The 57069-nt window shown below is 62.2% G+C and carries 54 protein-coding genes and 2 pseudogenes (2 of these 56 only partly in view); 23 read left to right on the top strand and 33 right to left on the bottom strand.

Translation table 11 applies throughout. The features are described from left to right. The 6 genes in view from AC1DSF_RS09895 to AC1DSF_RS09870 are tightly spaced (at most 17 nt apart) and all read right to left on the bottom strand, a layout consistent with a single transcriptional unit that may run on beyond the window. On the bottom strand, positions 1 to 566 hold the 5' portion of the coding sequence (locus AC1DSF_RS09895; protein ID WP_478124567.1) for an FAD-dependent oxidoreductase. The gene continues 655 nt to the left of window position 1, outside the view; only the first 566 of its 1221 coding nucleotides appear in the window; it begins with the start codon at positions 564 to 566; its stop codon lies off the left edge, out of view. After that, the gene (locus AC1DSF_RS09890) at positions 563 to 1075 is read right to left on the bottom strand and encodes a (2Fe-2S)-binding protein (protein WP_478124566.1); all 513 of its coding nucleotides are present in this window, start codon (positions 1073 to 1075) and stop codon (positions 563 to 565) included. The genes AC1DSF_RS09895 and AC1DSF_RS09890 overlap by 4 nt, the downstream gene beginning before the upstream one ends. After that, positions 1072 to 1935 (bottom strand): FAD binding domain-containing protein, encoded by an 864-nt coding sequence (locus tag AC1DSF_RS09885; RefSeq protein WP_478124565.1) that lies wholly within the window; start codon positions 1933 to 1935, stop codon positions 1072 to 1074. The genes AC1DSF_RS09890 and AC1DSF_RS09885 overlap by 4 nt, the downstream gene beginning before the upstream one ends. Next, positions 1935 to 2774 carry a CoxG family protein gene (locus tag AC1DSF_RS09880; RefSeq protein WP_478182762.1) on the bottom strand — a complete coding sequence of 280 codons (840 nt, stop codon included), beginning with the start codon at positions 2772 to 2774 and terminating at the stop codon, positions 1935 to 1937. Before AC1DSF_RS09880 ends, AC1DSF_RS09885 begins: the two co-directional genes overlap by 1 nt. 10 nt (positions 2775 to 2784) lie before the next feature. Next, positions 2785 to 5085: a xanthine dehydrogenase family protein molybdopterin-binding subunit gene (locus tag AC1DSF_RS09875; protein WP_478124563.1), complete on the bottom strand. Its 2301-nt coding sequence runs from the start codon at positions 5083 to 5085 to the stop codon at positions 2785 to 2787. A 17-nt stretch (positions 5086 to 5102) separates the two neighbouring features. Continuing rightward, positions 5103 to 6077, bottom strand: coding sequence for a Bug family tripartite tricarboxylate transporter substrate binding protein (locus tag AC1DSF_RS09870; protein WP_478124562.1), 975 nt, complete (start codon positions 6075 to 6077; stop codon positions 5103 to 5105). Between the two features lie 343 nt (positions 6078 to 6420). Between AC1DSF_RS09870 and AC1DSF_RS09865 the strand changes: the two genes are divergently transcribed. Beyond that, complete coding sequence (locus AC1DSF_RS09865) at positions 6421 to 7203, top strand: IclR family transcriptional regulator (RefSeq protein ID WP_478124561.1); 783 nt, start codon at positions 6421 to 6423, stop codon at positions 7201 to 7203. Between the two features lie 478 nt (positions 7204 to 7681). On the opposite strand, the gene AC1DSF_RS09860 is transcribed toward AC1DSF_RS09865, so the two are convergent. The 13 genes and pseudogenes from AC1DSF_RS09860 to AC1DSF_RS09800 form a co-directional block, all read right to left on the bottom strand. Beyond that, positions 7682 to 9340, bottom strand: a complete 1659-nt coding sequence (locus tag AC1DSF_RS09860; RefSeq protein WP_478124560.1) for a long-chain-fatty-acid--CoA ligase — start codon at positions 9338 to 9340, stop codon at positions 7682 to 7684. 27 nt (positions 9341 to 9367) lie between these two features. Next, positions 9368 to 10354 (bottom strand): Bug family tripartite tricarboxylate transporter substrate binding protein, encoded by a 987-nt coding sequence (locus tag AC1DSF_RS09855; RefSeq protein WP_478124559.1) that lies wholly within the window; start codon positions 10352 to 10354, stop codon positions 9368 to 9370. A gap of 51 nt (positions 10355 to 10405) precedes the next feature. Continuing rightward, the gene (locus tag AC1DSF_RS09850; protein WP_478124558.1) at positions 10406 to 11572 is read right to left on the bottom strand and encodes an acyl-CoA dehydrogenase family protein; all 1167 of its coding nucleotides are present in this window, start codon (positions 11570 to 11572) and stop codon (positions 10406 to 10408) included. An 11-nt stretch (positions 11573 to 11583) separates the two neighbouring features. Further along, the gene (locus AC1DSF_RS09845; protein WP_478124557.1) at positions 11584 to 12780 is read right to left on the bottom strand and encodes an acyl-CoA dehydrogenase family protein; all 1197 of its coding nucleotides are present in this window, start codon (positions 12778 to 12780) and stop codon (positions 11584 to 11586) included. Positions 12781 to 12896: 116 nt separating this feature from the next. Then, a complete protein-coding gene (locus tag AC1DSF_RS09840) occupies positions 12897 to 13814 on the bottom strand; it encodes an SDR family NAD(P)-dependent oxidoreductase (RefSeq protein WP_478182761.1) in 918 nt (305 codons plus the stop codon). A gap of 14 nt (positions 13815 to 13828) precedes the next feature. Beyond that, positions 13829 to 14701, bottom strand: coding sequence for a MaoC/PaaZ C-terminal domain-containing protein (locus AC1DSF_RS09835; protein WP_478143823.1), 873 nt, complete (start codon positions 14699 to 14701; stop codon positions 13829 to 13831). Next, entirely contained in the window at positions 14698 to 15108 is a 411-nt protein-coding gene (locus tag AC1DSF_RS09830; protein WP_478143822.1) for a Zn-ribbon domain-containing OB-fold protein, read from the bottom strand. Before AC1DSF_RS09830 ends, AC1DSF_RS09835 begins: the two co-directional genes overlap by 4 nt. A gap of 4 nt (positions 15109 to 15112) precedes the next feature. Continuing rightward, positions 15113 to 16276 carry a thiolase domain-containing protein gene (locus AC1DSF_RS09825; RefSeq protein ID WP_478124706.1) on the bottom strand — a complete coding sequence of 388 codons (1164 nt, stop codon included), beginning with the start codon at positions 16274 to 16276 and terminating at the stop codon, positions 15113 to 15115. A 1236-nt stretch (positions 16277 to 17512) separates the two neighbouring features. Continuing rightward, the gene (locus AC1DSF_RS09820; RefSeq protein WP_478124554.1) at positions 17513 to 18565 is read right to left on the bottom strand and encodes a 2,5-dihydroxypyridine 5,6-dioxygenase NicX family protein; all 1053 of its coding nucleotides are present in this window, start codon (positions 18563 to 18565) and stop codon (positions 17513 to 17515) included. 9 nt (positions 18566 to 18574) lie between these two features. Then, on the bottom strand, positions 18575 to 19429 hold the full coding sequence (locus AC1DSF_RS09815) for an alpha/beta fold hydrolase (protein ID WP_478124553.1): 855 nt from the start codon (positions 19427 to 19429) through the stop codon (positions 18575 to 18577). A gap of 698 nt (positions 19430 to 20127) precedes the next feature. Next, on the bottom strand, positions 20128 to 21468 hold the full coding sequence (locus AC1DSF_RS09810) for a type II toxin-antitoxin system HipA family toxin (protein WP_478124552.1): 1341 nt from the start codon (positions 21466 to 21468) through the stop codon (positions 20128 to 20130). 3 nt (positions 21469 to 21471) lie between these two features. Then, positions 21472 to 21777, bottom strand: coding sequence for a helix-turn-helix domain-containing protein (locus AC1DSF_RS09805; protein ID WP_478124551.1), 306 nt, complete (start codon positions 21775 to 21777; stop codon positions 21472 to 21474). A gap of 596 nt (positions 21778 to 22373) precedes the next feature. Then, positions 22374 to 22559: pseudogene (locus AC1DSF_RS09800) on the bottom strand (hypothetical protein); the annotation flags it as partial. A gap of 59 nt (positions 22560 to 22618) precedes the next feature. Between AC1DSF_RS09800 and AC1DSF_RS09795 the strand changes: the two are divergent. Next, a complete protein-coding gene (locus AC1DSF_RS09795; protein WP_478124550.1) occupies positions 22619 to 23083 on the top strand; it encodes an NAD(P)-binding domain-containing protein in 465 nt (154 codons plus the stop codon). Between the two features lie 523 nt (positions 23084 to 23606). Here the strand turns inward: AC1DSF_RS09795 and AC1DSF_RS09790 are convergent. The 3 genes from AC1DSF_RS09790 to AC1DSF_RS09780 form a co-directional block, all read right to left on the bottom strand. After that, positions 23607 to 24005 (bottom strand): nuclear transport factor 2 family protein, encoded by a 399-nt coding sequence (locus AC1DSF_RS09790; protein WP_478124549.1) that lies wholly within the window; start codon positions 24003 to 24005, stop codon positions 23607 to 23609. A 139-nt stretch (positions 24006 to 24144) separates the two neighbouring features. Continuing rightward, on the bottom strand, positions 24145 to 24774 hold the full coding sequence (locus tag AC1DSF_RS09785; protein ID WP_478124548.1) for a class I SAM-dependent methyltransferase: 630 nt from the start codon (positions 24772 to 24774) through the stop codon (positions 24145 to 24147). A 91-nt stretch (positions 24775 to 24865) separates the two neighbouring features. Beyond that, positions 24866 to 25618, bottom strand: coding sequence for an SDR family NAD(P)-dependent oxidoreductase (locus tag AC1DSF_RS09780; protein ID WP_478182760.1), 753 nt, complete (start codon positions 25616 to 25618; stop codon positions 24866 to 24868). A 38-nt stretch (positions 25619 to 25656) separates the two neighbouring features. On the opposite strand from AC1DSF_RS09780, the gene AC1DSF_RS09775 reads away from it, so the two are divergent. Next, complete coding sequence (locus AC1DSF_RS09775; RefSeq protein WP_478182759.1) at positions 25657 to 26364, top strand: TetR/AcrR family transcriptional regulator; 708 nt, start codon at positions 25657 to 25659, stop codon at positions 26362 to 26364. A 280-nt stretch (positions 26365 to 26644) separates the two neighbouring features. Here the strand turns inward: AC1DSF_RS09775 and AC1DSF_RS09770 are convergent, their stop codons facing one another. Together AC1DSF_RS09770 and AC1DSF_RS09765 are read right to left on the bottom strand one after the other, a co-directional pair. Beyond that, a complete protein-coding gene (locus AC1DSF_RS09770; protein WP_478124545.1) occupies positions 26645 to 26770 on the bottom strand; it encodes a hypothetical protein in 126 nt (41 codons plus the stop codon). Between the two features lie 22 nt (positions 26771 to 26792). Beyond that, a pseudogene (locus tag AC1DSF_RS09765) lies at positions 26793 to 26885 on the bottom strand (NADP oxidoreductase coenzyme); the annotation flags it as partial. Positions 26886 to 27284: 399 nt separating this feature from the next. On the opposite strand from AC1DSF_RS09765, the gene AC1DSF_RS09760 reads away from it, so the two are divergent. The 8 genes from AC1DSF_RS09760 (at position 27285) to AC1DSF_RS09725 (ending at position 34785) form a co-directional block, all read left to right on the top strand. After that, entirely contained in the window at positions 27285 to 28496 is a 1212-nt protein-coding gene (locus tag AC1DSF_RS09760) for an MFS transporter (protein WP_478143817.1), read from the top strand. Further along, positions 28493 to 29404, top strand: coding sequence for a dihydroorotate dehydrogenase electron transfer subunit (locus AC1DSF_RS09755; RefSeq protein WP_478124543.1), 912 nt, complete (start codon positions 28493 to 28495; stop codon positions 29402 to 29404). Before AC1DSF_RS09760 ends, AC1DSF_RS09755 begins: the two co-directional genes overlap by 4 nt. Further along, positions 29397 to 30347 (top strand): dihydroorotate dehydrogenase, encoded by a 951-nt coding sequence (locus AC1DSF_RS09750; RefSeq protein ID WP_478124542.1) that lies wholly within the window; start codon positions 29397 to 29399, stop codon positions 30345 to 30347. Before AC1DSF_RS09755 ends, AC1DSF_RS09750 begins: the two co-directional genes overlap by 8 nt. 8 nt (positions 30348 to 30355) lie before the next feature. Further along, on the top strand, positions 30356 to 31627 hold the full coding sequence (locus AC1DSF_RS09745) for a hydantoinase/carbamoylase family amidase (protein WP_478182758.1): 1272 nt from the start codon (positions 30356 to 30358) through the stop codon (positions 31625 to 31627). 10 nt (positions 31628 to 31637) lie between these two features. Next, positions 31638 to 32705: a dihydroorotase gene (pyrC, locus tag AC1DSF_RS09740; RefSeq protein ID WP_478143816.1), complete on the top strand. Its 1068-nt coding sequence runs from the start codon at positions 31638 to 31640 to the stop codon at positions 32703 to 32705. A 136-nt stretch (positions 32706 to 32841) separates the two neighbouring features. After that, a complete protein-coding gene (locus AC1DSF_RS09735; RefSeq protein ID WP_478124540.1) occupies positions 32842 to 33747 on the top strand; it encodes a helix-turn-helix transcriptional regulator in 906 nt (301 codons plus the stop codon). Beyond that, on the top strand, positions 33701 to 34462 hold the full coding sequence (locus AC1DSF_RS09730) for an orotate phosphoribosyltransferase (RefSeq protein WP_478143815.1): 762 nt from the start codon (positions 33701 to 33703) through the stop codon (positions 34460 to 34462). Before AC1DSF_RS09735 ends, AC1DSF_RS09730 begins: the two co-directional genes overlap by 47 nt. Continuing rightward, positions 34459 to 34785, top strand: a complete 327-nt coding sequence (locus AC1DSF_RS09725) for a hypothetical protein (RefSeq protein WP_478124538.1) — start codon at positions 34459 to 34461, stop codon at positions 34783 to 34785. The genes AC1DSF_RS09730 and AC1DSF_RS09725 overlap by 4 nt, the downstream gene beginning before the upstream one ends. 101 nt (positions 34786 to 34886) lie before the next feature. Here AC1DSF_RS09725 and AC1DSF_RS09720 read toward each other — a convergent pair whose 3' ends face one another. After that, positions 34887 to 35837 carry a PDR/VanB family oxidoreductase gene (locus tag AC1DSF_RS09720; protein WP_478143814.1) on the bottom strand — a complete coding sequence of 317 codons (951 nt, stop codon included), beginning with the start codon at positions 35835 to 35837 and terminating at the stop codon, positions 34887 to 34889. A gap of 30 nt (positions 35838 to 35867) precedes the next feature. Then, positions 35868 to 38318, bottom strand: a complete 2451-nt coding sequence (locus AC1DSF_RS09715; protein WP_478182757.1) for a molybdopterin-containing oxidoreductase family protein — start codon at positions 38316 to 38318, stop codon at positions 35868 to 35870. Between AC1DSF_RS09715 and AC1DSF_RS09710 the strand changes: the two genes are divergently transcribed. Next, positions 38310 to 38975, top strand: a complete 666-nt coding sequence (locus tag AC1DSF_RS09710) for a GntR family transcriptional regulator (protein ID WP_478182756.1) — start codon at positions 38310 to 38312, stop codon at positions 38973 to 38975. The genes AC1DSF_RS09715 and AC1DSF_RS09710 overlap by 9 nt on opposite strands. A 35-nt stretch (positions 38976 to 39010) precedes the next feature. Next, on the top strand, positions 39011 to 39376 hold the full coding sequence (locus AC1DSF_RS09705; protein WP_478182755.1) for a hypothetical protein: 366 nt from the start codon (positions 39011 to 39013) through the stop codon (positions 39374 to 39376). Positions 39377 to 39678: 302 nt separating this feature from the next. Here the strand turns inward: AC1DSF_RS09705 and AC1DSF_RS09700 are convergent, their stop codons facing one another. Both AC1DSF_RS09700 and AC1DSF_RS09695 read right to left on the bottom strand, forming a co-directional pair. Then, a complete protein-coding gene (locus AC1DSF_RS09700; RefSeq protein WP_478182754.1) occupies positions 39679 to 40524 on the bottom strand; it encodes a transporter substrate-binding domain-containing protein in 846 nt (281 codons plus the stop codon). 123 nt (positions 40525 to 40647) lie between these two features. Next, entirely contained in the window at positions 40648 to 41601 is a 954-nt protein-coding gene (locus tag AC1DSF_RS09695) for a LysR substrate-binding domain-containing protein (protein WP_478143809.1), read from the bottom strand. A 109-nt stretch (positions 41602 to 41710) separates the two neighbouring features. Here AC1DSF_RS09695 and metC point away from each other — a divergent pair, with 109 nt between their 5' ends. From metC to AC1DSF_RS09645, 10 genes are all read left to right on the top strand, one after another. Next, positions 41711 to 42868 carry a cystathionine beta-lyase gene (gene metC / locus AC1DSF_RS09690; protein ID WP_478124532.1) on the top strand — a complete coding sequence of 386 codons (1158 nt, stop codon included), beginning with the start codon at positions 41711 to 41713 and terminating at the stop codon, positions 42866 to 42868. Positions 42869 to 42878: 10 nt separating this feature from the next. Continuing rightward, positions 42879 to 43529: an amino acid ABC transporter permease gene (locus AC1DSF_RS09685; RefSeq protein ID WP_478124531.1), complete on the top strand. Its 651-nt coding sequence runs from the start codon at positions 42879 to 42881 to the stop codon at positions 43527 to 43529. Further along, positions 43526 to 44305, top strand: coding sequence for an amino acid ABC transporter ATP-binding protein (locus tag AC1DSF_RS09680; protein WP_478182753.1), 780 nt, complete (start codon positions 43526 to 43528; stop codon positions 44303 to 44305). The genes AC1DSF_RS09685 and AC1DSF_RS09680 overlap by 4 nt, the downstream gene beginning before the upstream one ends. 350 nt (positions 44306 to 44655) lie before the next feature. Beyond that, positions 44656 to 45573: an MBL fold metallo-hydrolase gene (locus AC1DSF_RS09675; RefSeq protein WP_478124529.1), complete on the top strand. Its 918-nt coding sequence runs from the start codon at positions 44656 to 44658 to the stop codon at positions 45571 to 45573. Between the two features lie 124 nt (positions 45574 to 45697). After that, on the top strand, positions 45698 to 46177 hold the full coding sequence (locus tag AC1DSF_RS09670; protein ID WP_478124528.1) for a carboxymuconolactone decarboxylase family protein: 480 nt from the start codon (positions 45698 to 45700) through the stop codon (positions 46175 to 46177). 38 nt (positions 46178 to 46215) lie between these two features. Beyond that, positions 46216 to 46608, top strand: coding sequence for a hypothetical protein (locus AC1DSF_RS09665; protein ID WP_478124527.1), 393 nt, complete (start codon positions 46216 to 46218; stop codon positions 46606 to 46608). Then, on the top strand, positions 46595 to 47344 hold the full coding sequence (locus AC1DSF_RS09660; protein ID WP_478124526.1) for a gluconate 2-dehydrogenase subunit 3 family protein: 750 nt from the start codon (positions 46595 to 46597) through the stop codon (positions 47342 to 47344). The genes AC1DSF_RS09665 and AC1DSF_RS09660 overlap by 14 nt, the downstream gene beginning before the upstream one ends. A 12-nt stretch (positions 47345 to 47356) precedes the next feature. Next, on the top strand, positions 47357 to 49117 hold the full coding sequence (locus tag AC1DSF_RS09655) for a GMC family oxidoreductase (protein ID WP_478182752.1): 1761 nt from the start codon (positions 47357 to 47359) through the stop codon (positions 49115 to 49117). 10 nt (positions 49118 to 49127) lie between these two features. After that, positions 49128 to 49484: a c-type cytochrome gene (locus AC1DSF_RS09650; RefSeq protein WP_478182751.1), complete on the top strand. Its 357-nt coding sequence runs from the start codon at positions 49128 to 49130 to the stop codon at positions 49482 to 49484. 190 nt (positions 49485 to 49674) lie between these two features. Then, complete coding sequence (locus tag AC1DSF_RS09645; RefSeq protein ID WP_478182750.1) at positions 49675 to 52398, top strand: ATP-binding protein; 2724 nt, start codon at positions 49675 to 49677, stop codon at positions 52396 to 52398. On the opposite strand, the gene AC1DSF_RS09640 is transcribed toward AC1DSF_RS09645, so the two are convergent. The 5 genes from AC1DSF_RS09640 to AC1DSF_RS09620 all read right to left on the bottom strand — a co-directional run. Next, on the bottom strand, positions 52395 to 55097 hold the full coding sequence (locus AC1DSF_RS09640; RefSeq protein ID WP_478182749.1) for an ATP-binding protein: 2703 nt from the start codon (positions 55095 to 55097) through the stop codon (positions 52395 to 52397). The two genes, AC1DSF_RS09645 and AC1DSF_RS09640, sit on opposite strands and share 4 nt — an antisense overlap. Further along, a complete protein-coding gene (locus AC1DSF_RS09635) occupies positions 55090 to 55269 on the bottom strand; it encodes a hypothetical protein (RefSeq protein ID WP_478182748.1) in 180 nt (59 codons plus the stop codon). The genes AC1DSF_RS09640 and AC1DSF_RS09635 overlap by 8 nt, the downstream gene beginning before the upstream one ends. A 156-nt stretch (positions 55270 to 55425) precedes the next feature. Then, on the bottom strand, positions 55426 to 56244 hold the full coding sequence (locus tag AC1DSF_RS09630) for an alpha/beta fold hydrolase (protein WP_478182747.1): 819 nt from the start codon (positions 56242 to 56244) through the stop codon (positions 55426 to 55428). Positions 56245 to 56296: 52 nt separating this feature from the next. Further along, positions 56297 to 56596, bottom strand: a complete 300-nt coding sequence (locus AC1DSF_RS09625) for a hypothetical protein (RefSeq protein WP_478182746.1) — start codon at positions 56594 to 56596, stop codon at positions 56297 to 56299. 162 nt (positions 56597 to 56758) lie between these two features. Beyond that, positions 56759 to 57069, bottom strand: partial view of a sensor histidine kinase gene (locus AC1DSF_RS09620; RefSeq protein ID WP_478182745.1) — the 3' portion only. The gene runs 463 nt beyond the window's last position; only the last 311 of its 774 coding nucleotides appear in the window; its start codon lies beyond the right edge, outside the window; the stop codon is at positions 56759 to 56761.

Genomic DNA, 57069 nt, shown 5'->3' with positions numbered 1-57069 from the left:
ACCGCACCGGTATACCGTGCGGGGGCCGGGCCGAACTGCGATTGGCGCACGCGAGAATGTGCGCCGTCGCAACCGACCACGACATCGCCTTCAGCGAAGGTCTCGTTGTCGAACAGCAGTCGTGCGCGATCTCCGATCGTCTCGGCACCCAAGGTGCGAGCGCCGAAATGGACCGCATCCGGCTTGATTTTGATCACGGCCTCGTAGAGGATGCGCTGGAGTTCGCCGCGCAGCACCTGGATCAGGGTGTGGTCGACCTTGGAATCCGTGACGTCCCGGTTGTATACAGAGTGTTCTTCTCCCGTCTTCCAGAAGCGGATGACGCGGTCCTCGGGAGAGAGGTTGATGGCCTCAAGAGCTTCCTTCAATCCCAAGTCCGCCATGACGCGGCTGCCGTTGGCCGAGATCCAAAGCCCTGCCCCAACTTCTCGAAGTTCCGGAGATTGTTCGTAGATGTCGACGTCGCATCCCTTTTGCAGAAGCGCGATGGCGAGTGTCAGCCCACCCATGCCAGCGCCGGCAATCAGTACATGTGGCTTGTCGGCCTTTTGTTTATCTTGAGTCATTTTCTCTCCGGTTCAAAGCTCAGTGGGTTCTGCACGAGGTCCTTGATGGCCTCGAGGATCTTTACGTATCCCGTACATCGACAAATGTTGCCGCGCAGGAAATGGCGAATGGTTTCTTCCGAGGGGTTTTCGTGCAGCGACAGCATGGACTTCACCGCCAGGATCATTCCAGGGGTGCAGAAACCGCATTGCAGTGCGCCATGGGCGATGAACGCGCGCTGGACAGGATCCAATCGTCCTTCGTATGCCAGTCCCTCGATCGTGGTGACGTGTCGCTTGTGGACATCGGCGCACAGCGTCGTGCAGCTTGAGACAGGCATGCCGTCGACCAGCACCGTGCAGGCACCGCAGACCTGTACATCGCAAGAGCGTTTCGTGCCAGTCATCCGGAAGCGTTCTCTCAACACGTCGATTAGGAGCTCCCGCGGCTCGATCTCGATGGACCGCTCCGTATCGTTGAGCGATATGTCCACCCGAAGAAGCGGGAAAGTTTGCGTTGTTTGGCTCATTTCAAGCATCCCTCAAGAGCCCGCCGGGCGAGGACGGTGACCAAGTGCTTCTTGTACTCAGCGCTGCCGTGGAGGTCGTCATGCGCGTCTATCTGCTCGGCCTCGGCGCTGATGACAGGCTCCAAAGCTCCCCATACCGCCTCGAAGGAAGCATCGGGGGGCAAGCGTGCGGCCTCTTCCTGCGCTTGTGACAATGGCGCAGGCACAGCCACGATAGCGCCGACCCAAAGACGCAGCCGCTGGGGACCCGTGGGCGACCATACGGCAGCCACGCCCACCGCGGGACGCTCCGTATGGCCGAAGGGTCGATAGGCGGACCTGTCGCCTGGCAACTGACGAGGCACATCAATAGAGACAAGCAGCTCGTCGTCTTTCCGCGCCGTCGCGAATTCGCCGACGTGGAACTCGCGCGAAGCAACGGTGCGCTGAGCAGTTGCACTGGCCAGGACGATCCTGGCATCCAGCGCGCACAACATCGTGGGCGCATCGGCATGGGGTTCCGCGAAGCAAAGTACGCCGCCAAGGGTCCCGGCGACACGCACCCTGATGTTGGCCACATGCTCGCTGAGGTGGGCATAGCCGGGAAGCAACTGCTGAACCAGCGGATCGTTGGCAATCACATGGTGCGTCGACAGCGATCCGATGCTGAGCGTGCCGTCATCGAGAAGGCGAATGCTGCGCAGTTCTTCGACCTGCTTGATATCGATGACATGGTCGTACTGCAGCACGCGCGCCTTCAGGGCGACGAGCAGCTCCGTGCCTCCGGCATGAAACGTCGCGGCATCTCCGAATTGAGCCTTCATCGCCAGAGCTTCGCGCAGGCTTGAAGGCCGATGCAGCGTAAAGCGCGCTGGACGCATCAGTCAGCTCTCCGCCCAAGCCCGGCGGCGACGCCCAGCATCGGCGCCACGAACCACCATCCCGGCGATTGATGGAAGGCGGTCGTCGCCGCATACGCGACCACACAGGCAACCGCGACGCTGACGCCGACGCGCGGCCACTGAAGTACCAGATCGACACCGTGCGAAGACCGGGGCACCGGCACATGCTGCTGAGACGAATAGGCGTGTTGCGGATATGAAGCGAGAGGCGCTTGAACGGCAGCGGAGGGGGCCGGGGTCGGAACCGATGCAACCGATGCAACCGAGCAGCGGGGTTGCGCCGGTGCGGCGGCAGCCGGATTGGCGATCGAGATCTGAGCAACGGGCGCCGCGGCACCATCGGAGGAATTGGGCTCCGAGAAACCCGCCAGCTCATTGCGCAGCCGCCTTTCGAATTCGCCGAAGAGCTCTTCCGAGCGCTTCTTCACGACCGGGTAGCCCAGCGATGCGAGTCGGCCGGCAACCTGCATTTCCGCATCGATTCCCAGCGTGCACTCAACCTTGTCATCGCCGCGCTTCTCATCGAGGTTGACCTTCATGCGAACATCGATGGTCGTTCCCGTGAACTTGTCGCGCCCCATGGCACTGAGCTCCACGTGGCGCTCCAGCGTGTAAGAGCCCAGCACGATGTTGGTCGGGATCTCCAGTTTGAACGGGCCGATCTTCTGCTTCATCAGCGCCGAGAACTGCTTGAGCGGCTCGACCTCAGTCACGTTCTCGCAGCCCGGAATCAGGCCGGCGACGCGCTGGACGTCGAAGAAGATGGCCCAGAGCTGGGCGGCCGATGCCGGGAGGGTGGCGTCAATCCTGAAATCCATGCTGTCCTCTTCAGTTGTTTTGCGCAGCCTTGACTGCTTTCAGCGCTCGCCAGACCCGCTCGGGCGTCAACGGCAGGTCCTTGATTCGTACTCCCCAGCCTTGGAAGAGTGCATTCGCGACGGCCGGAGCGACCGGCAGGATTGCGCCTTCTCCACCACCGCGGGCGCCAAAGGGGCCGGGGCCGTCAAGGCTTTCGATCAATACGGTTCCAACATGGACCGGCACGTCTTCCATGGTCGGCACCCTGTAGTCGAACAAGGTGCCATTCACCACCTGGCCGTCCTCGTAGATGTATTCCTCGAAGAGGGTATGACCCAAGCCCATCACCATGGCACCTTCGTCCTGGCCCTCTGCGGCCTTGGGATTCATGACATAGCCCAAGTCCGCAGCGCCCCCGACCCGGACAATGCGGACGGCTCCAGTGCTCTCGTCGACCTCGATTTCACATGCGCCGGCACCGGTTTCCCAGAACAGGGGGGCGAGCTTGAACGCGCCGTTCTTCGTCTCCGAGTTCACCCGGCCGACCCCGAAAAACTCGCCAGCGCTCATGCCGTTGAAGCGGCTCAACAGTTCAAGGATGGAGATCGACCCGGCGGGCCCTTCGATGCGGCCTTCTTCCAGTTGGTAGTCCGAAGGCAAACCACCGAGCACAGTGGCAGCCGTCTCGCCAATCTGGCGCAGGATGTCTTCGCAGGCCATCTGTACGGCCAGCCCGATGATCACCGTCGATCGGCTGGCGCCGGTCCCCCAATCGTATGGCGCGAGCAAGGTGTCCGGTTCCGACACTGAAATCATGCGCAGTGGCTGGCGCAGCATCTTCTGCGCGACGATCCGCAGCACGCCTCGATTGCCTTGACCGATTTCGACCGAGTTGGCCGATACATTGATTGAGCCGTCCGCCCGCAGGCGAACGGTGGCCCCGCCAATGGGCATGATGCCGGGATCGCTCACGCCTACCGCAACACCCCGGCCGCGACGTTGTGCGCCGGTCATCTCGGGAAGCGCCTCCAGAGCGCCCACGGCCTGGCGCAGGGAATTGCGCATGTCCACGTCCAGGGGTCGCAGATCCGGCTTGATGGTCTGTCCCTTGTCTGCCATGTTGAACATGCGGAACTCAATGGGATCCACGCCCAACGCATCGGCCATGATGTCCATCTGTGACTCTGTCGCCCAGACGGCTTGCGGCCCACCAATGGATCGGAAGGCCGCGCCCGGTACCGTGTTGGTGTAGACGCCGTACGACTCCAGCCGAAGGTTTGGAATGTGATACGGGCCGATGGCACGAATGGCTGCCTTGATGGCGATCGCTGGCCCAGTATCGGCAAAGGCTCCGCCGTTCAGCACGGCCTTGATGGATTTCGCCGTGATCCGACCGGTTTCGTCGACTGCGGTCTTGAGCGTGATTTCGGCATCGAGGCGTCGGCAGGTCAGCATCGATTCGGAAATGGACAGGCAAACGCGCACGGGTGCCCGAGCCTTCCAGGACAATGCCGCCACCAGCGGATCGATCTTGACCGATGCCTTTCCTCCAAAGCCTCCGCCGATGTAGGGCGAATGCACACGCACGCATGCCAGAGGAATGCCGAGTGTCTCCGAGCACACCCGGGCGATCGCGGTCGGCGTTTGACCGCCACTCCAGATCTCCAGTGCATGCGGCTTCCAATTCGCGATGCTGACATGAGGCTCCATCGCGAAATGGAACACCATCGGAAAGGTGAAGGTGTCTTCGAAGATGCGGGCCGCCGCGGCATAGGCCTGGTCCACATCCCCGCTGGTGTACTTCCAGTGCTGGAAGATGTTTGTCCCCTCTACGGGGCTGGCCTCGCCTCGAAAATAGAAATCCTTCAGCTTGTCCATCTCTTCATGGACAAGTTCGGCGCCTTCGGCCATCGCCTCGCGGGCGGTTGTCACGAAAGGCAGCGGCTCGTACTCGACGACGATGGCATCCACAGCCTCTTCCGCTGTGACCTCATCGATGGCCGCAACCGCTGCGACCGGATCGCCGACATACCGCACTTTTTCTATAGCAATCACCTCGCGATCGCGCAGGTAGAGTCCCCACCGGTTGGCACTCCCGGGGAGGTTTCTCATGTCGGCCCCGGTAAGGACGGCAACCACACCCGGCATGGCCAGCGCAGCGCTCGTGTCGATGCTGCGGATGCGAGCGTGGGGCACCGTGCTGCGCAAGATCTTCCCTTGCAGCATGCCGGGCACCTCGACGTCGCTGGCGAAGATCGCCGCGCCCGTGACTTTCTGGAGATAGTCGGCACGAGGCTCCTGATGGAGCGGAAGGTTCGGATGGGAATGCATACCGAGTAGGAGGGAGGTTACTCGTCCAGGGTGATGTGCGACTGGGAGATCACAGCAGCCCAGGTCTTGGTTTCTGCCGCTTGCCGCTTCGCGACATCCTCGGGCGAGCTGGACGTGGGCTCTACACCGACCGCGTACATCCGTTCCTTCACCTCTGCGGAGTTCATGGTCTTGGCGATTTGCGGAACCATCTTGGCGATGACGCTCTTTGGAACTCCGGAGGGCGCATAGAGAGCGAACCACGTCACGGCCTCGAAGCCGGGGAGCACGGTCTCCGAGAGGGTCGGGATATTGGGCATTGCCTGCGCACGCTTGGCCGTCGTCACTGCCAGCGCCTTAAGCCTGCCAGCCTTGATTTGCGACAGCACCGCCGGGCCTTGTTCGATCGCCATCACGACCCGGCCAGCGATGAGGTCCACCACCATAGGACTGCTGCCCTTGTACTGAACCGGCAGCAGATCGACGCCGGCGCGCTGCTTGAAGAGTTCCATGAACACATGCTGGGACGTCCCCTTGCCAGCCGAACCGTAGGCGTACTCGCCCGGTTTTGCCTTGAGGTAGGCAATGAGTTCCTGAATGGTGTTCACCGGCAGCGAGGCCGGCACGACAACATAGGAGGGATTGAATCCCAGCATAGAGACCGGCTCGACATGGCTGGCGACTTCCTTCATGCGCGGCAAGAGCTGCGGCAGGATGGAGAACATCGACGACGCGCCGATGAGCAGCGTTTGGCCGTCCGCCGGCTGCCGTGAGACGTATTCGGCGCCAATGAGTCCAGAGGCGCCAGCCCTGTTGTCGACGATGGTGGGCTGCCCAAACTCGGCGAGTCCGTTCGCCACCGAGCGGGCATAGAGATCGGTTGCACCGCCCGGCGGGTACGGCGCAACGATCGTGATGGCTTTGCTGGGGTAGGTCTGCGCTTGTACAGAGATCGCAAGCACAGCCAGTGCGACCCCGCAGCACGCCGCAAGTACCTTTTTCGTCGTGAACATAAAGAAACTCCTACAAATGGGTCTCGCGAGCGGGCGTCTCTTCCGTTGCGTACAGCAGAATACGATATCGCCCTAGGGAATCTAATTCTGTTCTGCGCCACGCTATGATGTCAAGCGGAATTTGAGCGGCATTTGTAATGTGGGAGCCTGGCAATTCGTTCGCCTTGCCTTTTTGCACGCATGTTCAGCGACCCTCAGAAGCGAACGACGGCCCGCCGCCAGATAGCGCTGCACCGCCCCACTCGTTTGTGGAGCCAGCAGAGGTGGCCTAGGCCACTTGTTCATCGGATTGGCTTACATAGATCCGTGATGTCGAAGAAACCTCAATTGGACGGAGCAACTGATGAAAGCTGAGAGAGAAGACGAGCAAAAGGTCGGAGGCGTTGCCGCCGTCGAAAGAGCTTTCGCGATCCTCCGTGCTTTCCGCGCAGGCGACACTTCGCTCAACCTGAGTGAGCTAGCGCAGCGCACTGGGATGTACAAAAGCACCATCCTGCGAACAATGACCTCGCTGATCCGCGAGCATTGCATCGTTCGCCTCGATGACGGCACCTATCAATTGGGCTCGATGCTTCTGCATTGGGGGGGACTCTATCAAGCGGCCCTGCGGCTCGACGACCACGTGCCCGCTATCCTGAGACGATTGGTTCAGGAAACAGGCGAAGGCGCTTCCTTCTTCACTCGTGAGGACAATCTGAGGGTGTGCCTGTTTCGAGTTGACTCGCCGAAATCGGTACGCGATCACATCCGCACCGGTGACCTTCTGCCCTTGGATAAAGGTGCCGCCGGCAGAGTGCTGCACAGCTTCGACCGCGCACTGACTCCTCCGGCAAATTTCCCCGAGCAGCCGCTCATCGTGACCATTGGCGAGCGAGAGCCGGACATTGGCGCGATTGCCGCGCCGGTCTTCGGTCCCATGGGCAGTCTGCGCGGCGCCCTGGCTATTTCTGGCCCGTCGGCACGTTTCTCCTCAGAGTTCATACCTGGCATGTCGCTGGCGGTGCTCAAGGCTGCCTCCGATTTGACCCGGCGCCTCGGTGGCGACACTGCAGTGTTCGAAACCGCATCTGCAAATTCCGACTTCGCTTCAACGGTTCCATCGTCGGCATCCGCGAGAGCGACCTAGCATCGCCCGTCAGCTCGCATCGCGTGCTCCATGGCGTGGCTTCGCAAGAGGAGCAGCGACAACACACCGTTGCCGAAGCCATGCGCCTCTGTAGAGGCGGACCGCGTACGAAGTTCTGCCATAGAAAGGTCGAGAGCCTGTTTGTCTCGGCCAAGGTGGCCCGCGTTGTCGTTCGTATTGTTCGCGACTACGCACAGACCGCGGCGCCATCCATGAATCATGGCCGATGCCGGCCGGCTTTCATGCATGCCAGATCGTGCCTTCGACACTGGATGCAATTGGCTTGAGCTTCTTTGGCGGGAGATTCCAGGGGTCGAGGTCAGCGGCTATTCGGTGGATATCTCCGATGCTTCCCGACGCGCCCCCGTGCCGTGCCCGGCCAAGCCCCATCGACTATGCGAGGACCAGCCGACTACCGAAGTCGATCCCCACGTCCTGGTCGGTGGACGCGGCTGGCCAGTGCGAGACAGGGAGCTGCTTACGGCGCTTCTGAGATCGCGCGGTCTTTGGCTCGTTCAGCTTCCTGCAACTGCCGCCATGCGATCTTGCCTGTGGCTAGTCTCGGAAGCTCCTCAACAAACTCCACCAACCGAGGATATTTGTAGGCAGCCATTTTTGCTTTGGACCATTCAATGACATCTGCAGCAGATACGCGTCCTCTCGCAGCCTCATGCAGCACGATCACAGCTTTCACCGTCTCTCCGCGATAAGGGTCGCTGGCGGCGATCACGCATGCTTCTCTCACGTCCGGATGCTCATGCAAGAGTGCCTCGATTTCTGTAGGCCACACCTTGTAGCCGGCCGCATTGACCATGCGCTTGAGCCGATCCACCATGAAGAAGTAGCCGTCCTGGTCCATGTAGCCCAGATCTCCGGTACGAAAGAACTTTCTTTCGTCCAAGTCGATAAATGCATCGCGGGTAGCGGTTTCGTTGTTCCAGTAACCTTTGAACGTCTTGTCGCTGGAGACAACGATTTCGCCTACCTCGCCTTGTGGCAACTCCCGCAGATTCTCGGGATCCACGATCCGCACATCGGTATTGAACAGCGGGACGCCCAAACACCGCCGCTTGAAATGCACGGCAGGGTTGCCCGTGAAAGGCATGCCCTCGGACAATCCATAGCCTTCAAGAAAGTCGAGTCCGATCAACGCCTTGATGCGCTCGCCCACCGCTTCAGGCATCCCTGCGCCTCCGCCCCCCAAGCGCCGCAGCGATCGCAGGTCATAACTGTCCAGGTGAGGGCTGGCCAAGAAGTCAATCAACATGGTCGGCATCATGTTCCAGTGCGTCACCTTGCAGCGGGCAATCAGTTCAGCCGCGGCATCCCGATCCCATCGCTGGAGCAGGACCAGCGTCCCCCCAACATAGATCGGGGTGTTCATCATGTTCTGCATCCCGGTGATGTGGAAGAAAGGGAGCGCCGCCAGCACGACAGTTTCCGATTGCATCCCCATCCAGTGGGCCACCGAATTGGTGCTTGCCATCATCGAGCGGTGCGTATGCATGCAACCCTTGGGACTGCCAGTGGTTCCCGAGCTGTAGAGAATCACCGCCACCTGCTCGAAGTCCTGCGCAGCAGGGCTTGCGGTCGTATGCCCGGCCGCCATGGCCGATTCGAAGTCGTGGACCGATGGAACCGAACGTGCGGACACCCGTTCCATAGGGCTACCCGCCAGAGGTCGCCCGTTTGCGACGACGACTGCCGCAAGCTCCGTGGCCCCATCCATGGCCAAGAGTTCGTCCAGGTCTTCGCTGCCACAGAACGCGACAAGCGCTTGGCTGTCTGCTCGGTAGTGCCCTAGCTCCCCACGCTTGTTCATCGGGTTAACAGGTACCACCACGGCACCAACCCGCAGGATTGCGTAGTACGCGATGACAAACTCCCGGCAGTTCTGCATATACAACATGACGCGGTCCGCTCCTTGGACTTTCAGACCCCGCTCCAGGAACCCGGCCATCCGATCCACCTGATCGAGTAGCTCACAGTAGGTGAGGGAACCACGCGCATCTATCAGGACAGCCTTTTCAGGAAAACGGACTGCCGACACGAACAGGTTGAAGTAAAGAGTGGTGGCCGGCGTCGTCAGCTGGTGCGGAAGGTGTTGAGGCCAGTTACGGATTTGCTGCGATTTCATCGTTCTAGTTCAGTCCATCAATAACATTCAGTCGAGCGTGATGTTGAATGCGGAGATCGCCTTCGCCCAGGCCTGCCGATCGCGATTTACTCGTTTGCCGAAGGCATCATCATCGGTGCCGGTTGGCTCTTGCCCAGTGGGCAATATGCGCGCCGAGATCTCGGGACGTTGCACGATCTTGACGATGAGCTGGGACAGTTGCGCAACGATCGCCTTGGGCGTGCCGGCAGGGGCAAAGACTCCGCACCATCCGCTCGCATTCATCTCGGGGAAACCTGCCTCGATGAACGTGGGAACGTTTGGCATCAGCACTGAACGCACCGGGTTTGCTATCGCAAGAATGCGGATCTTGTTGGCATCCGCGTACTGCTTGTAGGTACCCACGGCACCCCATCCCGAGGTCAGGTTGCCAGACAGGACGTCCTGCAGGGCGGGGACCTCCCCAGCATAGGGGACGTGGACCAACTGGATGTCCGCTTGCTGGCTAAACTGCTCTGCCCAAATATGCGCCGAGGTGCCCTTTCCGTATGAGCCATAGCTCAACTTTCCGGGCTGCGCCTTCGCCAGCGCAATAAATGACTTCAGATCGGTAGCAGGGACGCTGCTGTTCACGCCGAAAGCCACCGGCGTGTTCGACACCTCCGCCACTGGAGCAAGATCGCTGAGTCGGTAAGAAGAATTTTTGCGCAACAGATCAGCCTGCAGAACGCCAGTGTGCGTGACGAGCAAGGTGTATCCATCATGTGCCGAATGCGAGACCGCTGAAGCCGCAATCATTCCGCTCGCACCGGTCTTGTTTTCGACGATGACCGGCTGCTTCAACTCCTTGGAAAGCTCTTCACCGAGAATCCGCGCGACAGTGTCAATGCTTCCTCCCGGATTGGTAGGCACGATCAATTTGATCGGCCTGCTGGGGAAGGCGGTCTGGGCGGCGGCCAGCGTGCCTGCCGACGCCACGGCGGCGGCAAGCAGGAAATTCCGGCACGTTGAGAAGAACTGAACGCGACACTTCATGATGATGACTCCATTGATGCATCTGACAAGGAAACCAGTGGGCAGAGAAGTTCAACCCGGTGATGGCGAGGGCAGAGCGTTTTCGTCGAGGAATTCAGGCTGCGCGGCGAACCGGGCCAGGTGGTGATCGGTGTCGCCGAGCATCAGCTCAATCACAGTGAGCCGCTTCACATAGTGGGAGACAGGGAACTCGTCAGTGAGCCCCATCCCACCATGCAATTGCACGGCTTGTTGCGCGATGAACCTCATGGCTTGGCCTGCGCGAGCCTTGGCCGCCGACGTGATCCGCCGACGCTCCTGCGGACCTACCCCCGCGGAGAGCTTGGCCGCCGCAAGCGTGGAGATGGCGCGCGCCTGAGCAAGGTGGATCGCCATGTCGACCATCCGATGCTGCAAGCTTTGGAAGCTGCCGATCGGTACACCGAACTGCTGGCGCTCCTTCAGATAGGCCAATGTCGCGGCGTTCAGGGCATCCATAGCGCCGACGGCTTCACCGCAGAGCAACACGATGCCGTAGTCCGTCGCCGCCTCAAGGAGATCCCAGCCGCGACCTTCGGAACACAATAGAGACGATATGGGCAACCGAACATCATTCAGTTCGACGTCGGCCGCGCGCAGGCCATCGATCGTCCGGTAGTCGCGCACAACGACACCTGGCGCATTAGCAGGTAGCAAGAAGAGGGATATGCCTCCCGTCTCCCGGCGGCCCCCAGAACTACGGGCGGATACGATGAGATGTTCCGCCTGCCCGCCATGCATCACGACCGTCTTGGTGCCGTCAAGCAGATGGCCACCGTCGATCACTCTCCCCGTCGTCGCGACGTCGAACAGGTCGTGCCGGGATTGCCGCTCCCCCAGCGCACAGGCCAGCTTGATGCGACCTGCAGCGACCTCCTCCATCAGCGCGGTGTGGCGACCGGAGAGCTTGAGAAACTCGGCGCCCATCGCCGATGAAAAGCAGGGCTCGACCAGCAGACCGCGCCCTAGCTGCTCCATCACAATGAACATGTCCAACACGCTGCCGTCGAGCCCGCCAAGAGACTCGGGCAACGCCAGCGCCGTCACTCCAAGTTCGGCCAGGGCGGTCCACGCCTTCTCCGAGACACCAGTCTCTGAGTGAATGATGGCCTTTCGTTGCTCGAAGCTGTAGTCCTTTTCGATCCAGCGGCGCAAACTGTCGGCGAACTGTTGCTGTTCCTGTGTGTAATTGAAGTTCATGATTCGATCCCTTACAGGCCCAGTACGAGCTTGGCGATGACGTTTTTCTGGATTTCGTTGGATCCGCCGTAGATCGCGATCTTTCGGTAATTGAGATACAGCGACGCCAAAGGCGCTGCGTCGTCGTTCTGCGTCACGCTGTGCGCGCGGTCGCCAATGAGGAACGCGGGATCGAAGGGAGCACCATAGGGGCCAACGGCTTCCAGCATCAGCTCGGTGATTGCCAGCTGAATCTCGCTTCCTTTGATCTTCAGCATCGATGCTTCGGGGCCTGGTGATCTGCCGTGGCTTTCCCGGGAGATTGTTGTCTGCACCAGCATCTCAAGTGCCATCAACTCGATCTCAAGGGACGCCACCTTTGCGGCAAACACGGGGTCGCTCAGTAACGGCTTATCGTTCTTGTGCTGCTTCTGCGCCAGTCGCTTGAGCAGACGCATTTCTCTCTTGGAGCGCCCGACGGCCGCGATGTTTGTGCGCTCGTGACCCAGCAGATACTTCGCGTAGGTCCAGCCCCGGTTCTCCTCGCCGATCAGGTTCGCAACCGGAACCGCGACGTTGTCGAAGAACACTTCGTTCACCTCATGCTCTTCGTCGAGCATGATGATGGGCCGCACAGTGATGCCCGGTGTTTTCATGTCGATCAGCAGGAAGGAGATGCCTTCTTGCTTCCGCGCCTTTGCATCGGTGCGCACCAGGCAGAAGATCATGTTGGCGTGTTGCGCCCACGTCGTCCAGGTTTTCTGACCGTTCAGGATGTAGTGATCGCCGACCCGATCTGCGCGCATCTTCAGCGCAGCCAGGTCGGAGCCTGCGCCGGGCTCCGAATAGCCCTGACACCACCAGTCGTCGCAGTTCAGGATGCGCGGCAGGTAGTGGCGCTTCTGCGCCTCGTTGGCGAAGGCCATGATGACGGGTGCCACCATGTTGACGCCGAAGGGCATGACGATTGGTGCGCCCGCGGCGGCACACGCTTCTTCCCAGATATGACGCTGGACTGCGGACCAGCCTGTTCCCCCGTACTCGACCGGCCAGTTGGTCCCAACCCATCCCTGCGCGGCCAGGATCTTGTGCCAGCGTACGAAGTCTTCGCGGTTCAACCGCTTGTGGTGGAGCACCTTGGCCCGCAGGTCTTCGGGCACGCTCTCCTGCAACCAAGCGACCACGGTGTCGCGGAACTCCAGGTCCCCCGCGCTGTAGTTCAGATCCACATTTGCTCCTTATGCGTTGATTCAAAGTGAGGAACCGTCGCGATCGCTCACGCTTCTGCGGCGCAGCGGCACTGCCGGCCGCTGCGAGCGGTCTGAGTGGGTGCGAGGACTTTGCGTTAGATGGGCGGCCAGTTGAAGACGTCCGCTGTTTCCTCGAGGGGCGTCAAAGCGTGGCGCATGGCGGGCAGTGCGTGTTCGGCGATGCTCTCGGGCGTCCAACCATCCGACTGATGTACAGATTTGGCCGGGCGCGGCTGGCTCATGAGCATGATTTCATTCGCGCGCACAGCGAAAACCTGGCCATTGACATCTGCACCCAGATCACTCGCGAGGAACACGGCCAAGGGTGCGACCTTGGCTGGCGTCATCAACTGCTGCTTGCGCTCGGCAGCAAGCCGCTGGGCTTCGGTCGTGATCGGAACAGATGCCACCATGCGCCCCCAAGCAAACGGAGCAATGCAGTTGGAGCGGACCCCGGATCGCTGCATGTCGAGGGCAATGGAGCGCGAGAGACCCACGATGCCCAATTTGGCGGCCGCGTAGTTGGCCTGCGCCCGGTTGCCGACGAGTCCCGAGGTGGAGGTCATGTGGACAAAGGACCCGCTCCCCTGCTCCTTGAAGAATGCGGCCGCAGCACTGCTTGTGTAGAAAGAGCCGTAGAGATGCACCTTCACTACCGCGTCCCACTCTTGTTCGCTCATTTTGTGGAAGAAGCGATCGCGCAGGATTCCCGCATTGTTGACCACGCAATCTATCCGACCGAAAGTGTCGACCGCTTGCTGGATCAGCCGGCGAGCTCCGCCCTGCATGGCGATGGAATCTGTGTTGGCGCTGGCCTCCCCCCCGGCTGCTTGGATTTCTGCGACCACCCCGCCTGCCGGCCCCGGATCGCCGCCCTCGCCACTGAGCGATGCGCCGATGTCGTTGACCACGACTCGAGCGCCGGCCTGTGCCAACTGCAGTGCGATGTCTCGCCCGATGCCGCCGCCCGCGCCCGTGACCACGGCAACCTTGCCATCCATGAATTTGCTCATTGCTTCACTTTCATTTATTGAAAACGCGCTCGGGCGTGGCTGATCACGACAGCGTCGCGCGCGGCGACATGGCCCTCAAGCGCTACATGTGTGCCTTCGTCCCACATCCGGAACTCGACTTCCTCGCCTGGGTAGAGCGGCGCGGAAAAACGGGCATCCAAGCCGTGCAACTTTTGCGCGTCGCCTGAAGCGAAGGCCCGAATGACTGCAACGGCCGCCAAGCCATAGGTAGCCAGGCCGTGAAGAATCGGCCGGGGGAAGCCAGCGCGGCGCGCAACTTCCAAATCAATATGAAGCCGGTTGGCGTCTCCACAGAGACGATAGAGCAATGCTGCTTCTTTCCGTACCGAGTACCGCACGCGCTGATCGGCCTCCCGTGTTGGAGCTGCAGCGAGCGGGGGCAAGGGCTCATCGTCAAGAATCAGGTCGGCCGCCCCGCTTGCCGAGAAGCCCCCGTCGCCTCGGCAAAAGAAAAGCTGCCACGCCTGCCCATAGCGCTCTCCCTGCTCGGACTGCAAGGTCTTGCGCACGGTGATCAGCGCGCCTTTTCCTTCGCCCTTGTCGACGATGCGGCAGACGCGAGACACGCCGACGACACGGCCGTGCGGAGGCAACGCACGCTCCAGCGCGATTCGCTGCTCCCCGTGGACCAGGCGCGCGGCATCAATCTCCATCGACCTTTCGTCACGAGCCCAGAAGCCGGGCGACGCAATTACGGCCGCAATGGACGGCACAACCACCTGGTCGGCCTCGTCCACCAGTCGCAACTGGTACCTATCGAGCGGGTCGGATACTGCACCAATTGCCAAAGCATAGAGCGCCGACTCGCGCAAGGAGTAGTCGTGAATGACTGTTCGGCTCCAGGCCATCACGGCTTCGACGTTCACGCTTTCGCTCCCGCATCATCCAGCACGAAGACAGGCACTCTGACACTCCCTGCGCGACCAAATGCGACTCGCACGGCCTCGCCAACGGACAGTGCTGCAGGCGCCGCGTCCACAATGTTGGACAACATGCGTACGCCCTCTTCCAGCTGGATGAAAGCGAGAACCTGCCGGTCGGAGGCTGCTCCGCTCACTGTGTAGGAGTAGATTCGCCCGCGGCCGCTCGCGTCGACCCAGTCGACTTGGGCCGAGAAGCAATGTGGGCAACTACGGCGGGGGTAGTAGTGGCGCTTTCCGCAGTCTCGGCATTGGCCGAATAGCAAACGCCCTTGTGCGGCCGCGGCGAAGAACGCCTCGTTTTCTGGATTCGTAGCGGGAGCGGGCCATTCGCGGTCGTCTGAAAGAAACATCTGGTTAACTCCGTCCGAGAATGAGCGTGGCGCTTCCATGACGCGCCCCCAAATTGCCGCCAGTGCCTTGGGCGAGAGCGATCTCGCAATTGGGAACTTGGACCTTTGGATGCGCCTCGCCACGCAACTGGCGCACGGCTTCGATCACCTTGGTGATGCCGCCGCGGTTGGCAGGATGGTTGTTGCACAGGCCGCCGCCATCTGTGTTGAAGGGCAGCCTGCCGACGCCGGAGATGAGACCGCCGTCCTGCACGAAACGGCCGCCCTCACCCTTGCGGCAGAACCCAAGATCTTCCAGCTGGAGCAAAACTGTGATCGTGAAGCTGTCGTAGATGGAGGCGTACTGGATATCGGCCGGTTTGACGCCCGCTTCAGCAAAGGCTTGCGAACCCGAATGCGCCGCCCCCGTAACCAGCAGGTCCTCCCAGCCGCCATAGACACCGCGCACAGACTCTCCCGCGCCCAGCACAGTGACCACTGGGCGCTTGAGACTTCTCGCAATCTCTGGCCGAGTGACCACGAGCGCGCCGCCGCCATCACTCACAACACAGCAATCGAGACGATGAAGCGGGTCTGCGACGAGGGGTGAGTTGACCACGTCCTCGACGGTGACGAGCTGGCGAAGCATCGCGTTCGGATTGTGCTGAGCGTGCGTGGCAGCCGCGACTTTGATCCAGGCCAACTGCTCTGGCGTCGTGCCGTAGACATGCATGTGGCGGCGCGCAGCAAGGGCGTAGCCGGTGAGCGTGTTCATGCCGAAGGGCTGCTCGAACGCCACATCTGGCGATGTAGCACCGTATTCGCGCGGCTTCGCCGTCGACGGATCAGTGCGCGGCTTGCCGGCCAGCGTGATCAGCGCGACATTGCACTTGCCCGCCGCAATGGCCTGGGCCGCGTGCGCGACGTGGATGAGATACGAGGAGCCTCCGGTCTCCGTCGTGTCCAGATGCTTCACGTCCAGCCCCATGTAGTCCAGCATGGACAGAGGTCCCAACCCTGGAGCATCACCGGCGCAAAAGTAGGCGTCGACGTCCTTGATCGAAAGCCCCGCGTCGGCGAGTGCTCCGCGAGCGCACTCCGCGTGCAACTGGGCAACCGAGTGATGCTCGGCTTTGCGCAGTGGATGTTCGAACGCGCCCGCAATGCAGGCTTTTCCCTTCATGGTCATGAAGACGCGCTTTCCGTTGGGCGTCGAAGTTCGCGCTGGCAGCATCTGCGTTTCATTTGTTAATTCCCTCAGACAGAACGGTGTTGTGCGTACAGGAACGATTTTGGGGCGCAATTTCGGAAAGCGCAATAGCCCTGATCAATTTCCTAACGCCGCGGCTCCGACGACCGCTCTGCATCGAGCGCGACCCACAGCCTGCGCAACCGCCGTCTACCAGAGCGAAATCCCCTCTTCGCGGTCCAGCCGCCATGCCACTCCAATCCAGGCGGGCCAGAGCCCGGCGGCGCAAATCGGTCGGTCCTTTCCCGCCGTGGAGCCAGCCTTGCCGCAGTTCCTTCCATCCTTCAATGGCGATTGAAATGAGCAGTGCGCGAGCTTTGGAAGGGCTCCCTTCGACCGCCGAGGAACTGGGCACTGCGGCATCCCCATCTGGCTGTGCCCGCGCCTCGTCTGCACCAGCGTCCGCACGTTGCGGCTTACGCGTGCCCGGATTACGGATGGCGGTGATGTGGGGGAACAGCTCGACGCTCCGGTGCTCGGGGCGTAGAGGAGGTGATCACGGCCGTGCGAACTCCCACGGGCCTGCAATTGCACCGCAAGCTCATGTCCCTAGCGCGACCGCGCGACTCTCTGCGTCTCGTGGTGAATGCCGACGACTGAAGGGCCTCGATGCAGAGCAGTCACAAAGTGAGCCTGTGGCTCATCGATGGCTTCGCTGAGAGCTCGCACAACCCGAGTGCTTCGCTTGCGCTTTCGCAAGCACAGCGAGAAGTGCGATCCAGAACAGGCAGGTCATTTTGGAGAACATGCTGGACTCCAAACGGAGGCCATCGAAGCCGAGCTGGGCCGCTTCTCTCCCCACCAGCCCGACGCCGCGGAACACGCAGCAACGGCCGCACCCTGCCGCCGGCGCGCCTGCAGCGCGCCGATGTCCACCACCGAACCGAGTCGATCACCTGCGCGTACGGCAAGAAGCCCAGGCGCATTGACCAGGACGTGGCCGACAGGCCCGACGATGTTCCCACGTGCCTACCGTCCGAACGTTCGCCCAGAGTCAAGTGTCGAGCATGCACCCCCTCAGCGATCGACCGGCTGAATCGACGATGGCCGAGGTCCCTCAAGCAGCTCGACTCACCTTGCTCTGGACCATTTCTTTCGCGGACGCAACGGGCATCTCACGGGGAACGTGGGCGCCATTCCTTCGGATGCGATGGAATGCGCTGCAGGTTGCGCCGCTCACGCATCCGAGGACGCGATGTCGACGCGCATTGCCGGGTGAATAACATCACCGTTCTTCAGAATCTGCACATCATCCAGCCAGAGGTTGCAGTTACGCATTGGCAGGTCCAGGTGGCACGCAGTGTCGTTCGTACCGCCGAGCTCCAGGTTCGGCCCGAGCGAGAAGAGCACGTTGCCGTAGAAGGACAGCGCATTCATGACATGCTCGCTCGTGAGTTGGCGCGTCACCGAAAATTGATACCAGCGGGCTTTTTCATTGAGACCCCAACCGATGTGAGAAATGGCGTAGGCCCGAGGATCGCAGAAGCTGTCGATATAACTGCGAATGAGCTCGGCATCTAGTCCCTCGCCGATTATTTCGACCACATAGCCCTTCTCGACACGCAGCACCACTGGCGACTGGACATACTGTTTAAAGGCGCAAAGGATGTCACCGGGCTGCATCACGACCACACCATCGACACCGCCGTCGTTGCCTTGAGTGAAGGAGAAACCCGATGGGAAATGGTCCCAGCGCCCGGCCTCGGCAGTGAATCCGTACTCCGAGATGACCGGATACTGGCCGAGCTTGTAGACGATGTCGGTCCCGGCATCCGAAGTGAAGCGCAGTTGCTTTGCCGACTCCAACAATCCCTTCGCGTACTCAACGCGGCGCCGAAGATCCTCGGTGGGGAACATCTGCTTCAACACATGGAAGGGTTCCATCACCCGCAAGATGCGTACACCCGCGGCTTGGATCTCTGCCTGCTCACGCGAGAACAGCAGGCCGACCATATCGATGACCATGCTCGCGGATTTCAGCGTGGTCATTGCGAGCGCATTGCCCACCAAAGGGTGCCGTCCTTGCACACCGACCGCGTTTTGCCGACCGCGGCGCAGGTTCATGTTGAACGTGGTGGCCCCAAGGTGGGCAGCGGCCGCCATGAAAGCATGAGCGTGCTCCTGCCATTCGTCATCGGCAGTGAGTACCACGACGCTCTCTCCCTGCTTCACTCGACAGAGCTCCAGCTCGCGAGTGAACAGATCGAGCATTTCGACATCAAGTTTCAATTGCTTCTCCTAATCCGATTGATATTGGCGGCGCAGCGCGGTACTCAGCAGGTCGCTGAATCCAGCAAAGTCCTCTGCTTGCAGCTGATGTCCCGCGCCTGCTAGACGGAGCGCCTCTAGATCAGGGCGCAGATGACGCATCTCCTCAATGTCCGCATCAGAAACCACGCCGCCCTCGCCTGCGCATATCAAGGAGACTGGGCATGCACTCGCTGCAAGGTCTGCAAACATGTCCTGAGAGTGGAAGTCCTCGTAGGCTGCATAGACCGCTCGCTCATCGCAAGTCGACAGCCATTCCGCGCGCAAACTTTGTAGATCCTCTGGCCACGGAGCGGCAGTGCTCCTGCGCAACGCCTCGGCCGCTTCCCCGCGTTGGGCTGCGTGTAATAGACCAAGGGTCCGGGCGATGGGAACAGGGTAGCTTCTTCGACCGGGCCCGCTGGTGGGCGGGTCCACGAGCACAAGGCCATGCACGAGTTCTCGATCTTGTACCGATACCCGCAGCGCTATCCGAGCGCCCATCGAATGCCCAATCAGGATCGTAGGCCCCAACTCTGTCTGGCGAATAAAAGCTGCAACGTCATGCGCGCACGTGGTCAGTCCGTAGTCGAGATGCGGTCCGGCCTCGGACAGTCCACGACCTCGGACATCCAGCACGAAACAGTCATGGCGGCTCATGAGCCATCTGCCGACGTGACTCCAGAGGATTGCAGGGCTCACGATGCCGGGCACGATGAGCACGCGGGGACCAACACCCGGGAAATGCAGGTAGTGCTGCCGTATGCCATTGGCACGGACGTTTGTTCCTCTTCCAAAGTTCAAGTTTTCTCCATTGCTCGCAGCCCCGGAAAAGCGGAGGTTCATTCTGCCCTAAGGAATCTTATTCCGTCAAGCAAAACAGACAGCAAGGTGCGCGCGACAGAGACTCCAAGCCGCGGCGAACTTGCGCTTTGCTTGCGAACTCGCTGCGTCGGGTGCAGCCCAGCTTCCGCTAAGGACGAAATACACGCGTATTGGATTTACCCAGCGGCTGCGCCGCATCGTCGACCAAGGCGTTGGGTGGCCTGGCGCTTGAAGGGATCACGGCTGCAGAGGTTGCGCGGGAATCACCGGCAGCCTGAAGGGACGACCACTCTGCGCGGCGGACGCTTTCGTAACTGGAAAGCACGCGCGCGGTAAGTGGCAGGATTCGGCGCACAATCATCAGGCACCGCACTCATAGTCAGCAAGTCTGAGCGGTAGCCAGAGAGCATGGATGTTCCAGGACAGCTTGCGGGATCTCAAGTGCCAGCTCCGCTCGCATGGCCGGTGTGGTCGTGTGTTCGTCCTGATCCACGGAGAAGTCATCTCCGCCAAGCAGGCCGATTAGCCTGAACCGGGCTTGCCTTTGCGGTGTCGACAGCAACGGCTGCCAGTCATTCCAGCAAGGCTTCATTCCCTCAACAATGGCGTAGGCCCGCATCTCAGCGTCAGCGTTCCCCCCGGGCTTGACGGACTATCCCCGGGGGGCTCTCTTCCTCCCACTGAACGGAGTTCCTGGGAGCTTCGTTTTTCTTTGGATGCTAACTCGGCGGCATCGCCTCCAACGCCTTCGCTGACCGTGCGAGGCCGGCGAAGATGCCTTCGGAGACGGCCGCCGGAAAACCCTCTGGCACGCGCGCGCCGACGCGCTCAATGACGCGCGGGGTTGCCGCCAAAACCCGCTGAATCAGGCTCTCGGCATCCTGCCCAAAGTGGCATCTCTGGGCTGTTGCATTGAAGTGCCGACGCTGGATATCCTTGAAACGGTAGTGCTTGTTCTTTCCCAAAACAGCCATCGCGAGCTTGGCTTCATGTCTGGAGAACTGGCTCGGCCCGTTGCCCTCTACCGGCCATATGGACATGACATCGTAGATTGGCGTGAGGCGGTAGCGGCCCTCTGGTAGTAACGCTATGCTGAAATTCTTCGCGTGGCCGTCAGGAGCGCCCAGCATCCAGAAAAGCAGTTGAACGGTGAGTAGCGTGCCCAGGTCCTCATGTGCCTGCACAGACTGGCGCAGCACGTTGGCCAGGTCAATCATCCCCGGACCGCCATCAGCCTCGTACTTCAAGTGCGAGGGTTTTCCAAGTGCCTGGCAAAAGTCCTCCTGGAGAAGGCGTAGCCACCATTTGCCAGAAGAATGCATTCTGCGGTCGAAGCGTTCGACCGCGAGCACCTTTTGACTTCCGAAGTGCAGCACAGCCGACCGGGGTACCGGGATTCCGTACTCTTCGAGGATAGCCAGACATAGCCACTCGTTCTCGACGGACGTGCTGAAGTCTGCCTTGCGGTGCCCCACCAGACCTAGTGGCAGTTTCAGGATGTGAGTGGTTGGCGTGGCGCCGCGAGGCAGGAGCCACTGGCCTTCGTGCCAGAGAAGAGCCGTTTTTTCCTGTGCACCAGCCAGAGAGATGCGCAGCTCGTCGTCTGCGCCCATGCCAAGTCCGAAGCCACCCGGTGCGACCGTCTGCTGGAGGAGGCGTTCAACATCTGCTTCGTTCATGGGCAAGCCGTCGATGCGCTCGGCGCCGGCCGGCGCGGCGTCCTCCCCCAGCAACTGGATGGCGCCCACGCAGTCTCGCCCAACAGCCTGCAGGAGGTCGAATGTCCCGGCTGTCTCCGTTTGGAAGCGCTGAGCGAGACGCTGCCGGATGGCGATGCTGTCGGGCAAGAGGTTGTCAAAGTAGTTCTGGACCAACGCGCCTTTGTGAGCAATGCCCCGGACGAGGGGCAAGGACAGCGACAGCGGTCGCCCAGACGCGGACTCCAGCCATCTTTCGTCGTAGCGCAGTTCGTCCGCCCCGCGCCCAGGGACGCGCCAAGTGCCGACTCGTTCGCCATTGGCCCACACGGAAAGTGCCTGTGAGTGTGCTTTGCGGCCCATTTGTCACCACTCCGGCTTTTGGTCCGGAAGGTGGCCGCCCCGGACGATGGCGCCCTGACCAGCGGAATCGAGCGTTTGCGTAGCGGATGCCACCGCTGCACTTGGCTTGGCGCCAACCACGACTTCCAAGCCGAGAACTGCGAAAATATCCAGTAGCTGGCCAAGGCTCACAGAGCCCGGGTTCAACTCCATGTGCGACATTCGGCTCTGGCTGATGCCCACGCGCTCGGCGAGTTTTTTTTGCGAGAGCCCCGCGGCTTTTCGAGCAGCTTTGAGGAGTGGTCCCAGCTGCGAAGGGATCGAAAGCACTTGTCTCATCGGACTACCCGTGTGGATGATAATCACAGTTTAACTATGTGAAGGGTATTCGGCGTAATACCCATAAAACAGATAATCTGCAGATTACTCACCACGTCGCTAGTTTTCCGGGACTCCGCAGAGGTGGTCCATCGCTTCTCCTCGGCGGCTTTGTACCGTTCAGTTTGCGCATTGGCCCTGAACTAGCAGCACTGCTCTCGCAACCGCCTTGCCCTATCCCTCATTGCTCTGGCAGTACCGCAGCTCGCAAGCCTTCGATCATGCGATTGCGTCCGGAAAGAAAGGCGTCGAAACGCTGCCTCCCCATTAATCCCTGGATCATTTCCGTCGGGATAGTGATAGTGCACCAACCACACCACTAAACCTCATGATCACCCGGTCCGACTCATAGCAGACCGATCCGACGACCCGACCGACCAGCAACGGCCTCTGCGGCTACGCAGCGGGAGTTTCTGTTCGGACGGCGCATGTCGATTTCCGACTTCGGCCAGATCTGGTTATCGGCGAAGGTCTGCTAGGGGCATTGCCATCAAGGCATCTGCCGGCGGGCCCGTGCGGTTCTGAAGGCCGGTGGTATGCGGACATCGTCAACGCAAAGCCTGTCGGCGAGATGTCGTGCAATCAAGGACAACCAACGTACCCGCGGCAATGTTCTCCTCGACCATGTGCAAAGGTATCCCGCCCCACTCCACGCAGTCCTTGACCGGAGCGGTCAAAGAGCACAACCCGATATGGTCCTCGAGACTGGCAACCCGACCGCTTACCGCCGACTGGACGCGGTTGAGCTTGCGAGCCGCAGCCGAGAAGCTTCGCGCGCATCAGGATTGCCGTGATGATTTCCAATACGCGCGGCCCTGCTTCCCTCAATGAGCTTGTGAATGAGCTGGCGCCTGCAGTGACTGCTGCCAGCCTCCAGGACGCCCTGGAGGCCGACATCATCCTTCTGCCCGTGCAATTCGCAGCACATGCACAGATCGCGAAGGCCAGGAAGGACTGGAAGGGCAAGACCGTCGTTGATGTCACGAACTTCCGCGAAACGGACCTCACACCGCTTGGTGGGTTGCAATCAAGTGATTTCGTGGCTATGGGCCTTCCCGGTGCGAGAGTGTCAAGACGTTCAATCAGCTCCCGGCAGCTCTCCTCGCGAGCAATCCGGTCGAGGGCGGCGGACGGCGGACGGCGAGTGATGTTTGTGGCTGGGAACCATGACGAGGCGAACACAGAGGTTGCATCTTTGATCGCGTCGCGGAAGCCTGCTGCGGTTCCGCGGTCCGCTCGTTCTGCAGAACCTCATTGAGCTCGGCGGCTGAGCGGGCTCGATCGTTGTCCATCCTTCGTGGGACTACAGAAAGACTCAATTCGGAGGATAGGCCTGGGCAAGCAACGATCCGAACCACGGGCCGGCCAAAGACAGATTCGCTTCAACTTGAGGCGAGTACCGCGCACGAGCCGCGCTGCCTTCTCCCGTGGCATATGCGTTGAACATGAAATGGACCGTCTGTGGGCTCCGCAGCTGCCAGGAAGGTCTGGAGCACCTTGACCCGTCAGGCCTCCGAACGATCTGCGGACCGAGAGCACGCCAGTTTGGGCGCCCACGCCCGAATTTTCGCAAACGCCCGCGGGCTCCTCTTTTTAAGTCCCTGGGAAGCATTTCACTGCCGTGCCGCCGCAGAGCTGGTCGACGGTGCGGCGGGTGGCCGCTTGCGGGCGCCGCTACTTGATGCAGGAACTTCCGTTTGGAATCGAGAGCTGAGGTCCGCGTTAGACCGGACTCGACGAAAGCTGCTTCGCGACTTCTCTGAGATTCGTCGTTCGTTGCATCAAGTTGGTCCGGAAGCCCGCGCCATGGCGAGCGTGTCGATGTATTCGCGGATTTTCGTCACCTTGCCGTTTTGAACGGTGATGGCGAAGACGAAGTGGTCCTCGAACGTCCTGTTCGTGGCTTTGACCTTCCCGCGGCTGAAGCCGATCATCAGAACCCGGTCGCCTTGCGCAACGAACTCGGGGGGCTCGGGAAACGAAGTCGTCAACTCGGAAGACTTGTGCAGCAAGTCGATAAGTCCCGCGTGCCCGCGGTGCGTGCCGGCCAGCGGCCAGTCCGCGCCCGGAATGATCCACTCGATGCCATCGTCCGACAAGGTTCGCAGACCCCGCTGGTCGCCGCGGCCAACAGCCGCAAAGAAGTCCTTGACAGTCCGTACATTCGCTTGTGTGCTCATCGAGATTTCTCCATTTACATTGCAGCGCATCGTGTCCGACCAATAGGACACGATTGAAAAAAACCGAGACTGGAGCAAGGGACGAAACGCTTCTTGAGGTTCGCGTCGTTCGAGTCGCTCCCGTCGCCGCGGGTACCTGTCAGCGCTTCACGAACCGATAGGCAAAGCGATCCGTCTCGCCCTTGATCGAAGGATCGAACACCTTGATCGAGTGCCGATCGTCACTTCTGGCGAGCAGGTTGCTTTCCGCGTCCAATACGAAGCCGGCCGCCTCCACCTCCTCGCGAACGGATGCAGGCGCGATCCGATGCAGCGACTGGGCGTCGCTCGTGCCCAGCCCGGCGGCGGCGTGGTCCACGATGACGTAGTAGCCACCGGGCTTCAGCCGCTCGTAGACCGCTCGATTGAAGTGGGCCGCCGTCGCGCCCCTGGCCTGCATCAGCGCAGTGTGAAGATCGTGATAGAACAGATGCATCCAAAGAACATCCGCTTGTTGCGTGACCTTGGGCATCGCCACAAGGTCCGCCGAGACGGCTTCCACGTTCTCTCGGCCCGGCTCCGTCGCAAGCGTTCGCATGCGGCTGACCGGATCGTTCTTGAAGTGGGCGACTTCGGCGGGCACGAAACTGAAGATCCGTCCTGCGGGTCCGACGATCTCGGAGAAGAGACGAGTCCAATCGCCATCGCCTGGGTAAACGTCAATGACGATGGAGCCCGCACCGACTCGCGCGAACTGGATCAACTCTGAGAGTTTGGCTTGGTCGTACATCGGAATCTCCTTTGCGGTTGGCATACGACGAGCGCGCGGGCGTGCGAGGGGGCGGTCCACGGCGGGTCCACCGTTGATCTGCACTCTCGTATTAGACCTGCGCCATGCCTCCATCGACGGCAAGATCCACACCGGTGATGTAGGAACTCTCATCAGAGGCGAGGAACGCAACTGCAGCCGCGATTTCCTCGGGGACGCCTCTACGACCCATCGGGATCTGCGCGGTGAACTGTGCGACCGCCTGCTCTGCCTGCTCAGCGGTAAGGCCCGTTGTCGTCGCCAAGGCCGGAGTATCGATGGCTCCGGGGCTCACACAATTCACGCGGATGTGGCGGTCCTTCAATTCCAAAGTCCAACCGCGCGAGAAGTTGCGCACAGCCGCCTTGCTCGCAGCGTAAGCAGTAAATCCTGGAAGGCCTAGCGCGTTTGAGACCGACGAGTTGAGGATTATCGAACCGCCGTCTTTGAAGAGGGGAAGTGCCTTCTGCACCGTAAAGAACAGCCCCTTCACATTCACGTCAAAGGTCTGGTCAAAATGCGCCTCAGTAGCTACTGCGAGCGGCGCGATTGTCCCCGCGCCTGCGTTCGCGAAGAGGACGTCGATGTGGCCGTGTTTTTCTTTCACGACGGCATAGAGCCGGTCCAGATCTTCCAAGCGCGACACGTCGCCCACCACCGTCGTAACGTTTCTCTTGATGGAGGCGGCAGCCTCCACCAGTTCTTTCTCTCGTCGCCCAGTGATCACAACGTGTGCACCTTCTTCAACGAAGCGCTTGGCTGTGGCCAAGCCAATCCCGCTGCTCCCGCCCGTGACGACTGCAACCTTACCTTCAAGTTTTTTCATGATCTTCAACCTTTCATTTGTGGTGTGACGCAACGCCGTTGCTCCGTTTGGCACGAGGGGCTGTATCATTTGGTTCACTGATCCAGATCAAGATTCATAGCATCCGAATCAGTGATCCAAATATACGGATCGATGATCCGTTTGTCAAGGAACCTATGCGAGCCGACGCCCAAAAGAATCGAACCCATCTCCTTGCGGTCGCGCTAGACGTCGTCGCCGAACAGGGTGTCAATGCGTCCATGCGCGATATCGCGCGCCGTGCCGATGTCGGTTTGGCCACACTGCTTCGTCATTTCCCGACGCGCGAGGCCTTGTTCGAAGCCTTGCTGTGCACGCATCTGGACGAGTTGACACAAAAGGCGCTCGAGCTCGAAAAGTTGAATGCGCCCGGCGAAGCGCTCGTCTCTTGGTTTGACGAATGGATGGGGTTCGCTCAGCGCTATCGAGGCGTTGTCGCCATGATGGCGGCCGCCCACACAAACCCGGAGTCCGCTCTTTATGCTGCTTGCGCCGCGGTGCACTCAGCGAGCGAGCGCCTGTTGCTTCGCGCTCAGGCCACCGGGGAGGCGCGCACCGATATGAACGGGGACGACCTGTTCGGACTGATGTCGGCGCTCGGTTGGCTTGTCGACCTGCCGGCATTCGCGAGGCGGGCCGATCATCTCTCCCACATCGTCGCAAGCGCCATCCTGCCGAATCTGCCGGGTCACGGTGTCGCAAAGCGACGTGCCAAGCCCGAGCCGTAAGGCTTCGCTGTCCGGCCCCGACGCGTCGGTCCGCGCCGCTCGCGTCATGGCCTGCGTGTCGATGTACTCGCGGATCGTGGCCAGTTTGCCGCCCCGAACCGTGATGGCGAGTACCCAGCGGTCCTCGAATGGCTTGTTCGTGGCCTTGATCTTTCCCGTCGCGACACCGATGACCAGAACACGATCGCTGTGCAAGGAATTCCGGAGGCGTGGGGTAGTTCATCTCCACTTCATCGGACGCCTTCCGAAGCACGTCCGCGATTGCCGCATGTCCGCAGTACTAGCGTCCTCGCCCGGGATGATCCACTCGATGTCGTCGGCGACCAGCCCGCGGAGCCTGCTTGTCGCCGAGGCCGATGGTGGCGAAGAAGTCCTTTACGACCTTGACGTTGTTCCGGGTGCTCATGTCGTCTTCTCCGTCAGGCTCATCAGTCGACGAGGTCCTTGAAGATCAGGCGGCCCCAGCTGTTTCCCCGTGCCTGCACGAGCAGTCCATCTTCGGAAGGCCCGCCAAGCTGGATCTATCCGCGCAGGCGTGAACGCCGTCCACGACATGCCGCCTGCGCACCACGCGCACCGGAAAAACCCTCATCCATGGTCGCGAAAAAGCAGAGAGAATTTGATCTCATTTTTGATTCTCGTATCATTTTTATTAACTTCAAATAGGCACCACGCAAGGAGCAACGAGCGCCTCTGACTGACGAGTCCCGACGATGGACCCGAGACGAAGGAACAATCCACCGATCGAGTCATAGTTGATTCCCACTTGAACAATCTCATTTTTGATCCTAGTATCACCCTCCGCAACGGCGGCCTCTTGCGGCCCGCTGCCCTCTTCGTTCATCAATCTGCCGACGCCAACCGTTTCGCGTCGAACCAGGAGCATTGACGTGTCATCAACTTTCGACCGAACGGTGTCCATGAGACCCGATGAAGCGGTATCCGGCTACGCGTGGAAGGCACTTGCCGGGTCTGCCGTGGGCTACGCCATGGACGGCTTCGACCTCCTGATCCTGGGCTTCATGCTCACCGCGATCTCCGCGGAGCTGCACCTGACGCCCGGCCAAGCCGGTTCGCTGGTGACCTGGACGCTTATCGGCGCGGTTGCGGGCGGCATCGTCTTCGGGTCTCTCAGCGACCATTTCGGGCGCATCCGGGTGCTGACATGGACGATCGTCCTGTTCGCTGTATTCACCGGCCTTTGCGCCTTCGCGCAAGGCTACTGGGACCTGCTGCTCTACCGCACCATCGCGGGTGTCGGGCTTGGCGGCGAGTTTGGCATTGGCATGGCGCTGGCCGCAGAGGCCTGGCCAGCCAAGCATCGAGCGCGCGCGTCTTCCTATGTGGCGCTCGGCTGGCAGATCGGCGTGCTCGGGGCCGCACTGCTCACGCCGCTTTTGATGCCCCACATCGGCTGGCGTGGGATGTTCCTCGTGGGCGTGTTTCCGGCGATCGTGGCATGGGTAGTGCGGAACCGGCTTCACGAGCCTGAGGTCTTCGTGCGCAAACCCAAGGCCAAAGGCTCGAAACTGAAGTCGTTCAAGCTGCTCGTAAAGGATGCTCGCACGACCCGCACGAGCCTGGGCATCGTTGTGCTCTGCACTGTCCAGAACTTCGGCTACTACGGGATCATGATCTGGATGCCAAGCTTCCTGGCCAACAAGCTCGGCTTCAACCTCACGAAATCCGGGATGTGGACCTCGGTGACCATCCTTGGGATGATGGCCGGCATCTTTGCGTTCGGGCAATTGGCCGACCGCATCGGGCGCAAGCCAAGCTTCCTGCTATTCCAGGCTGGCGCTGTGGCTATGGTCCTGGCCTATTCCCAGCTGTCGGATCCGATCTCGCTACTCTGGGTCGGGGCGATCCTCGGCATGTTTGTCAACGGAATGCTTGGCGGATACGGTGCACTCATTTCCGAGGCCTATCCCACGCAGGCGCGTGCCACAGCGCAGAACGTCCTGTTCAACATCGGCCGTGGCCTCGGAGGCTTCGGACCGGTGGTGGTTGGCGCTCTCGTCACCGCATACTCATTCCAGGTCGCCATTTCGATGCTCGCCGCGACCTACCTGCTCGCCATGATCGCCACCCTTTTCCTCATTCCAGAGCTGAAGGGCAAGGAACTCGAATGATGCTCGCACACGCCGACAACCGGTCGCTTGGGTGCGGGCTCGTGCATGCGCCTCTTTCCCCATCAAAAGGCGAATGCTTCTCGCGCAACGCGCAGACCGTTGCCTCGTATCGCTGCGAGGTCGCAGAACACCGCTGGGTGAACGAACGCTACAGGTACCTGAGGCTCACCGCGCCGGCCGACTTGCTGAGCCTTACGAAGCCAGGGCAGTTCTACCAGCTGAAGTGCCCGGTCACGAACGAACTCAGGCCCTTTCTGCTGCGCCCCATGAGCGTCTATGGCGTAGGCCCCGAGGAGGGCACGATCGAGTTCCTCTACAACGTGACCGGTCTCGGCACCCACGCGCTCGCCAGCCTGCCCGTTGGCGGCTACATGGACATCGTCGGCCCGCTGGGAAACACCTTCGTATTGGGACCGGACTTCCGGCGCATCATGGTCGTCGCACGCGGAGTCGGTCTGGCGACGATGGCACCGCTACTGCAGCAGGCATCCAAGACCGGCATCCGGATCACTGCGATTATGTCGGCGCGCACGCCCAAGGATCTGATGCGCGATGAATTCCTGCGTGGCGCCGAAGTCGACGTGCACTGCGTTTACGACTCCGATGGCAGCTCCTCGGTAGAGGCCACCGGCGTCATCATCCGTCGGCTCCTCGATGCAGAACACCATGACGCCGTTTACACCTGCGGCTCGCATCGTGTGTTGATGCTGCTGCAGCGCATTCTTGCCGACTACCCTGGCATTCGAGGCGAAGTGGCCATGGAGCAGCGCATGGCCTGCGGCATGGGCGTGTGCCTGTCATGTGTTCGGCTGTTCGATCGAAACGGCGACAAGCAATTCCTCCGCGTTTGTCGCGAAGGCCCGGTGTTTCCGATTTGCGACGTCGTCGGGGAGGTGGAGTTTGGCTAATCTGAACGTGAGGGTCGGCGAGGTCAGTCTGCGCAACCCGGTAATGCCAGCGTCAGGGTGCTTTGCCATCGAGTACGCGGAAGCACTCGATCTTAAAAAGCTCGGGGCGCTGGTGATCAAGAGCGTTTCTCCCAAGAGCCGCGCAGGCAATCCTACGCCTCGAGTGTCCGAGGCCTACAGCGGCATGCTGAATGCCATCGGAATCCCCAGCAAGGGTCTCGACCACTACCGTAAATCGGTGCTGCCGTCGTACACGCGCTTTGACACGCCGGTCGTCGTTTCGATCTCGGCGGACACTGTCGACGAGTTCGCGGATTCCGTGGCCGAGATGTCTCTGCCCGAGGTGGCCGTGATCGAGGCCAACATCTCTTGCCCGAACCTCGAGGCTGACGGCATGGCATTTGCGATGGCCCCGGAAACGACGTACAAGGTGGTGAGCGCAATCCGGCGTCGCACGCATCATCCGGTGTGGGCAAAGCTTACGCCGAACGCCGCGCACATCGGGATTGTTGCCAGGGCCGCGGAAGAGGCTGGCGCCGATGCGCTCGTGATGGGTAACACCGTGCTCGCCATGTCGATCGACGTGCGCACGCGCAAGCCCAAACTCGGCAATGTGATGGGCGGGCTGTCGGGGCCCGCCATCAAGCCGATCGCTCTGCGGATGGTGCATCAGTGCTATCGCAGCGTCCGAATCCCCATTGTCGGTTGCGGCGGAATATCGAATGCTGACGATGCCGTCGAGTTCATGCTGGCCGGTGCGAGTGCTGTGCAGGTGGGCACGGCTTCCTTCATCGATCCGGGCGTCATGCAGACCATCATCGACGGACTGGCCACCTACTGCGAGGAATCCGGCGTCACGAACATCCGCGATCTGACAGGCCAGGTCAAGCTGGACCGCCAGCTCTCAGACCGTTGGCTGCGCTTTGCGCAGCAGTCGGGCTAGATGAGGAAATGGATGAATCGATCATGAGCCTTCTTGGGCTTCGGCCTGTGGCCGAGAAACTCTTCTCGGATGTTCGCGAGTTGACCTTCGATGGGGTGGGTGTCACCCGGCAAAGCTACGGCCCTGGAGAATCGGATACCGCCGAGTACTTGTGCGCCTTCGCCGCAAGTGAGGGGCTCGAAGTGAAACCCGACAAGGCCGCGAACCTCGTGTTTCGGTGGCCTGAGACTGCATCGTCAAATGCCGTTACCTGGACCGGTTCTCACATCGATTCGGTACCCCAAGGCGGTAACTTCGACGGCTATGCCGGAGTGGTCGCGGGATTGCTGTGTCTGGTCGCTCAGAAGACGAGCGGAAAAGCCTACAAGCGGCCCCTTGAGGTTGTGGCCTTCCGGGGCGAGGAAAGTGCTTGGTTCGGTAAGGCGTACATGGGATCAGGCGCTCTCTTTGGCAAGATCAGCGAAAGGGATCTCTCCTTGAAGCAGCGCACAACGGGCGAGTCGATGGAATCCTGCATGCGCCGTTGCGGGGCTGACGTGGATGCGATCCGAGCCGGGAAGCTTCTGCTGGACAAGTCGCGCGTGAAGGCCTATGTCGAGTTGCATATCGAGCAGGGGCCCGTCATGGTCTCTCGACAACTCCCGCTCGCCGTGGTTTCCGGTATCCGCGGCAATGTGCGCCACAACCGCGTGGTGTGCCACGGCGACGCGCAGCATTCAGGCGTTGTGCCGCGCTGGCTGCGTCATGACGCCATGTTTGCAGTCGCCGACTTGATCATGCGTATCGATGAACACTGGCGCGTGCTGCTAGAGCGCGGCACCGATCTCGTCGTCACCACGGGCATCGTCGGTACTGACCCCGCCGAGCATTCGGTCTCGCGCATTCCCGGCCAAGTGAGTTTCAGCTTCGAAGCACGAAGCAAGAGCACCGACACGCTGGAGGGGTTCTATCAGCTCATGCGCGCCGAATGCACCGCTATTGAGCGCGAACGCGGGGTGCGCTTCGTGTTCGATCGCCGCCTGCTTAGCGAGCCTGCCACGATGGACACGGGGATCTGCGACGTGCTCGCGAGCGCCTGCGCGGCGCAGGACGCTGCATTCGAGGTCATTCCGAGCGGCGCGGGGCACGACGCCTCGCTGTTTGCCAACGCCGGGATCCCCAGCGGCATGCTGTTCGTACGTAACCAGAACGGCTCACACAATCCGCACGAGGCGATGGACATCGGCGACTTCATGCTCGGGGTTTGTGCAATGGACGCTGCGTTCACGCAATTGAAGTGAGTCTCACAATATGACTACACGACTGACAATTCGCCGCCCCGACGACTGGCACCTGCATCTGCGCGATGGCGCTGTGCTCGACACCGTATTGCCGTTCACGACACTGCAATTCCGACGCGCGATCGTCATGCCGAACCTCAAGGTCCCCGTGACAAGCACCGCACTCGCACGTGCCTATCGGGACCGGATCCTTGCGGCTCTCCCGAGGTCCGTCGACTTCGTGCCGCTGATGACGGCCTACCTCTGCGACAACACGCCGGCAGACGAATTACGCCGTGGCTTTGAAGAAGGTGTGCTGACCGCGGCCAAACTGTATCCCTCCGGAGCCACGACGCATTCCGAGTACGGAGTTACTTCAATTTCCAAAGTAACCAAGGTGCTTGAGACGATGCAGGCCATTGGGATGCCCCTGTTGCTCCATGGTGAGAGCACCGACCCAGACGTAGACATCTTCGACCGTGAGGCCACGTTCATCGAGTCGACGCTGCGCCCCTTGTTGCGCGCGTTCCCCGCACTCAAGGTAGTGATGGAGCACATAACGACCGAGCAGGCCGTCGATTTTGTCGCTGCCGACTCGAGCGCACGTCTGGCCGCGACGATCACGCCCCAGCATCTGATGTTCAACAGGAACGCAATCTTCACGGGGGGCATCCGGCCGCACTTCTATTGCCTGCCGGTGCTCAAGCGAGAGCGCCATCGCATGGCGCTGCGCAAAGCTGCGACATCGGGCGACATGCACTTCTTCCTAGGGACGGATTCGGCGCCGCACCTTCGCATGCTGAAAGAGGCAGGCTGCGGCTGCGCCGGGATCTTCAACGCGCCTGTCGCGCTGCAAAGCTACTGCAGTGTCTTTGACGAGGAGAACGCTTTGGAGCATCTTGAGGCGTTTGCAAGCCTGAACGGCCCCAGGTTCTATGGCTTAGCACCCAATGACGGGACGGTGACGCTGGTGCGGGTACCTTGCGACGTCCCCCAGAACGTGGCGCTCCCCGAAGGCGGGATGCTCCATCCGTTCCTTGGCGGAAATCGCTTGCCATGGACCTTGCAAGCGACGCGCGACGGAACCAATGCAGCATGACGCGGCACGCTATGACGCCCGATGCAGACGCGGTTGCAATCTTGCAGAGATCAGCACCCCGGCCGGCTTCGGTAAGGATTTCCCGTGTCGAATTTCGCCTATAGTTTCTTTTTCGATCCACGAGGTGGAAAACGAGATGGAAACGTCAAACTCGACCCTTAAATCAACGATCGACTATGTGGCGCTGGGCAACCGCTTGCGTGCTTACCGTGTCGGTGCTTCGCTCCTGGCGGAAGATGTGGCGGAGCGGCTTGGTGTCTCCCGCGCGGTCGTCTATCGGCTCGAAAAAGGAGAGATCGTCAAAATTGAAACTCTGGAGCGCTTGGCCGACTTGCTCGATACTTCCCTAGCCTCCTTGCTGGGGGTGGAGGTTGAGTACTACTCGACGGCGCTTGGCCTATTCGAGCGCATGCGCCAGCTCGAGGAGTCGTCGGATCGCATTCTTGCGCACTTCGAGCCCATCTCGCTGTTGCTGACCTCCGAAGACTACCTGCCCGTCCTGCGCCAGATGCTCATAGAGGCCTCGCCGAAGGGGTCGGGCAAGGGCCCGACTTCTGCCGACGTAGACAAGATGCTTCAAATCATGCAGGAGCGCCGCGCTTACTTCCAGCGGCGACGTCCCCACATCGTGAGCCTGATTGGGCTGCGCGAGATCGAGCGCTTTGTCGAGACGGGGCTGGTCGGCCGGATCGATCTGCCCGAGAGAGTTCGCTCTGAACGTCGGCTGGCGGCGCGCCGCGAAGTAGAACGGATCGCAGATCTGATGGAAAGCGAACCCATTGACGTGCAGATCGGCCTCATTGATGACGCCATGCCAGCCGCGACTTTTCAGGTGTTTTCCGGCCGAGAAGGTAGCGTCCTGGCCGTGAGTCCGTTCCGCCTGGGCGAGCTGCCTAATGTGCGAAACGGCATCGCGACCGTCACCGCTTCCCCCGAGGCCGTGCGAATGTATGAAGCCATGATTGGCAAGCTCTGGAAGGCCTCCTACAAAGGAAATGCCGGCGCACAGCACCTTCGAAAACTACTCGATCGAATTCACTAGCCATGGCCCCATTTCGATGACCACACCTCGCCCTTCCTCCGAGACCGGCCTAGCGGTTGCGGCTCGTCTCATCGATTCCGGCTGTGTGATATTGCGCACCGACGAACCTTTCCGGCTGCCTTCCGGGTGGGCAACACCGGTCTACATGGATTGCAGGCGGCTTATCTCCTTTACCGAAGCTCGCCGCGCTCTCGTTGGCTATGCGGTGGAGGCTCTAAAAGCCAATGGGTGCCTTGCCGAAGCCGCCTCTATCGCGGGCGGCGAGTCTAGTGGGATTGCATTGGCCGCCTGGATCGCGGACGCCCTGGATCTGCCAATGCAGTACGTCAGAAAGCGCGCAGCGGGTGCGGGCCAGATCGAAGGCGTGGTGTGGCCCGGAGAGCGTGTTGTGCTGGTCGACGACGTGATGGCGACCGGCACATCGAAGCTCAATTTCGCGCAGGCGCTACGAGGGGCGGGCGCACAGGTCCGTGACGTGCTCGTGCTGTTCGACTACAAGGTGTTCGGCTCCGACCGGATCCTCGCAGCGACGGGACTGAAAGTGCATGCCCTGGCAACATGGCATGACATCCGGACGACAGCAATCCGCCGTGGTGACTTCACCAGCGACGCCATCGCCGAACTCAACGACTTTCTGGCGGACCCCGTTGCCTGGTCGCGAGCGCACGGCGGCAAGGGTTCCATCATCTACCACACTGAGAGTAAAACGCCATGACATTCAAAGAAATCAGCGACCGATTCTCGACCGACCATTCAGGCACTGACGCTTTCAAGACCCTGTATCGCGGAGCCTTCGATCTCATGAAGGCCGACGTTCACAACGCGGGCCTCTATTTCGTCATTGGTGTTGCAGCGCAGGCTTTCGTCCAGAGGTACGAGGACCAGGGAATCACGCCTGAGTTTGCCGACAACGCGAAGGCCAGGATGTCCGCATTGACCACGAAGGTCGTCGCCGCACTCGATGCAGAACCGGCGCAGCGCCTGCTCATGCTCGGCGAGGTCGCGACGGAGTACGAGTGGGACATCTCTATTTTCTGATCGCGTCGACCTATCCTGCGAAGAGGGCCACATTCGCTCTTGTCCTCGTGCCACCCGAGTGGACAAGTACTGGCTAGCGCGAATTGGCCCCCCAAAGCACTTCACAGATTCAGGACGAGCCGCGCGGAACAGCTCCGCGAAACGCAAGGGAGAATCCGCGCCCCCGCCGTCTTCTCGTCCGCAGTGAGGTACGAGTCTCGATGCTCAGGCGTCCCTTCCAGCACCTCGGTCATGCATGTCCCACAATGGCCTTCTTCGCAAGACGTCTCGATGTGCACCCCGTTGGCACGAAGCACGGCAACGATGCTTTCCCCCGGCTGCACTTGAGCGGAGACCCCGGATGCGGCTGCGTGGACTTCGAAGGCGATTTCGGGCGCCGGGCCGGCCGTCAATGTCGAACCTGCGCCGAAATATTCGAACCTGACCTGCTCTGCAGGCCAACTCGATGCCGCTTGCCGCACGAGTTCCATGAAGGGGCGAGGTCCGCAGAGGTAGAGATACTTTCGCGAAGATGGATCTCCCACGATGGAAGCCAGCAACTCGGGAAGTGCGTCTGGCTCACAGCCAAGGTGGTAGCTGACCGAAGACGCCAGAACTGAGTTCTGCAGGTGCCGGCGGAAAGCGACATGCTCTTCTGACTGCGCGAAGTAGTGAAGTTCGAAGGTCTTCCCGCAACCGCTGAGATAGCTAGCCATGGCAAGCAGCGGTGTGATCCCGATGCCCCCCGCGACGAGGATGAAACGCTCGCCATTCTCAGCGAGCGGGAAGTGATTCCTCGGTGGTCCAATTGAGAGGATGTCACCCTCCTTCACTTCAGCGTGCATGAAGATGGAACCACCGCGCGATCGTGGATCGCGCTTCACGCCGACAACGTAGCAGCTGTCGTTGTACGGCGTGCACAGCGAGTATTGACGGATCTCTCCGCTGCCGACTTCGACGTCAATGTGGGCGCCTGGCTCATAGCGAGGAAGCGCACCGACATCGGTGGAGACGAGCTCGAAGGAATAAATGTCGGTCGCTTCGAGTGCTTTGCGTTGGACTTTGACTTGCATGACTCAGTTGCTGGAAGTGATTCGAATGGACTAGCCTGGCTCGACCTCAGGCGCGACGTCGCAGATGTAAGACCTGTGGGGAGCTGATCCACTGATCGGGTCGAGGTCGCTGTCATCGATGAGCATGTTGAAATTTGAACCCTGGTCTGACAGCGGCGCATGCGCGGGTAGGCCTAGCTGTTCATTGCCCTGCCACCATCCGTATTGCGCGCAGACGACACGGGAGTCAAGGCTTGGGTCCAGAGACGCTTTGAAGCGGACAGAGCCGCTCGGAGAGCGCACCCGGACCCACGTTCCCGGTCTGATTCCGCGTGCAGCTGCTGTGGCGGGGTTCATCGACACGAGCGGCTCCGGCGCTTTGCTGCGAAGGGATGCGACCTGTCTATGCTGGCTGTGGCAGTACTGGGGCAGCTTGGCCGAGGTCAGGACAAGCGGGAAATCTGAGATGTCTTGCCGAAGTCGGAGCTTCGGCAGCGGCTGAACATATATTGGAAGTGGCGAATAGCCGTGTCGGTGCAGGAGCGCCGAATAGATCTCAACCTTGCCGGTGTCAGTGGCAAACCGAAATCCCTCTTCGAGGTGCTTCTGGTAGTGCGTCGTGAGTGGATAGCGAATGCCATCGGGGCGCTCCTTCAACGCCTCCAGGGTGATGTCCAAAGGCTCGAGCATGTATCGCAGGCCGGCATCGATGTCTCCGTCCCAAAACTTGTCCGCCAGGCCGAGCCGTTTCGCAAGCTCGAAAACGACCCAGGTATCCGACCGGCTCTCGCCGGCCGGTGCCACCATCTGCGGTCGCAACTGGATGAGTTCCTCTGCGTCCTGACTCACCTCGAATCCGATGCGCAATGCCTCACGTTCCCAGGGCGTACTTATGGGCAATACAACATCCGCATAGTGCGCCGTGGGCGTCAACGTCACGTCGGCGTGAACGAAGAAGGCGAGTCGACCAAGTGCTTCGGCGCCGCGCAGCGGATTCGCGTGCGCCATTAGAAGGTTGGCGCCAAACCCGACCACACCGCGAATCGGATAGGGCTTCTGGTCGAGAATTGCGCGATAAAGTCCATCGCTGCCGATGCATCCTTGTGCGGCCGGTCCAAGAGGAAGATCGTCGATGCCGACGCACTTTGCGAGCTGCTCTTTTGAGATCAGCTCTTTGCCCGAAGCCTTCCGCGCCGGCGGGTGCGCGAAGTCGACGTTGCCGCCTGCAGCATCGAAGCTACCGGTCAATGCATACAGAAGCGCGATGGCTCGGTCGGTCTGCGTCGCATTGGTGTGCTGGCCCACGCCCGACCACGCGTAATAGCTGACCGGGCGATTGGAGAACAGCAGTTGTGCCGTATCGCGAATCTGTTGGGCAGGTACCCAGCAAAGTTCCTCAGCTCGCTCTGGCGGCATGCTGTTGCACAGATCGGCATAGAGCGAGAAGGCAGGCTGACATTTGACGGGACCAGCCAGCGTCTTCACGTCCCTCGCGCCGAAAAGCGCAAGGACGCCATTGTGCGGCGCATACTTTCCCGTGCCGAGGTCGTAGGGAACGATTGATCCGCCGCTTTCGTCGAAAGCCACAAGCCGGCCCGACGGAACGCCCGTAATGTCTGCTTCCCGAAGGAACTCGCCTGAGTCCTCCCGCACCAGCAGCGGACCATTGGAGAAGCGACGGATGAAGTCTACGTCGTACCAGTCATTGCGGATCATCTCCCCGGCGATGGCCAGCGCTAGCGCCCCGTCAGAGCCCGGCTGCACGCGAAGCCATTGGTGCGCGCGCATGGCAAACCCCGCCTTGCGCGGGTCGACAACGATGAGCTTCGCACCGCGCGCAAACGCCTCTGTCACACCCGTTGCGTGGTCCAGCCAGGTTGCGGACGGGTTGTGGCCCCAGAGCAGGACACATTTCGTGTTCGAGAATTCGGGCGAGCTGATCCCTCGGCCGAAGGTGAACCCGTGCGCGACGTCCTTGTGCCAGTTGCAGATCTCGGTACCGCGGCAGAGGTTCGGGCTACCGAACGCATTGACGAGCCGTTCGATCCAAGTGATTCCATCGGACAAGGGAGAACCGCTCGGCGATGTGATCGCAAAGGAAACGGACTCTGATCCACTTTCTTCCCTGATGCGTCCGATCTGTTGCGCGACCAAGTCCAGGGCTTCGTCCCACGAGGCGCGTCGCCAGCCGGGATCGCCGCCGTCTTTCGGGGTCGTACGTATCAAAGGATGAAGCAGTCTCTGCGCATTGGCCACCAGTTCGGGCGCGGCTCGGCCTTTGACGCAGAGCGCCTTGCCGGTCGGGTGGCTGGGGTTCGCCTCCTGCGCAATCAGCACGCCGTTTTCGACGACGCTGATGGATCCGCATCGGGAGCGACAGAGGGCACAGAAGCCTGGGATCTTTTCAGCCATAGTCCTAAGGCGGGAACGGCCGCCGTCCCCGTATAATATATTAAAGATTTGAAGTATATATACTTCAGAAAAAGACACAACATGAAGCAAGGCAACTCGCAAGTGGGCGCGGGATCTGTTTACGAGGCGCTCAGGTCAGAGATCGCGACGGCCAAGCTCGAGCCTGGGGCGGCGTTGAAGCAAGACCACATCGCTGCGCGCTTTGGCGTCAGCCATGTTCCGGTTCGCGAGGCGCTGTCTCGATTGGTCGCAGGAGGACTTGCGACAGCCAAGCTAAACAAAGGCACTTCTGTTGCCTCCCTGAGTGCAGCGCAGGCTGTCGAGCTCATTGAACTGCGGTGGCTCCTGGAGGGACGCCTCATCGAGCTTGCGGTGCCGAACCTCTCACGCGCAGATATTGGTCGGGCAGCCGAGCTGCTGGATCAGCTAAGCAAAGCAAAGGAAGTTGAAGACGTAGTCCGCCTGAATGAGGCTTTCCATACGGGTTTGTATATCAAGGCCGATCGCCCGTTGTTGCTGCAATCGGTGGACTCCGCGCGACTAAATCTTGGTCGCTATCTTCACCTTCCCTGGAGATCAAGAATGAACGTTGATCGGTCGGAGGTCGAACACAAGAAGTTGTTGCGCTTATGTCTTGCGGGCGATGCGAGCGGTGCAAAAGCACTTGTGACTGACCACGTCATGGGCACCGGACGCCTGATCCTGGAGATCATTGGCCGCGGTCCCGCCCAGCGCGATGTGCAATAGCATTGGGATGGTATCGAACGGCAACAATCGGTGTCATGGGGTCTGGCTCTTATGAGTGGCCAGAGTGGGCAACGCCTCGTGGGATGTGGATTGCAGAGAGCGGACACGATCTGTTGACTAGCGCGGGCTCAGGAGTAATGACGTCGGCGGCACGCGCATTCTGCAGCGTCACTGGGCGCAAAGGCAGGTCTATCAGCATAGTCCCCACCCGCAAAGACTTGGGGGGGAGAGTTCATTCCACTACCGGGGTACCCGAACCGCTTCATCAACCTTCCAATCGTGACGCCATTGCCCCGCAAGGAGTCAAGCCACTCTGTGGATCGCCTGACTCGCACCTGTGCGAATATCCTTGGCAGCGATCTGATGGTTGCGTTGCCAGGCGGCTCTGGGACAAAAGATGAGGCTTCTTTGTGTTGCCGCTTCCGCAAGCCTCTGCTGTACTTCGGCCCTACGTCCGCCTTCGACGGGTTCTCAACGTGCGTGCGCGGTGATCCCGTCTTGAGCTGCGGCCCTGCGTCCATGACGATGGTGTCCACCAAGGATTCAGGTGTGGGCGGGCGCTGTAGGAAACTGAAATCTTCCCTGAGTCAAACCACTGAAAAATCGCTTGATCCAAGCGCAGCGCTTCCCTGTGGATCACTGAAGACTTCGATGCGTTCCTACAGTAGCCCTATTGCCACAGCGAAGCTCCATTGAGCGGCTTTCACGGTCGCTCCGCCTTCGCGATCTCAGCGGACATCTGGTAGCTCACGCCCAACCATCGGTTCGACAACCGATCGATGGTGCCATCAGCGCGCATGTCCTTCACGGCCTTGCTCACGGCTTCACGCAAGGCTGGCTGATTCTTAGCCATGGCTGCGGCCGAGAGTTGGTAGGTGAGGATCGGGCCGACCTCCTTGATTGGCAGCTTGTTCACGGTGGCGTACTTCATGCCCCCGAAATGCGAACTGATGAGCGCATCGACGCGGCCGATGGCGAGGTCGTTGAACACGAGTCCACCGTTGTCGTAGGTGACGATCTCGGACCCCAGCAGATTTTCGCGAGACCACGATTCGTTGCTGGTGCCGGCGGTCACGCCAATGCGCTTGCCCTTCAGGTCAGGCCGGTCCTTGATGTCGTTGTTGGCATTGCGCACGAAGATTCGAAAATCCTCCAGGCCATATGCCGCGCTGAAATCGACCTGTTTCTCGCGCTCGACCGTCGGCGTGAGGTCGTTCATCACGAGGTCGTACTTGCCGGCTTTGAGCCCCTCGACGAAGTTCTTGAAAAGGTCGGCCACAAACTCGACCCGGGCCACGCCGATGCGCTTGGCCACTTCCTTCGCCACTTCGACGTCGTATCCCGCGGGCTGGTTCTTGTCGTCCAGCATGCTCCAGGGCGGGCTGGCCTGTGTGTTCGCGATCCGGATCACGCCCGCTGCTCTCGCACTCGCGAGAATGTCACGCGGTTGCTGTTGTGCCCAGGTGGGCGCGGCCAGCACCGTGGCCATCGCCGAAGCGGCAACCAGTGTGCAGAGCAGTCTTCGCTGCAGGGGGCGTGTTCGATTCATGTCGCGGTCCAGAGTTGTAGGTCGATTCGATGGGCATCATCTTGTCGCGCCGCACCGCCCTGCCGCAATCCGGCGCCGCTAGTTGGTCGATAAGCTGGACTTATGCACCAATCAGGGAAACTACTATCCCCTTTTGGGTGCCCTCCTGATCGCAGAGACCGGGGAGCGGCCGAGGACCTCGCGCAATCGCTTGAAGTCCGTATCCAGCTGGATGCGCATGACGCGCAGCAGATCTTTTGCGTTGTCCGACAGCGGCATKCCGGGCCGGAACACAAGCAGCGAGGTCGCGGGAATATCGAAGGCCATCGGCTTGAGCAGCAGGCCGCGCGAGAAGTAGTCGAGGGCCATGACAGGGTGCGCCATTCCCATGCCGACACCGTTCAGCGCGAACTCGCACACCGAGTTCGAGTAAGGCGTCTCGATCACAGGCCGCAGGACCTTGCCCTGCGCCGCCAACGCCTCCTCCAATGCGCGTCGTCCCACGTCTTCGGGATTGAGTGCGATGAACGGGTGGGCCGCCAGATCGTTGGCGTCGAGCACTTTTTTTCTGGCCAGCGGATGCTGCGCGTTCATGACGATGACGCCGCACACCGACGCGAAGGGCGAGTGCTCGAGGCCCGTCACCGACAACTCTTCCGCCATGAGGCCGAAGTCGAGTTGTCCGGCGGACACCTGCTGGTAGACCTCGCGCGAACTCATGACCTGGAACGACAGCTGGATCTGCCGCTTGTCGAGCCCGAACGCCGCGATGGCGCGCGGCATGAAGCCGGTGCCCAGCGCCGGGAGCGAGCCGATGGCCAGACGTCCGAGCCCGAACGACTTGAGACTGCGGATGCGGTGCTCGATGATTTCCAGGCCGGTGAAGTAGCGGTCCACCTCCACCATCAGCGCCACGGCCTCCTGTGTAGGCACGAGCCGCCCCCGCACGCGCTCGAACAGGCGCAGCTCACAGGCCTGCTCGAACTTGCGCAACGACTGGCTCACCGCCGGTTGCGAAACGCCCAGCAGGTTCGCAGCCTGGCTGGTGGTGCCGGCGCGCATCACCGCGCGAAAGACCTCGATGTCGCGCTTTTCCATCCATAACCTCCGTTTATCGAGCGAGTAATCCACGCTCTTGAGTTGATCGAACGCCTGACAAATACTCCAGCGCACCCGCCAACACACCTAATCTGGACGAATAGCATAGATGCAATCAATTGCCACAACTAATGACCAGTTCGAGAGCCTGTCGCCGCCCGTGATGCGCGCATCGACGGTCGTCTTCAAGACCTTCGAGGACTTCGTCCAACGCAAAAGTCGGCAGCCCGACGGCTTCAGCTACGGCATCACCGGCACGCCGACGGCGCGAGGCCTCGAGAGGAAGATCGCGGCACTCGAGGGCGGGCGACATTGCGTCGTCACGCCCTCGGGGCAATCGGCGCTGATGACCACCGTCATGGGCTTCGTGCGCGGCGGAGACCACTTGCTGGTGTCGGCCGCGTGCTACGGCGCGCTCAAGGCCTTCGCGCTGAAGTGGCTCGCGCAAATGGATGTGGAGGTGGAGTTCTATCCGCCCGCCATCGGCGCGGAAATCGAATCGCTGATTCGTCCAAACACTCGCATGATCTGCATGGAGTCGCCCGGCACCGTGACCATGGAAATGCAGGACACGCCCGCCATCGCAGCGGTGGCGCGCCGGCGCGGCGTGCTCACGATGATGGACAACACCTGGGCCAGCCCGCTGGGCTTCAGGCCGCTGGATCACGGCGTGGACTTCAGCATCGAGGCCGCCACCAAGTTCCTCGGCGGCCACTCCGACCTGCTGATGGGCAGCATCAGCATGAACGACCATGCGCACTACGATGTGCTGCGCGAGACGCAAAGCATCCTCGGCCAGCAAGTGAGCCCGGACGACTGTTTCCTCGTGCTGCGCGGGCTGGAGACCCTCAAGCTGCGGCTCGAAGCCCAGAGCGCATCCACTCTGCGCGTGGCGCGGTGGCTGGCCGATCAACCCGAGGTTGAGCGGCTGCTCTACCCACCGCTTGAACCGGACCCCGGCCATGCCTTATGGAAGCGCGACTTCCGTACCAACGGCTGCCTGTTCTCCCTGGTGCTCAAGCCCGGACCCGAGCGTGCCTTCCATGGCTTCTTCGATTCGCTGAAGCAGTTCGTCATCGGCGCGAGCTGGGGCGGCGTGCACAGCCTGGCGGCCTACTATCCCGCGACATTGCAGGCCGAGCGCGTGTTCCCTGCCACCGACCAGCCGGTCATCCGACTCTCGATCGGCCTGGAAGACACCGACGACCTCATCGCAGACCTGGAGGCCGGCTTGGCGGGCTACAGCGCGCTGTTGCCCACCCGCTGAGGAGGACAAGATGCTCGACCTGTTCCTCAGGGCATTGCCCTTGCTCGAGAAGGCGGTGCTGGTCACCCTCGGCCTCGGGCTGTCTGCATTCTTCTGCGGCTGCGTGCTGGGGCTATTGGTGGCACTGGCGCGGATCTCTCCGTTTCGGCCGTTGCGCTGGTTCGCCTTCTCCTACGTGTCGATCTTTCGCGGCACGCCGCTTCTGATACAGATCCTGCTGATTTACTTCGGCCTGCCGAGTTACGGCATCGTGATCTCTCCGATTCCCTCTGCGCTGCTCGCGCTGAGCCTGTTCGCCGCGGCCTACCTCAGTGAGAACTTCCGTTCCGGGATCATGGCCGTGGAAAAGGGACAGTGGGAGGCTGCGTGGGCCATGGGCATGGGCTACTGGAAGACGCTGTTTCGCATCGTGCTGCCGCAGGCCTTCCGCATCGCGCTACCCCCGGTGGGCAGCCGGCTCATCGGGCTCATGAAAGACACGTCCCTCGCATCGACCGTCACGGTGGTGGAGCTCACCCGTGTGGCCGAGCAGTTGGGCGCCACGACCTTTCGCTACATGGAGATGTTTCTCATCGTCGGAGCCATCTACTGGTTCATCAACCAGGTGCTCACCATCCTGCAGACCTGGCTCGAAAACCACCTCTCGAAGCGCTACACATGAACACATCCTCCACTCACACCGCCCCCCCTGTGCAGGTGCAGGGCCTGGCCAAGAGCTTCGGCGCGAACCACGTGCTTCGGCAGATCGACCTCACGGTGGCACGCGGCGAAGTCGTGGTCATCATGGGCCCCTCGGGTTCTGGCAAGACCACGTTGATCCGCTCGCTCAACTTCCTGGAGATGCCCGACCGCGGCACCATCCGCATGTGCGGCATCGAGATCGCCAACGCGGGCCCGAAGCCCTCGGGCGACACGCGTCGCAAGATGCGTGAAATTCGCAAGAAGACAGCGATGGTGTTCCAGTCGTTCAACCTTTTCGGACACATGACGGCGGTGGAGAACGTGATCGAGGGAATGGTGTCGGTACAAGGTGTCCACAAAGCGTCAGCGCTGCCGCGCGGCCGCGACTTGCTGGCGCAGGTCGGCCTCTTGGAGAAGGCCGACGAATATCCGGGCCGCCTTTCCGGCGGCCAGAAGCAGCGCGTGGCCATCGCACGCGCCCTGGCGATGAACCCCGAAGTCATTCTCTTTGACGAGCCGACCTCCGCGCTCGACCCCGAGCTGCGCGGGGAGGTGCTCAAGGTGATGCGCGATCTTGCCGAAAAGGGCATGACGATGCTGGTTGTGACACACGAGACGCGGTTCGCGAGGGATGTCGCCGACCGCATCGTCTTCATGGAAGGCGGCGTGATCGTGGAAGACGCCTCTCCCGATCATTTCTTCGGACCGTCCGCAAGCCAGCGCTCGAGAGATTTTCTTGGCTTGATCGAAGACTGATTGCCACGCGCAGCAGGGCTGGCAGGACCCCACTGCGAAGGACATTCAAATGCCCTCGGCCTGCGCGCGTTGACTTTTCCGCAGTCAACGCCGCTTCTCCCGATCTTGCATTGCAGGTGACCTAAGACTGTCACCACCCATCCCACGAACCATGCGTTGGTGCGTATCAGGCACCACTGTGCGTCCGTTTGCGAGCCTACCGGCGCCTCCCCTGCTTCCCTACGATCAACGCCATACGGCCTTCCGCCGTGATCCGGGCCCGACAACCTTCGGTGTTGAACGGCAACTTGCTGCCAGTCACCTGGCACGTTAGGCCCGCGCAACCGGGCCGCCCTTTTGGAGATTCCGTCATGTCCCCCACAGATGACATCTTGCAACCAACGAGCGAGAAACCCAAAGATCTGGTGCCCTCCCGTTACGCGCTGCGCATCGGCGATATCGACGCGCTGGTGGTCAGCGATGGCGTGCTGCCGCTGCCCACCTCGACCATGGCCACCAACGCCGACCCGGCAGATCTGGCGAGCTGGCTGGACCAGATGTTCATGCCGCCCGACAAGTACGACTGGCCGCTGAACGTGATGGTGGCCCGCAGCGGGGACCAGACCATCCTGATCGACGCCGGCCTGGGAGGCCAGTTCCCGGGCTTTCCGCGCGCCGGGCAGTTCCCCCAGCGTCTGGCCGCGGCCGGCATCGAGCTCGAGTCCGTCACCGACGTGATCTTTACCCACATGCACATGGACCACGTCGGCGGGCTGCTCGTTCCCGGCATCAAGGAACGGCTGCGTCCCGACGTGCGCATCCACGTGGCCAAGGCCGAAGTCGATTTCTGGATCTCGCCCGATTTTTCCCAGACAGTGATGCCCAAGCCGGTGCCGGAGGTGCTCCGCTCGACGGCCAAGAGCTTCTACAACGAATACCGCGACCGGCTGCAGACCTTCGAGGAGCGACGCGAGGTAGCGCCGGGCGTGGTGGTTCGCCGTACCGGCGGCCACACCCCAGGGCACAGCGTGGTCGACCTGGTGTCGGGCGTTGAGCGACTGACGTTCGCCGGCGACGCCATGTTCCCGGTCGCGTTCGACCACCCTGACTGGCAGAACGGCTTCGAGCACGACCCCGAGAAAGCGGCCGAAGTTCGCATCGGACTCCTGCGCGAACTGGCGCAGACCCGCGGGCTGCTGGTGGCCGCTCACCTGCCCTTCCCCTCGCTCGGCCGAGTGGCGATCGACGGTGACATCTTTCGCTGGGTTCCGATCATCTGGGACTACTGAACACAGCCTGCGGCGCGCAAGCAGGCCGCCGGCCTGATGCGCCGAATCGTCGACGCCAGGATTTTTTTCTCTCTCGCGCTCTTCGCGAACGGGTACCTCAGCCGCACTGAGGGCGGAGCCACACATGACTCATCGCCTCAACTACATCAAGCAATCGCCCGAGCTCTTCAAGAAGCTGATCGAGTTCAGCACACTCGTGGATAACGGCACCATCGAGCAAACCATTCGGGACCTCATCGCCATCCGCGCCTCGCAGATCAACGGCTGCGCGTTCTGCCTCGACATGCACATCAAGGAAGCCAAGATCCACGGCGAGCGCGAACTGCGCATTCACCATCTGGCTGCATGGCGTGAATCGACGCTGTTCGTTCCCCGCGAGCGCGCGGCCCTGGCCTGGACCGAAGTGCTGACCAAGCTGCCCGAACTCGGCGTCCCCGACGACATCTACGAGCGCGTGCGCACGCAGCTGTCGGAAAAAGAACTCTCGGACCTGACCTTCAGCGTGATGGCCATCAATGCATGGAACCGCGTGAACGTCGCGTTCCAGACCGTGCCAGGGTCGTCCGACAAGGCCTTCGGCCTGGACAAGGCAAACCTTTCCTGAGTCTTTGCCGCAAGCGTCGCCGCCTCTGGCGGTGGCGCTTGCTCTTCCTGCGCGATACACCCTTCGCGCCGAAGTCCAATGGCACCTCGGGAGCGCAGTCTCCCTTCGCCATCGATGGCCGCGCCTCGCAGACCATTGCCTTTCCCCACTTCGACTTCCTTCTCGCCACTTCGCGGCGGCGCAGCCGTGCGTTTTGGAACAGCGCGTTTTCGATCGCACTGAAGCGGTGTTACGTCGCCATTGGTGCCGCTGGCTCACTGCGGCGTTTCGCTCGACAGGGCTACCGCATCGAGCTGTCGAAATCTAGATTTGGTGCAACAGATGAAGAACGTGCGAACCCGTTTTCCCCATCGCACGCAATGCCTGTCCATCCTCCCGATGCGCCTGCACGAACTCTGCCCCACGAAGAAAGCCCCCATGTCCCTGATTGACCAAGAGTCCCCCCCGCGACGTCTATTTCTGCGCCAGATCGGCGGCGCTTCCAGCGTCGCAGCGCTTGCGGCGCCCGCACTGCTGAGCGGCCTCGGCAGCCCGCTGGCGGCGGCGCAGCCCAGCGCAGCGCAGCCGACCGACAACGCCCACCCCACGGGCTACCTGTCGCTGGGCCCGCAGGAAGCCGCCTGCGTCGAGGCCCTCGTCAACGTGATGTGCCCGGCCGATGCGATGACACCGAATGGGGTCGGCTGCGGCTTGCATCTGTACATCGATCGTCAGTTGGCCGGCGGCTGGGGGCGTGGCGACCAGCTCTATCGGCAAGGCCCTTGGCGCCCCGGCAAGCCGCAGCATGGCTACCAGTCTCCCCTCACACCCGAACAGCACTTCAAGGCCGGCCTCGCAGTGCTGCGCCGCGCGGCCGGACAACGCACGGGCGAGCCCATCGAGCAGCTCGAAGCCGCCCGGCTCGACGCCCTGCTGCAGGAGGTCGCTGCCGGCCGGATGGACGACGAGCGCTATGCGCTCGGTGCCTGGTTCAACGACTTTTTCTATCCCCTGTTCGTTCAGGCCTGCTTTGCCGACCCGATGTACGGCGGCAACCGCGACAAAGTCTTCTGGCGCGCGGTCGGCTTCCCCGGCCTGCCCGCTTTTCACGGACGCAACGTGGTTCAGTACCGCGGCCAGCCCTTTCCTGGCGCGGCCAAGCCCCAGTCGATCGATGACTTCAGCTGAAGGTCTATTCCCATGACTCACAAACTTCCCAAACGCGACGTCGTCTTCGTCGGCGGCGGCCTCACCGCCGGCCTCGCGGCGCGGCAGATGATGGATTCCGGCATCGACGTGCTGGTGCTCGAGCGCGGTGGCGATCTCGCCGGCAGTGCGGCCGCCACGCTGCCCAACCAGCGTGACGAATTGCGCTGGGGCGTGCGCAACAGCCTGGTGCAGAACTGGGCCAACGAGACCTACACATTGCGTCATTCAATCAGCGAGAGCGCGCTGCCGGTGCGCCGCATGGAAGCCTTCCTTCCCGGCGAAGGCATGGGCGGCGCGGCCAATCACTGGAACGGACAGACTTGGCGTTGGGCCGAGTACGACCCGGCCCTGCGCACCCGGCTCGAATCGCGCTACGGCAAGGCGGCAATCCCGCGCGAGATGACGGTGCAGGACTGGGGCGTCAGCTACGCAGAGATGGAGCCGTACCACGACCTGTTCGAGCAGCTCTTCGGCATCGCGGGGCAGGCCGGCAATATCGGCGGGCAGCTGATAGAAGGTGGCAACCCCTTCGAGGCACCCCGAAAACGCGACTTTCCGCAGCCCCCGCTCGAGATTCTCGAGTCGGGTCGCATCTTCAAGGCGGCCGCGCAAAGCCTCGGCTACAAGCCGTTCCCCCTGCCTGCGGCCAACTCGCCACGCGCCTACACCAACCCCGATGGCGCAAGTCTCGCACCGTGTCAGTACTGCGGCCATTGCGAGCGCTTCATCTGCGAGGCCAATGCAAAGGCCAGCCCGGCAGTGCTGCTGTATCCGCTGCTGCAGAAGCGACGAAATTTCGAAATTCGACTTCACTCGCAGGTGACCGGCCTCGTCTACGACAAGCACGCCAAGCGCGTGACGGCCGTGCAGTTCATCGACCTGCAAACCGCGCAAACGTACGAGCAGCCGGCCGATGTCGTGGTGCTGTCCGGCTTCACCATGACCAACACCAAGCTGCTGCTCACGAGCGGCATCGGCCGCCCTTATGACCCGAAGACGGGCAAGGGCGTGGTCGGCAAGAACTTCTGCTACCAGGTGATGTCGTCAGTGCCGGTGTTCTTCAAGGAGCGCTTCATCAATCCGTTCATGGCCTCGGGTGCCTCGCAGATGGTGGTGGACGAATTCAACGGCGACAACTTCGACCACGCAGGGCTGGGCTTTTTCGGCGGCGGCTACATCTACTCGAACGTGACCAACGGCCGCCCCATCAATGCCCGGCTCCACCCGCCCGGGACGCCGCGCTGGGGATCTGCGTGGAAACAGGCCAACGTCGACTGGTACGCGCATGCCTTCAACGTCGCGGTGCACGGCAGCAACTACCCGCACAGCCAGAACTACCTTGACCTCGATCCGACGTACCGCGACGCCTACGGTTTGCCGCTGCTACGCATGACCTTCAACTTCCACGAGAACGACCACCGCATGAGCGAGTACGTCACGAACAAGGCCGTCGGGATCGCGCACGCCATGGGTGCCACTGCAGTCGGTACACCGCTACCGCGGCAAGGCGACTTCGATACGCGTCAATACCAGACGACGCACACCACAGGCGGAACGATCATGGGCGCCGACCCTGCAACGAGCGTGGTGTCGCCGCGGCTTCAGCACTGGGATGCGCAGAACCTCTTCGTGGTTGGCGCCTCCGTCTACGCACACAACGCGGGATACAACCCCACGGGTCCGCTCGCGGCATTGGCGCTGCGCCTGGGAGACGACCTGGTGCGCTATGCAAAGCAACCGCGCATGCTTTGAAGGACCCGCAATGCGAACACTCCTGCTCACAGCCTGCGCTGCAGCTTTGATGAACCTGGCGCATGGTCAATCGTCCGTGCAGCCGCCCAAGACATGGACGACCTGTGCGGCATGCCATACGGCGCAAGGCGCGGCCGCCATTGGGCCGCCACTGGCCGGTGTGGTGGGCAGAAAGGCCGGCTCATCGCCGGGTTTCGGCTACAGCCGAGCCATGAAGAACGCACAGATCACCTGGGACGAAAAATTCTTGGCGGCCTTTCTCAGCGATCCGCAGCAAGCCGTACCGGGCAACCGGATGCCGTTTGCAGGCGTTCCGGATCCGGCCGAGGTGGCGGAACTCGTCAGGTACCTGAAGACACTGCGATAGGACGGCTGCCAAGCCGCAGATGCCTTGCACGCCAGGGCACACTGCATGACCCTATGACCCATGGGCAGCAGGGCCTAGCCGCCTGTCGTGCAGCCTCCGGCTACGATCAAACAGATACTTGAGTCCATGCCCATGGAAACCGTCGACCTGATCCACCTTCCCAGTCAGCCGCCTTGCGACGCTCATTCAAATGCAGCCTGAGGAGTCACCTGACCTGGCGTCGGCGGAAGTCCGGTGGTACTTCGGCGTTTTCGTTGTCTGGGAGGCGCAGCGCCGCCTCGAGCGGGCCGGCGAGGCCGTTCGGCTGGGGCCGCGCTCTTTCGATCTGCTGTTGCAATTGATCAAGCGGGCCGGCGAGTTCGTGAGCAAGGACGTCCTGCTTGCAGCGGTCTGGGCCGGCGTGGTGGTCGAAGAGGCCAGCGTGCGTGTCCACATGTCCACGCTCCGCAAGGCGCTCGGGGAGCCAGGCGGGAGCGACGAATGCAAGGAGTGGATCTCCAACATTCCGCTGCGCGGCTACCGCTTCAATGGGCGTGTCCGGCGCGAGACGACCGGCATCTGGACCAAGCCCGTGGCGTCACTGCCCGATGCTGGTTTCACGCCGCTGCCCGTTCGGCTGACCGAGCTTGTCGGTCGCGAAGCCGATGTGGCGCGCCTTCTCGAATCGCTCGAAGCCCACCGGCTGGTCACGATTGCAGGCACGGGCGGCATCGGCAAGACCCGGCTCGCGATCCACGTGGCGCAGAACCATCAGCAGCGACACGGCACGCAGATCGCCTTCACCGATCTGTCGTCGCTGATTTCCCAGGATCACGTGCTCGGCACGTTGGCACGCGCCGTGGGGGTGCCCGCCGACCTGCCGAACATCGTCGGAGCCGTCACGCAGCGGCTGGCGGGGCGCGCCGTGCTGCTGTTGATTGACAACTGCGAGCACGTGGTGGATTCCCTGGCGCCGCCGATCGATGGCCTGCTTTCCGTGCTCCCCGACTTGCGCATCCTCGCGACCAGCCGTGAGGCGCTTCGCGTGGCGGGCGAGTATGTCTTCCGATTGCCGGCGCTGGCGATTCCGGACGCCGAACAGATCTCGCTCACGCAGGCGCTGCACTGGCCGTCCGTCGAATTGCTTGTGGAACGGGCCAAGGCTGCGGGTGCGGGTGCGTTCGACGAATCGCATGGCCCTCTGCTGGCCCAGATCACCAGGCAGGTCGACGGCATTCCCTTGGCGATCGAACTGGTGGCCGCGCGCCTGGGCGTCCAACCGGTCGCCGATCTGGCGCGCAGGCTGGACGACCACATGCGCCTCTATGCCTTCAGCCGCGCCGCGCTCGCACGACACCGAACGCTCGCCGCGGCGCTGGACTGGAGCATCGCGTTGCTGAGCGGTACGGAACTGCGGCTCTTTCGCTGGTTGTCGGTGTTCCGCGGCCGGTTCGATGTCGAATCCGCGCTCGGCGTGAGTGCCGGCGGCATGGACACCGAGGTGGCATTCGACGCTCTGATCTCGCTGGTCAACAAGTCGCTGGTCTTCTTCGACAGCAGCGACGCTGTCGCGCCCTACCGGCTGCTGGACACGACGCGAAGCTATGCCGCCGCGCTTCTCGCGCAGAGCGACGAACGACCGGCTTTGCTGCGGCGCCATGCGATGCTCATGCGCGATCTCATGAAGGCCGCAGCGGCGGAACTCTCGGACCTGACCGAGCAGGCCTGGGCCGATCGATACGCGCACCGCCTGGACGACGTGCGCTTTGCACTCGAAGTCTGCCTCACGCAGCAACCCGACGCGAAGATGGCCGCCTCGCTGGTCACGGCTTCCGCGCCCTTGTGGTTTCACCTGGCCCAGGTCGTGGAATACCGCGACCGGGTCTCCGCAGCGCTAGCGCTGGTCGATCGGCAACCCACCCGCGACACGGAAACAGCGACCTGGCTGAACACGGCACTGGTCAGCGCCCTGCTCCACACCGGCAGGTCCTCGCCCGAGCTTGGGGCCGCCGCGGACCAAGCCCTGGCCGGCGCGCTTGCCGTCAAGATCCCCGTGCTGGAACTGCAAGCCCGCTGGGGCCGGTGCACGCACGACATGTTCCGCGGCGAGTATTCGGCGGCCTTGGATCAGGCGCACACGCTGATGGCGGCCGCGCAATCCTGGTCTGATCCTGCCGCGCTCAATCTCGCTCACCGCGTGATGGCGATGGCCAACCACTTTTGCGGCCACTTCGGTGTGGCAAGAATGCACAGCGAAGCCTCCGTGCGCGTGGGCGGCGGCCTGGGCCATGCCCGAGCCAACATGGTGGGAGTGAACGCCATCGTTGCAGCAAAAGCCATGCTGAGCCGAACGCTGTGGGTGCAAGGGGAAACGGCCAGGGCCCTCGAAGAGGCAAGCGACGCGGTGGACCGCGCGCAAGCGGCCGGAAAGTCCGTCTCTTTGTGCTCCGCGCTGTATGGCGCCTGCCCGGTCGCGCTGTGGGCCGGCGAACTCGAGCTTGCCGCCCAATGGATTCACTTGATGACGGACGAAGCACAGCGTAGGGGCCTGGTGGGCTGGCTTCGCTATGCCGAGTGGTTCTCCCAGGGGCTGCAGTTGGGCATTGCGCCGGACCGGGACCTTTACGTGCGCGAAGTGGCCGACCAGCTCGCGACCTATGACGCCCCTCACCGGGAAATGCTCGCGACCTTCTGCGTCGACTGGGTCGACGACGAGATGGTCGAGCGCGTCTCGCGCGGAGACAGTCCCTGGGTCGCCGCCGAGGTCTGGCGCGCCGCCGGATGGCGCGCAGCGCAAAGCGCTGCGCCTGACAAGGCCGAGGTCTTCTACCTCCGGGCCATCGAAACCGCCAGGCGACAGGGTGCCGTCGCTTGGGAACAGCGCGCCACACTGGCACGGACCCGCCCGCCGGGCGCCCGGCCGGTTCAACGCTAACCCGTCCTGGCGCGAAACTCTTCCAGCGTCTGCGCTGCACGTAGTTCCCAGGCGAATGCACCTTGCGAGCGTGCGAGGGCATGGGCCTTCAAATAAAGTGCCTGGGCTTGCGCGGTGTCGCCCAGCAGTTCCTTGTGCCGCCCGGCGGCACGGTAGACCTCGGCAGCGCTCCACTGGCCTTCGCCCTGCATCGCGCGAGCCACCAGGTGATCGTCCACCCACCGGTCGCAGAACGTGACCATCATTTCCCTGCGGGGTTCATCCATGACCAAGACCTTTGCCGCGACGGCATCGATGTGCGCGCCGGCGTCGTCGACCTCACCGAGCTTCATGGCGTCGTCGTAGCAAAGGGCCCAGTCATGCCAGTAGGCGAAGCCCTTGGAACGGGTCTGCTGCAACATCGTGTCGACCCAGGCGCGCGCTGCCGGTTGTTCGCCGGCCCATATGGCCATCGGACAGATCCAGAAGAGCGCAACGCACAGCGACAGTGCGTGCCCTAGTGCCTCCGCCTCCTGCATGCACCGGACGGCAGTGGCCATGGCGAGACGGCTCTCGCCCTGGATCCACAGCGTCCTGGCAAGAATGGCCATGGCGGTGGTGCGTGCGTCAGGCTGGAACGCGTTGACATGGTTGCGCCGGATCGCCTCATCCACGTCCGCCGCCGCTTCGGCGTGCATCCTGGCCTGGGCGAACAAGCCGCAGAAGTGACTGGCGAGCGCCAGCATCCGGTGCGATAGGTTGCGCGTCACGGCGTTGGTCGAGTGGCTCGCGAATTCGTTCAGGATCTCGGCATGCCGCAATGCTGGTGGGTACGCGCCGCGCGTGACGTTCAGTGCGCAAAGGCCCCACCGAGCCTGGAACTCGAGCGTCTTCATCTTGAATTCCAGTGCGCAATCCAGCGCCCGCTCGCAAGCCTGTGTCATCTCCGGCACCGTGCCGCCGGTGTGCCACAAGGCGTTGTAAAGCGCGATCTCCAGCCGCCCGGCCGTCAGGCGGTCGGGTACCTTCAGCGAATCGACGTGGTCCAGCGCCGCCCGAACACGATCCCGGTATTCGCTGACCTCGGACAGGCGAAACCACAGCGGCGCCGATGCGACAGTGAGCGCGCCCGTGATCGTCATGTCGTCGTGGTGGCCGATACAAGCATCCAGCGCCGCACGAACGTCGTCGAGGGAGCCGCGGTAGCGCTGCGTCCAGGCATCTGCGTCCAGCGACGCGAGTTCCGCGGTGGCAATGCCCATGAGGTCCAGCATGAAAAGGGCATGGCTTTTCGACACCGCGTCTTCCTCGCCCGCCCGGACCAGCAGCGCGTGCGCATAGCTGCGGGTGGTATCGAGCAGGCGGTAGGGCGAGTCCGCGGCCTGATCGGTGTCGTAGACGACGAGCGACTTGCTGGCCAGGCTCAGCAACGCATCGGACGCCACGTCCGGGTCCAGCGCACTCGCTGCCACGCTCAGCGCCGCCGCGACGCCGAAGTAAGCGCGGAACACCGACAACCTGCGGAACAGAAGCAGCTCGGCATCGCCCAGCAGGCCGATGCTCCAGTCCAGCGTCGCAGCCAGTGTGCGTTGTCTTGCCAGCGCAGCTCGCCTGGCCGTCGAATGCAGGCGCATGTGATCGTCGAGTCTGAATGCCAGCTCGCTCACGGGTTGTGCGCCCAGGCGGGCCGCGACCAACTCGATCGCCAGCGGGATGCCGTCCACCTGTTGGCAGATCCTGGTCAGCGGACCGCTGCTTGCGTCATCGAATTCGCGGGCCCCCGCGGCCTCGGCCCTCTCGACGAGCAACTGAACCGCCGGCGAGCGCAACGCATGCGCCAGGGAATCGGGCTGGGACTGCTGGACTGCCAGAGGCATCAAGCGAAAGACATGCTCGCCTCCCATGCGAAGCACCTCGCGGCTGGTGGCAAGGACCTGCAACCCGGGCAAGGCGGCCAGAAATCTGCCCAGAAGCGGCGACAGCCTCTCGATGACATGTTCGCAGTTGTCCACCAGCAGCAGCATCGCCTGGCCTTCGAGGCGCTGGACAATGGCTTCTTCGATGTCCGACACGCCGCCTCGCACGCCAATGGCGCGCGCCATGGTCGTCAGCACGTGGTCCTGCGAGGTCAGCGGCGCGAGATCGACGAAGCAGACCTGGGCATGCGGCGGCCTTTCCCGATAGCGCGCGGCGACGCAGATGGCAACGCTGGTCTTGCCCACGCCGCCGGGTCCGGCGACCGTGACCAGCCTGCTCGCCGCGAGCATGGCGAGCAGGCGCTCGACCTCCGCCTCGCGCCCCACGAGCCTGGAGAATCGAACGGGCAACCCGGCAGGCGCATCCCGCAGCGACGCATGGGCCACTTGCGCGACCGCAGCGGGCGGCACGAACTCGCAGTGCACCCGGCCCAGGAAGCGATAGCCGCGCAGTGGGATGTTGGCGATCCATTCCAGGCAGCCGTCCTGGGCACTGGGCCAACCCAGGGTCTTGCGCAGGATCGACATATGGACTCGAACGCTCGCCTCCTCGACCACCGTGTCAGGCCAGACCGCCGCGAGCAACTCGTCCTTGCTGATCACTTCGCCGGCGCGATCTACGAGTGCGACCAGCAGGCCGATGGCGCGCGATCCGAGCCGCACCGGCTGCCCGCCGCGCTCGAGCCTTGGCTCGGCTTCCGACAGTACGAAGGCACCAAAGCGCCACCGGCGACTCTCAGACACGGACCAGCCCGCGCTGCGTCGCCTTCGCCGCCACCTGCACCCTCGAGCCGACATGCAGCTTCTCGCAGATGCTGGAGACGTGTGCTTTGACGGTGATGGTGCCGGCGGCCACACAACGGTCGCGGTGCGTGACCGCCACATGGATCGGCCTGGCCTGGATCGGCGCGGTCATGGCTTCAAGTCCTTCTGAAAGTCATGGGTGGAAGTCTGTGCAGTTGGCGATCGCGTCGCCAGTTAGACCATGTCAAGCCTTGTTAGGGGCCCGGATGCGCCAGGCAGCGAGACCTTCATGGGTACACGAGCGCCAGGACACGAGCGGCACGCAGCCTCAGGGCTGTGCCCTCGCGACCGCGTCCGCGGCTTCGACGATCAGCCGGGACACCAGCTTCGGCCGCGAGATCATGACCACGTGTGAAGCGCCCTTGACCACGACCGTCTTCATCGACTTGGCACGCTCGGCCATGAAGGCCTGCACGGCAGCCGGAATGTTCTTGTCGCGGTCGCCGTAGATGAACCAGGAGGGCACGTTCTTCCATGCGGCAGCAGGCGACGGTTCGCCCAGGGCGCCCTCTGTGATGGGGCGTTGCGACACGGCCATCAACCCGGCAAGAGACGGCGGCACGTCTTCGGCGAATTGCTTGCTGAACTTGTCCTGCTGGATGTAGAGGTCCTTGCCGCCGTCCGGCAGAAGCACCGGCGCCGCCAGCGCCGAGCCGAGCGTGCTGCCGGGAAACTTGCCCGATAGGTCGGCCGCGGACTCGCCCACTTCGGGGGCGAACGCAGCCACGAAGACCAGGGCCTGGACGTTGGGCTTTCCCATCGCCGCAGCGGAAATCACCAACCCGCCATACGAATGTCCGACCAGCACGACCGGACCGGGGATGGACCCCACGAGGGCTGCCACGTAGTCCGCGTCGGACTTCACGCCGCGAAGCGGATTCGCGGCGGCGACAACGGGAAAGCTGCGCGCACGAAGGTCGCGCGCCACGTCATTCCAGCTGGCCGATTCGGCGAAGGCGCCATGGACCAGCACGACAGTGGGCTTTGTCGGCGCGCCGGATGTGGCCGCGGTTGCAGGTGCCGACAGATGCAGCGTCAGGATGCCGAGGGCTGTGAATGCGCGTGCGAGGCTGGAAAAATTCTTCATGCTGATGTCCTTTGATGAATGGATGGCCTGGGCGGCCGCAATGGGCGGCGACTCAATACGCGCCCGGAAAGTGGCTTCCGTGCACATGAGCGGAACAGATGTCATGCACGGACGCCGTCGCATGGATGGCCGCGGTCGCAAATCGCAGTTCCGCGTGCGCCGCGTCACCGGTGGCAATCGCGTAGGCGGCCACGATGGCCAGCAGCGAGATGCTTATGTATCCCGCGCTCCAGACCCGATCGATCGCACCTCGCGGCGCGGCGTCGCCGGCCGCCTGCAAGGCCTGCGTGCGCGCCTTGAGCGTGCGGCGTGTCGCGCCCGATGGCGCGAAGGAATGAATGCGCTGCGTCATGGTGACTCCTCGAGGGTGTGATGGCGCTCGCCTCAGGACGGCTGGGCTCCGGTTCGCGAACATCGCGGCACGGCTCGAATGCTAGGTTTCGCATCCCGGTTGCGGTAGTCATGCCGGAGGTACTGCCGTGTTGCATGCCCGGCATCAATGTGCGGCGCACTGTCAGGCGCGTCGATGAAGAGGAAGCCACACGTTGAACTCGGCGCCGCGTCCGGGTCCCGCGGAGGTCGCCTTCACGAAGCCCCCGTGAGCGACCGCAAGACCGTGAACCAGCGCCAGGCCGATGCCCAACCCACCGCGCGAGCCGCGGTCCCCGGTACCGGCCTGGCTGAACAGGCCGAAGACATGCGGCAGGAACTCGCGCGCGATGCCGCAGCCGCTGTCCGCGACGGCGAGCCGGGCGAATCCATCCTCGGAGGACAGGCGCACCTGAACCTCCGCGCCGGCGGGCGAGAACTTCATCGCGTTGTCCA

It is taken from the genome of Variovorax sp. 01N429, from assembly GCF_056399425.1.
This window is presented reverse-complemented; position numbering and strand designations above follow the sequence as displayed.

Coding starts and splice junctions, on each gene's coding strand:
- AC1DSF_RS09890 (WP_478124566.1), bottom strand. CDS start 1,075: ATGAGCCAAACAACGCAAACTTTCCCGCTTCTTCGGGTGGACATATCG.
- AC1DSF_RS09885 (WP_478124565.1), bottom strand. CDS start 1,935: ATGCGTCCAGCGCGCTTTACGCTGCATCGGCCTTCAAGCCTGCGCGAA.
- AC1DSF_RS09880 (WP_478182762.1), bottom strand. CDS start 2,774: ATGGATTTCAGGATTGACGCCACCCTCCCGGCATCGGCCGCCCAGCTC.
- AC1DSF_RS09875 (WP_478124563.1), bottom strand. CDS start 5,085: ATGCATTCCCATCCGAACCTTCCGCTCCATCAGGAGCCTCGTGCCGAC.
- AC1DSF_RS09870 (WP_478124562.1), bottom strand. CDS start 6,077: ATGTTCACGACGAAAAAGGTACTTGCGGCGTGCTGCGGGGTCGCACTG.
- AC1DSF_RS09865 (WP_478124561.1), top strand. CDS start 6,421: ATGAAAGCTGAGAGAGAAGACGAGCAAAAGGTCGGAGGCGTTGCCGCC.
- AC1DSF_RS09860 (WP_478124560.1), bottom strand. CDS start 9,340: ATGAAATCGCAGCAAATCCGTAACTGGCCTCAACACCTTCCGCACCAG.
- AC1DSF_RS09855 (WP_478124559.1), bottom strand. CDS start 10,354: ATGAAGTGTCGCGTTCAGTTCTTCTCAACGTGCCGGAATTTCCTGCTT.
- AC1DSF_RS09850 (WP_478124558.1), bottom strand. CDS start 11,572: ATGAACTTCAATTACACACAGGAACAGCAACAGTTCGCCGACAGTTTG.
- AC1DSF_RS09840 (WP_478182761.1), bottom strand. CDS start 13,814: ATGAGCAAATTCATGGATGGCAAGGTTGCCGTGGTCACGGGCGCGGGC.
- AC1DSF_RS09830 (WP_478143822.1), bottom strand. CDS start 15,108: ATGTTTCTTTCAGACGACCGCGAATGGCCCGCTCCCGCTACGAATCCA.
- AC1DSF_RS09825 (WP_478124706.1), bottom strand. CDS start 16,276: ATGACCATGAAGGGAAAAGCCTGCATTGCGGGCGCGTTCGAACATCCA.
- AC1DSF_RS09815 (WP_478124553.1), bottom strand. CDS start 19,429: ATGAACCTCCGCTTTTCCGGGGCTGCGAGCAATGGAGAAAACTTGAAC.
- AC1DSF_RS09810 (WP_478124552.1), bottom strand. CDS start 21,468: ATGGGCCGCAAAGCACACTCACAGGCACTTTCCGTGTGGGCCAATGGC.
- AC1DSF_RS09795 (WP_478124550.1), top strand. CDS start 22,619: ATGATTTCCAATACGCGCGGCCCTGCTTCCCTCAATGAGCTTGTGAAT.
- AC1DSF_RS09790 (WP_478124549.1), bottom strand. CDS start 24,005: ATGAGCACACAAGCGAATGTACGGACTGTCAAGGACTTCTTTGCGGCT.
- AC1DSF_RS09785 (WP_478124548.1), bottom strand. CDS start 24,774: ATGTACGACCAAGCCAAACTCTCAGAGTTGATCCAGTTCGCGCGAGTC.
- AC1DSF_RS09780 (WP_478182760.1), bottom strand. CDS start 25,618: ATGAAAAAACTTGAAGGTAAGGTTGCAGTCGTCACGGGCGGGAGCAGC.
- AC1DSF_RS09770 (WP_478124545.1), bottom strand. CDS start 26,770: ATGAGCACCCGGAACAACGTCAAGGTCGTAAAGGACTTCTTCGCCACC.
- AC1DSF_RS09760 (WP_478143817.1), top strand. CDS start 27,285: ATGAGACCCGATGAAGCGGTATCCGGCTACGCGTGGAAGGCACTTGCC.
- AC1DSF_RS09755 (WP_478124543.1), top strand. CDS start 28,493: ATGATGCTCGCACACGCCGACAACCGGTCGCTTGGGTGCGGGCTCGTG.
- AC1DSF_RS09745 (WP_478182758.1), top strand. CDS start 30,356: ATGGATGAATCGATCATGAGCCTTCTTGGGCTTCGGCCTGTGGCCGAG.
- pyrC (WP_478143816.1), top strand. CDS start 31,638: ATGACTACACGACTGACAATTCGCCGCCCCGACGACTGGCACCTGCAT.
- AC1DSF_RS09735 (WP_478124540.1), top strand. CDS start 32,842: ATGGAAACGTCAAACTCGACCCTTAAATCAACGATCGACTATGTGGCG.
- AC1DSF_RS09730 (WP_478143815.1), top strand. CDS start 33,701: ATGCCGGCGCACAGCACCTTCGAAAACTACTCGATCGAATTCACTAGC.
- AC1DSF_RS09725 (WP_478124538.1), top strand. CDS start 34,459: ATGACATTCAAAGAAATCAGCGACCGATTCTCGACCGACCATTCAGGC.
- AC1DSF_RS09720 (WP_478143814.1), bottom strand. CDS start 35,837: ATGCAAGTCAAAGTCCAACGCAAAGCACTCGAAGCGACCGACATTTAT.
- AC1DSF_RS09710 (WP_478182756.1), top strand. CDS start 38,310: ATGAAGCAAGGCAACTCGCAAGTGGGCGCGGGATCTGTTTACGAGGCG.
- AC1DSF_RS09705 (WP_478182755.1), top strand. CDS start 39,011: ATGGGGTCTGGCTCTTATGAGTGGCCAGAGTGGGCAACGCCTCGTGGG.
- AC1DSF_RS09700 (WP_478182754.1), bottom strand. CDS start 40,524: ATGAATCGAACACGCCCCCTGCAGCGAAGACTGCTCTGCACACTGGTT.
- metC (WP_478124532.1), top strand. CDS start 41,711: ATGCAATCAATTGCCACAACTAATGACCAGTTCGAGAGCCTGTCGCCG.
- AC1DSF_RS09685 (WP_478124531.1), top strand. CDS start 42,879: ATGCTCGACCTGTTCCTCAGGGCATTGCCCTTGCTCGAGAAGGCGGTG.
- AC1DSF_RS09680 (WP_478182753.1), top strand. CDS start 43,526: ATGAACACATCCTCCACTCACACCGCCCCCCCTGTGCAGGTGCAGGGC.
- AC1DSF_RS09675 (WP_478124529.1), top strand. CDS start 44,656: ATGTCCCCCACAGATGACATCTTGCAACCAACGAGCGAGAAACCCAAA.
- AC1DSF_RS09670 (WP_478124528.1), top strand. CDS start 45,698: ATGACTCATCGCCTCAACTACATCAAGCAATCGCCCGAGCTCTTCAAG.
- AC1DSF_RS09660 (WP_478124526.1), top strand. CDS start 46,595: ATGTCCCTGATTGACCAAGAGTCCCCCCCGCGACGTCTATTTCTGCGC.
- AC1DSF_RS09655 (WP_478182752.1), top strand. CDS start 47,357: ATGACTCACAAACTTCCCAAACGCGACGTCGTCTTCGTCGGCGGCGGC.
- AC1DSF_RS09650 (WP_478182751.1), top strand. CDS start 49,128: ATGCGAACACTCCTGCTCACAGCCTGCGCTGCAGCTTTGATGAACCTG.
- AC1DSF_RS09645 (WP_478182750.1), top strand. CDS start 49,675: ATGCAGCCTGAGGAGTCACCTGACCTGGCGTCGGCGGAAGTCCGGTGG.
- AC1DSF_RS09635 (WP_478182748.1), bottom strand. CDS start 55,269: ATGACCGCGCCGATCCAGGCCAGGCCGATCCATGTGGCGGTCACGCAC.
- AC1DSF_RS09630 (WP_478182747.1), bottom strand. CDS start 56,244: ATGAAGAATTTTTCCAGCCTCGCACGCGCATTCACAGCCCTCGGCATC.
- AC1DSF_RS09625 (WP_478182746.1), bottom strand. CDS start 56,596: ATGACGCAGCGCATTCATTCCTTCGCGCCATCGGGCGCGACACGCCGC.